The organism is Micromonospora sp. RL09-050-HVF-A, assembly GCF_019374995.1.
GTDB lineage: Bacteria > Actinomycetota > Actinomycetes > Mycobacteriales > Micromonosporaceae > Micromonospora > Micromonospora antibiotica.
On sequence record NZ_JAGKQP010000002.1, the window covers coordinates 1,699,388 to 1,755,123 of the forward strand.

General features: G+C 73.2%; 56 protein-coding genes and 1 pseudogene (2 of these 57 running past the window's edge). 13 read left to right on the top strand and 44 right to left on the bottom strand.

Annotated features, from left to right (window positions below):
- The 4 genes in view from J7462_RS07575 to J7462_RS07585 are tightly spaced (each overlapping or abutting the next) and all read right to left on the bottom strand, a layout consistent with a single transcriptional unit that may run on beyond the window.
- A protein-coding gene (locus J7462_RS07575) for an iron ABC transporter permease (protein WP_219463004.1) crosses the window boundary here: on the bottom strand, positions 1 to 929 show its 5' portion. It extends 169 nt beyond the left edge of the window; 929 of the gene's 1,098 nt are visible here — the first part of the coding sequence; the start codon lies at positions 927 to 929; the stop codon falls past the left edge of the window.
- Positions 926 to 1,942, bottom strand: coding sequence for an ABC transporter substrate-binding protein (locus tag J7462_RS07580; protein WP_308290803.1), 1,017 nt, complete (start codon positions 1,940 to 1,942; stop codon positions 926 to 928). Before J7462_RS07580 ends, J7462_RS07575 begins: the two co-directional genes overlap by 4 nt.
- Positions 1,939 to 2,061, bottom strand: a complete 123-nt coding sequence (locus J7462_RS31980) for a hypothetical protein (protein WP_255597630.1) — start codon at positions 2,059 to 2,061, stop codon at positions 1,939 to 1,941. The genes J7462_RS07580 and J7462_RS31980 overlap by 4 nt, the downstream gene beginning before the upstream one ends.
- Positions 2,058 to 2,774, bottom strand: coding sequence for a hypothetical protein (locus J7462_RS07585; protein WP_255599270.1), 717 nt, complete (start codon positions 2,772 to 2,774; stop codon positions 2,058 to 2,060). The genes J7462_RS31980 and J7462_RS07585 overlap by 4 nt, the downstream gene beginning before the upstream one ends.
- 195 nt (positions 2,775 to 2,969) lie before the next feature.
- On the opposite strand from J7462_RS07585, the gene J7462_RS07590 reads away from it, so the two are divergent.
- The 3 genes from J7462_RS07590 to J7462_RS07600 all read left to right on the top strand — a co-directional run bounded on the left by J7462_RS07590 (position 2,970) and on the right by J7462_RS07600 (position 6,561).
- Positions 2,970 to 4,478: an HtaA domain-containing protein gene (locus tag J7462_RS07590; protein WP_219463006.1), complete on the top strand. Its 1,509-nt coding sequence runs from the start codon at positions 2,970 to 2,972 to the stop codon at positions 4,476 to 4,478.
- A gap of 71 nt (positions 4,479 to 4,549) precedes the next feature.
- Positions 4,550 to 5,698 (top strand): WxL protein peptidoglycan domain-containing protein, encoded by a 1,149-nt coding sequence (locus J7462_RS07595; RefSeq protein ID WP_219463008.1) that lies wholly within the window; start codon positions 4,550 to 4,552, stop codon positions 5,696 to 5,698.
- Positions 5,695 to 6,561 carry a hypothetical protein gene (locus J7462_RS07600; RefSeq protein WP_219463009.1) on the top strand — a complete coding sequence of 289 codons (867 nt, stop codon included), beginning with the start codon at positions 5,695 to 5,697 and terminating at the stop codon, positions 6,559 to 6,561. Before J7462_RS07595 ends, J7462_RS07600 begins: the two co-directional genes overlap by 4 nt.
- 197 nt (positions 6,562 to 6,758) lie before the next feature.
- Here J7462_RS07600 and J7462_RS07605 read toward each other — a convergent pair whose 3' ends face one another.
- From J7462_RS07605 to J7462_RS07640, 8 genes are all read right to left on the bottom strand, one after another.
- Positions 6,759 to 7,667, bottom strand: a complete 909-nt coding sequence (locus J7462_RS07605; RefSeq protein ID WP_219463010.1) for a TIGR03619 family F420-dependent LLM class oxidoreductase — start codon at positions 7,665 to 7,667, stop codon at positions 6,759 to 6,761.
- Positions 7,664 to 8,086 carry a MerR family transcriptional regulator gene (locus J7462_RS07610; protein ID WP_219463012.1) on the bottom strand — a complete coding sequence of 141 codons (423 nt, stop codon included), beginning with the start codon at positions 8,084 to 8,086 and terminating at the stop codon, positions 7,664 to 7,666. Before J7462_RS07610 ends, J7462_RS07605 begins: the two co-directional genes overlap by 4 nt.
- A 103-nt stretch (positions 8,087 to 8,189) precedes the next feature.
- A complete protein-coding gene (locus J7462_RS07615; RefSeq protein WP_219463014.1) occupies positions 8,190 to 8,750 on the bottom strand; it encodes a hypothetical protein in 561 nt (186 codons plus the stop codon).
- A gap of 29 nt (positions 8,751 to 8,779) precedes the next feature.
- On the bottom strand, positions 8,780 to 9,970 hold the full coding sequence (locus J7462_RS07620) for a S1 family peptidase (RefSeq protein ID WP_219463016.1): 1,191 nt from the start codon (positions 9,968 to 9,970) through the stop codon (positions 8,780 to 8,782).
- 373 nt (positions 9,971 to 10,343) lie between these two features.
- On the bottom strand, positions 10,344 to 11,237 hold the full coding sequence (locus tag J7462_RS07625; protein ID WP_219463018.1) for a VOC family protein: 894 nt from the start codon (positions 11,235 to 11,237) through the stop codon (positions 10,344 to 10,346).
- Positions 11,234 to 11,563, bottom strand: a complete 330-nt coding sequence (locus J7462_RS07630) for a Dabb family protein (RefSeq protein WP_088647650.1) — start codon at positions 11,561 to 11,563, stop codon at positions 11,234 to 11,236. Before J7462_RS07630 ends, J7462_RS07625 begins: the two co-directional genes overlap by 4 nt.
- Positions 11,564 to 11,574: 11 nt before the next feature.
- Complete coding sequence (locus J7462_RS07635) at positions 11,575 to 12,111, bottom strand: aromatic-ring-hydroxylating dioxygenase subunit beta (protein WP_219463020.1); 537 nt, start codon at positions 12,109 to 12,111, stop codon at positions 11,575 to 11,577.
- Positions 12,108 to 13,481, bottom strand: a complete 1,374-nt coding sequence (locus J7462_RS07640) for an SRPBCC family protein (protein ID WP_208570002.1) — start codon at positions 13,479 to 13,481, stop codon at positions 12,108 to 12,110. Before J7462_RS07640 ends, J7462_RS07635 begins: the two co-directional genes overlap by 4 nt.
- Positions 13,482 to 13,790: 309 nt before the next feature.
- Between J7462_RS07640 and J7462_RS07645 the strand changes: the two genes are divergently transcribed.
- Positions 13,791 to 14,849, top strand: coding sequence for an acetamidase/formamidase family protein (locus J7462_RS07645; RefSeq protein ID WP_219463021.1), 1,059 nt, complete (start codon positions 13,791 to 13,793; stop codon positions 14,847 to 14,849).
- 297 nt (positions 14,850 to 15,146) lie between these two features.
- Here J7462_RS07645 and J7462_RS07650 read toward each other — a convergent pair whose 3' ends face one another.
- From J7462_RS07650 to fdxA, 7 genes are read right to left on the bottom strand one after another with little or no spacing between them, the layout of a single operon-like run.
- Complete coding sequence (locus J7462_RS07650) at positions 15,147 to 16,046, bottom strand: ribokinase (protein WP_219463024.1); 900 nt, start codon at positions 16,044 to 16,046, stop codon at positions 15,147 to 15,149.
- A gap of 5 nt (positions 16,047 to 16,051) precedes the next feature.
- Positions 16,052 to 16,426: a cupin domain-containing protein gene (locus J7462_RS07655; RefSeq protein ID WP_208570005.1), complete on the bottom strand. Its 375-nt coding sequence runs from the start codon at positions 16,424 to 16,426 to the stop codon at positions 16,052 to 16,054.
- Between the two features lie 17 nt (positions 16,427 to 16,443).
- Positions 16,444 to 17,421, bottom strand: coding sequence for an HpcH/HpaI aldolase/citrate lyase family protein (locus J7462_RS07660; protein WP_219463027.1), 978 nt, complete (start codon positions 17,419 to 17,421; stop codon positions 16,444 to 16,446).
- A gap of 7 nt (positions 17,422 to 17,428) precedes the next feature.
- Positions 17,429 to 18,595, bottom strand: coding sequence for a hypothetical protein (locus tag J7462_RS07665; RefSeq protein ID WP_219463029.1), 1,167 nt, complete (start codon positions 18,593 to 18,595; stop codon positions 17,429 to 17,431).
- On the bottom strand, positions 18,592 to 19,512 hold the full coding sequence (locus J7462_RS07670; RefSeq protein WP_219463030.1) for a fumarylacetoacetate hydrolase family protein: 921 nt from the start codon (positions 19,510 to 19,512) through the stop codon (positions 18,592 to 18,594). The genes J7462_RS07665 and J7462_RS07670 overlap by 4 nt, the downstream gene beginning before the upstream one ends.
- Positions 19,509 to 20,489, bottom strand: coding sequence for an NAD(P)/FAD-dependent oxidoreductase (locus tag J7462_RS07675; protein ID WP_208570009.1), 981 nt, complete (start codon positions 20,487 to 20,489; stop codon positions 19,509 to 19,511). Before J7462_RS07675 ends, J7462_RS07670 begins: the two co-directional genes overlap by 4 nt.
- Positions 20,489 to 20,800 carry a ferredoxin gene (gene fdxA / locus J7462_RS07680; RefSeq protein WP_219463032.1) on the bottom strand — a complete coding sequence of 104 codons (312 nt, stop codon included), beginning with the start codon at positions 20,798 to 20,800 and terminating at the stop codon, positions 20,489 to 20,491. Before fdxA ends, J7462_RS07675 begins: the two co-directional genes overlap by 1 nt.
- Before the next feature lie 212 nt (positions 20,801 to 21,012).
- Between fdxA and J7462_RS07685 the strand changes: the two genes are divergently transcribed.
- Genes J7462_RS07685 through J7462_RS07695 form a run of 3 tightly spaced genes read left to right on the top strand, consistent with a single transcriptional unit; the run spans position 21,013 to position 23,202 of the window.
- Positions 21,013 to 21,936: a hypothetical protein gene (locus J7462_RS07685; RefSeq protein WP_219463034.1), complete on the top strand. Its 924-nt coding sequence runs from the start codon at positions 21,013 to 21,015 to the stop codon at positions 21,934 to 21,936.
- On the top strand, positions 21,912 to 22,343 hold the full coding sequence (locus J7462_RS07690) for a hypothetical protein (protein WP_219463036.1): 432 nt from the start codon (positions 21,912 to 21,914) through the stop codon (positions 22,341 to 22,343). The genes J7462_RS07685 and J7462_RS07690 overlap by 25 nt, the downstream gene beginning before the upstream one ends.
- 49 nt (positions 22,344 to 22,392) lie before the next feature.
- Positions 22,393 to 23,202, top strand: coding sequence for an IclR family transcriptional regulator (locus tag J7462_RS07695; protein WP_208570012.1), 810 nt, complete (start codon positions 22,393 to 22,395; stop codon positions 23,200 to 23,202).
- Between the two features lie 21 nt (positions 23,203 to 23,223).
- Here J7462_RS07695 and J7462_RS33215 read toward each other — a convergent pair whose 3' ends face one another.
- From J7462_RS33215 to J7462_RS07710, 3 genes are all read right to left on the bottom strand, one after another.
- Positions 23,224 to 23,979 (bottom strand): IclR family transcriptional regulator, encoded by a 756-nt coding sequence (locus J7462_RS33215; RefSeq protein WP_219463038.1) that lies wholly within the window; start codon positions 23,977 to 23,979, stop codon positions 23,224 to 23,226.
- Positions 23,980 to 24,237: 258 nt separating this feature from the next.
- Positions 24,238 to 24,690, bottom strand: coding sequence for a nuclear transport factor 2 family protein (locus tag J7462_RS07705; RefSeq protein WP_308290805.1), 453 nt, complete (start codon positions 24,688 to 24,690; stop codon positions 24,238 to 24,240).
- Positions 24,678 to 25,127 (bottom strand): VOC family protein, encoded by a 450-nt coding sequence (locus J7462_RS07710; protein ID WP_308290806.1) that lies wholly within the window; start codon positions 25,125 to 25,127, stop codon positions 24,678 to 24,680. Before J7462_RS07710 ends, J7462_RS07705 begins: the two co-directional genes overlap by 13 nt.
- 186 nt (positions 25,128 to 25,313) lie before the next feature.
- On the opposite strand from J7462_RS07710, the gene J7462_RS07715 reads away from it, so the two are divergent.
- Complete coding sequence (locus tag J7462_RS07715; RefSeq protein WP_219463043.1) at positions 25,314 to 26,342, top strand: aldo/keto reductase; 1,029 nt, start codon at positions 25,314 to 25,316, stop codon at positions 26,340 to 26,342.
- A gap of 312 nt (positions 26,343 to 26,654) precedes the next feature.
- Here J7462_RS07715 and J7462_RS07720 read toward each other — a convergent pair whose 3' ends face one another.
- The 3 genes from J7462_RS07720 to J7462_RS07730 all read right to left on the bottom strand — a co-directional run bounded on the left by J7462_RS07720 (position 26,655) and on the right by J7462_RS07730 (position 29,756).
- Positions 26,655 to 27,857, bottom strand: a complete 1,203-nt coding sequence (locus J7462_RS07720) for a helix-turn-helix domain-containing protein (protein ID WP_308290807.1) — start codon at positions 27,855 to 27,857, stop codon at positions 26,655 to 26,657.
- A gap of 353 nt (positions 27,858 to 28,210) precedes the next feature.
- Complete coding sequence (locus J7462_RS07725; protein WP_091243678.1) at positions 28,211 to 29,422, bottom strand: helix-turn-helix transcriptional regulator; 1,212 nt, start codon at positions 29,420 to 29,422, stop codon at positions 28,211 to 28,213.
- Between the two features lie 49 nt (positions 29,423 to 29,471).
- Entirely contained in the window at positions 29,472 to 29,756 is a 285-nt protein-coding gene (locus J7462_RS07730) for a helix-turn-helix transcriptional regulator (protein ID WP_255597631.1), read from the bottom strand.
- Positions 29,757 to 30,080: 324 nt separating this feature from the next.
- On the opposite strand from J7462_RS07730, the gene J7462_RS07735 reads away from it, so the two are divergent.
- Complete coding sequence (locus tag J7462_RS07735; RefSeq protein ID WP_219463046.1) at positions 30,081 to 31,553, top strand: arabinofuranosidase catalytic domain-containing protein; 1,473 nt, start codon at positions 30,081 to 30,083, stop codon at positions 31,551 to 31,553.
- Positions 31,554 to 31,628: 75 nt separating this feature from the next.
- Here the strand turns inward: J7462_RS07735 and J7462_RS07740 are convergent.
- From J7462_RS07740 to J7462_RS07795, 12 genes and pseudogenes are all read right to left on the bottom strand, one after another.
- A pseudogene (locus tag J7462_RS07740) lies at positions 31,629 to 32,114 on the bottom strand (LacI family transcriptional regulator); the annotation flags it as partial.
- A 130-nt stretch (positions 32,115 to 32,244) separates the two neighbouring features.
- On the bottom strand, positions 32,245 to 32,847 hold the full coding sequence (locus tag J7462_RS07745; RefSeq protein WP_219463048.1) for a response regulator transcription factor: 603 nt from the start codon (positions 32,845 to 32,847) through the stop codon (positions 32,245 to 32,247).
- Complete coding sequence (locus J7462_RS07750; RefSeq protein WP_219463051.1) at positions 32,844 to 34,061, bottom strand: histidine kinase; 1,218 nt, start codon at positions 34,059 to 34,061, stop codon at positions 32,844 to 32,846. The genes J7462_RS07745 and J7462_RS07750 overlap by 4 nt, the downstream gene beginning before the upstream one ends.
- A gap of 34 nt (positions 34,062 to 34,095) precedes the next feature.
- Entirely contained in the window at positions 34,096 to 35,040 is a 945-nt protein-coding gene (locus J7462_RS07755; RefSeq protein WP_219463052.1) for an alpha/beta fold hydrolase, read from the bottom strand.
- A 278-nt stretch (positions 35,041 to 35,318) separates the two neighbouring features.
- Positions 35,319 to 36,233, bottom strand: coding sequence for an ABC transporter permease (locus J7462_RS07760; protein ID WP_208570019.1), 915 nt, complete (start codon positions 36,231 to 36,233; stop codon positions 35,319 to 35,321).
- Entirely contained in the window at positions 36,230 to 37,618 is a 1,389-nt protein-coding gene (locus J7462_RS07765; RefSeq protein WP_219463054.1) for an ABC transporter permease, read from the bottom strand. The genes J7462_RS07760 and J7462_RS07765 overlap by 4 nt, the downstream gene beginning before the upstream one ends.
- Positions 37,618 to 39,210, bottom strand: coding sequence for an ABC transporter ATP-binding protein (locus J7462_RS07770; RefSeq protein ID WP_308290808.1), 1,593 nt, complete (start codon positions 39,208 to 39,210; stop codon positions 37,618 to 37,620). The genes J7462_RS07765 and J7462_RS07770 overlap by 1 nt, the downstream gene beginning before the upstream one ends.
- Positions 39,211 to 39,247: 37 nt before the next feature.
- The gene (locus tag J7462_RS07775; RefSeq protein WP_255597632.1) at positions 39,248 to 40,327 is read right to left on the bottom strand and encodes a BMP family ABC transporter substrate-binding protein; all 1,080 of its coding nucleotides are present in this window, start codon (positions 40,325 to 40,327) and stop codon (positions 39,248 to 39,250) included.
- Entirely contained in the window at positions 40,324 to 41,799 is a 1,476-nt protein-coding gene (locus J7462_RS07780; RefSeq protein WP_219463056.1) for an amidohydrolase family protein, read from the bottom strand. The genes J7462_RS07775 and J7462_RS07780 overlap by 4 nt, the downstream gene beginning before the upstream one ends.
- Positions 41,796 to 42,818: an alcohol dehydrogenase catalytic domain-containing protein gene (locus J7462_RS07785; RefSeq protein WP_219463058.1), complete on the bottom strand. Its 1,023-nt coding sequence runs from the start codon at positions 42,816 to 42,818 to the stop codon at positions 41,796 to 41,798. The genes J7462_RS07780 and J7462_RS07785 overlap by 4 nt, the downstream gene beginning before the upstream one ends.
- Before the next feature lie 173 nt (positions 42,819 to 42,991).
- Positions 42,992 to 44,308, bottom strand: coding sequence for a CdaR family transcriptional regulator (locus J7462_RS07790; protein WP_219463060.1), 1,317 nt, complete (start codon positions 44,306 to 44,308; stop codon positions 42,992 to 42,994).
- A complete protein-coding gene (locus tag J7462_RS07795; protein WP_219463061.1) occupies positions 44,305 to 45,774 on the bottom strand; it encodes an aldehyde dehydrogenase in 1,470 nt (489 codons plus the stop codon). Before J7462_RS07795 ends, J7462_RS07790 begins: the two co-directional genes overlap by 4 nt.
- 73 nt (positions 45,775 to 45,847) lie before the next feature.
- On the opposite strand from J7462_RS07795, the gene J7462_RS07800 reads away from it, so the two are divergent.
- On the top strand, positions 45,848 to 46,930 hold the full coding sequence (locus J7462_RS07800) for an NAD(P)-dependent alcohol dehydrogenase (protein WP_219463063.1): 1,083 nt from the start codon (positions 45,848 to 45,850) through the stop codon (positions 46,928 to 46,930).
- A gap of 142 nt (positions 46,931 to 47,072) precedes the next feature.
- Positions 47,073 to 49,334, top strand: coding sequence for a cytochrome P450 (locus J7462_RS07805; protein WP_219463066.1), 2,262 nt, complete (start codon positions 47,073 to 47,075; stop codon positions 49,332 to 49,334).
- A 133-nt stretch (positions 49,335 to 49,467) separates the two neighbouring features.
- Here J7462_RS07805 and J7462_RS07810 read toward each other — a convergent pair whose 3' ends face one another.
- The gene (locus tag J7462_RS07810) at positions 49,468 to 50,112 is read right to left on the bottom strand and encodes a TetR/AcrR family transcriptional regulator (RefSeq protein ID WP_219463068.1); all 645 of its coding nucleotides are present in this window, start codon (positions 50,110 to 50,112) and stop codon (positions 49,468 to 49,470) included.
- 94 nt (positions 50,113 to 50,206) lie between these two features.
- On the opposite strand from J7462_RS07810, the gene J7462_RS07815 reads away from it, so the two are divergent.
- Both J7462_RS07815 and J7462_RS07820 read left to right on the top strand, forming a co-directional pair.
- Positions 50,207 to 50,989: a DUF4386 domain-containing protein gene (locus J7462_RS07815; RefSeq protein WP_219463069.1), complete on the top strand. Its 783-nt coding sequence runs from the start codon at positions 50,207 to 50,209 to the stop codon at positions 50,987 to 50,989.
- Positions 50,929 to 51,414 carry a DUF4386 family protein gene (locus J7462_RS07820; protein ID WP_255598302.1) on the top strand — a complete coding sequence of 162 codons (486 nt, stop codon included), beginning with the start codon at positions 50,929 to 50,931 and terminating at the stop codon, positions 51,412 to 51,414. Before J7462_RS07815 ends, J7462_RS07820 begins: the two co-directional genes overlap by 61 nt.
- A gap of 15 nt (positions 51,415 to 51,429) precedes the next feature.
- Here the strand turns inward: J7462_RS07820 and J7462_RS07825 are convergent, their stop codons facing one another.
- From J7462_RS07825 to J7462_RS07845, 6 genes are all read right to left on the bottom strand, one after another.
- Positions 51,430 to 52,497: a TauD/TfdA family dioxygenase gene (locus J7462_RS07825; RefSeq protein WP_219463071.1), complete on the bottom strand. Its 1,068-nt coding sequence runs from the start codon at positions 52,495 to 52,497 to the stop codon at positions 51,430 to 51,432.
- A 129-nt stretch (positions 52,498 to 52,626) separates the two neighbouring features.
- Positions 52,627 to 52,752: a hypothetical protein gene (locus J7462_RS31995; protein WP_255554102.1), complete on the bottom strand. Its 126-nt coding sequence runs from the start codon at positions 52,750 to 52,752 to the stop codon at positions 52,627 to 52,629.
- Positions 52,753 to 52,838: 86 nt separating this feature from the next.
- The gene (locus J7462_RS07830) at positions 52,839 to 53,108 is read right to left on the bottom strand and encodes a hypothetical protein (RefSeq protein WP_219463073.1); all 270 of its coding nucleotides are present in this window, start codon (positions 53,106 to 53,108) and stop codon (positions 52,839 to 52,841) included.
- A gap of 77 nt (positions 53,109 to 53,185) precedes the next feature.
- Positions 53,186 to 54,331 carry an RNA polymerase sigma factor gene (locus J7462_RS07835; RefSeq protein WP_219463075.1) on the bottom strand — a complete coding sequence of 382 codons (1,146 nt, stop codon included), beginning with the start codon at positions 54,329 to 54,331 and terminating at the stop codon, positions 53,186 to 53,188.
- Positions 54,332 to 54,334: 3 nt separating this feature from the next.
- Entirely contained in the window at positions 54,335 to 54,742 is a 408-nt protein-coding gene (locus tag J7462_RS07840) for a YciI family protein (protein WP_219463077.1), read from the bottom strand.
- A 141-nt stretch (positions 54,743 to 54,883) separates the two neighbouring features.
- Positions 54,884 to 55,736: the 3' portion of a HAMP domain-containing sensor histidine kinase gene (locus J7462_RS07845; protein WP_219463078.1), read on the bottom strand. The gene runs 428 nt beyond the window's last position; the window shows 853 of its 1,281 coding nt (coding positions 429-1,281); its start codon lies off the right edge, out of view; the stop codon is at positions 54,884 to 54,886.

Sequence of the window (55,736 nt, forward strand, 5' to 3'; positions counted from 1 at the left end):
GGCAGCAGCAGCCGGTGCCCGGGGCCGGCGACCATCCGGACCAGGTGCGGCACGACCAGGCCGACGAAGCTGATGATGCCGGTGAAGGCGACCGCCGCCGCGCCGAGCAGTGCGGTGACCACGATCATCCGGACCCGTAGCCGTTCCACGTCGACCCCGAGGTGGCGGGCGGACCGTTCACCCAGGGCGAGCAGGTCGAGCCGGCGGGCGTCGGCGAGGGTGGCGAGCAGCCCGACCGCGAGGCAGGGCGCGGCCAGGGCGACCGCCGACCAGTTCGCCTGGGCCAGGCTGCCGAGGTTCCAGAAGGCGATGGCCTGCACGCCCGACTCGTCGGCGACGAACATCAGCAGCCCGATGGCGGCACCGGCGACGGCGTTGACCGCTACCCCGGTGAGCACCAGGGTGACCACCTCGGTCCGGCCGCCGGAGCGGGCCAGCAGGTAGACCAGCCAGGTGGTGGCGAGGCCACCTGCGAACGCGGCGGCGGGCACCGTCCAGCCACCGAGGACGGTGACACCGGTGACGATGGCCAGCGCCGCGCCGACCGCCGCGCCCGCCGAGACGCCGATGACGCCCGGCTCGGCCAGCGGATTGCCGAACACCCCCTGCATCACCGCACCGGCACAGCCGAGCGCGGCGCCGACCACTGCGGCGAGGGCGACCCGGGGGAAGCGGACCAGCCACAGCGCGCTCTCGCCGTGCGGGGCGGCGGGCCGGGGGCCGAGGTCCAGGCCGAGGCGGTGCAGCACCGAGCCGAGCACCTCGGCCGGGGAGACGGCCACCTGCCCCCGGCCGGCGGCGATCAGGGCGACCAGCAGCAGCCCGGCGGTGAGCCCGGCGAGCAGGACCGGTCCGTGACGGCCCCGACGGCGGCGGTCGCGGCCGGCTGCGGTCTCCCCGGTGGCCGGTCGGATGTCGGTGGCGGTCACCGGGGAGTCCGGCAGTGCAGCGCGTCGGCCAGGGCCCGCACCACCCGCCCGGATCGGGTGCCGAAGGTAAGCAGGACGCCGTCGTCCATGTCGACGACCCGACGGGCGGCCCCGGCCGGGGTCTGCCCCACCCCGGGGAGCTTGAGCAGGCCGTCGACGCCGCCGACGGACTTCAGCCCACCGCTCATCACCAGCAGCACGTCCGGGGCCGCGTTGATCAGGCCCTCGCTGGTCAGCGGGCGGAACTTCGCCAGACCGATCGCGGTGCCGGCGTCCACTCCCCCGGCCGCCTCGATCATCGCGTCGGAGCCGGCGCCCCGCCCGCCGATCAGGTAGACCCCGGCGGTGCCGCGCAGATAGAGGAAGGCGACGCGGGGGGCCTGGCCGTCGGGCACTGCGGCGCGGGCGGCGGCGATCTCGGCCTCGATCCGGGTGACCAGCCGGTCGCCGGCCGCGCCGACGCCGAGCGCCGCCGCGATGGCCCGCACGTGCGCGGGGACGGCGTCGAGGCTCTGCTCGGCGGCGACCAGGACCACCGGGATACCGGCGGCGCGCAGCTGCCGCAGCGTCTCGGGTGGACCGATGCTGTCGTCGGCGAGGATCACCGTGGGGGCGAGGGCGAGCACCGCCTCGGCGGACAGGTCGTGTCCGGCCGGGGTGACCACCGGCAGGTGCGCGGCGGCGGGGAAGGTGGTGGAGGTGTCCCGGCCGACGACGTTGCCGCCGAGCCCGAGGCTGAACACGATCTCGGCGATCGACCCGTAGAGGTTGACCGGCAGGATGCGGGTGGCATCGGTGACCGTGCTGGCGACGCCGTCGGTGGAGGTGACGGTCACCGGCAGGACCGGGGTCGGCGGCGGGACCAGCGGGGTGACGTCGGTGTCGGGCAGCGTGGCGGTGACCGGGCCGCAGGACGTCGGTGCGGTCGGCTGCGCCTGCGCCGTCGGGTCGGTGCAGGCGGTCAGGCCACCGACGAGCAGCAGCAGGACGAGCGGCAGCGCGCGTCGGGTCACGACGTGGCCCGGCGACGACGACGGCGCAGGCCGGCGAGCAGCGCCACCCCGAGCACGGGTACGACCAGCACGGCGAGCCACCAGCGTCCGGTGTCGGAGGCGGCGCTGACCCGGGTCACCTGCGCCTGGTCGGTCTGCCCGACCCGGCCCGCCTGGTCGGTCCCGCCACCGGCCCCGGCGGGGACGCTCCCGTCGGCGGTCGCCGCCGGGCCCGCGCCGGTGGGCGCGGCGGCCCGCCGGTCGGTGCCGCCGCCGGTGGGGTGGTCCGACCGGTGCCGCCGCCGACGCCGGTGGTCGCCGGGGCGGCGGCGGTGGTACGCGCCGGAGTGGGCGCGGCGGCGAAGGTGATCGGCACCCGGACGTCCTGGGAACGGTCGGCGGTGCGGGTGTGGTCGGTCCGGGAGGCGACCACGCACCGGCGGACGGTGCAGTCCACGTCGCCGATGCGGGTGGCCACGGTGAGGCTGACCCGGAACGAGCCTCCGGTGCCGTACGGCACGGCCAGGCCCTCCCCGTAGGAGGGTGGGTTGGAGGAGATCCAGTGCGAGGCGCCGGTGCTGCCGGTGGTGTCGGCTCCGCCGCCGCACGGGCTGGGGGCGACGCCGGCTCCGTTGTCCACGCAGAACGCGACGTAGATGCCCTTGGTGACGTCGTATCCGCTGCCGGTGACGGTCACCGTGGCCCCGTTGCGGCCCACCCCGGCGCTCGGGGTGACGGTGAGGGTCTGCCCGGTGGCGCCCCGACCGGTGCCGGCGTGGGCCGACATCGGCAGCAGGCCGACACCGACAGTGATCAGGACGGCGGTCAGGACGGCGCGACGCAGTGCTCGCATCAGGCTCCCCACATGACTGATCGGGCCGGCTGACACACCGACCGTAGCTAAGGTTTGCCTAACCTAAGCGAGAGATCCGCAGTTCACAAGGGGTTCTTCGGGTCAAGATCTTCAACCCACCGCCCACTGTGCTGCGGTAGTTAGGTTTGCCTAACCTCAACCACTGTCCGTATTGGGGACAACAGAGGGAGCAGCATGGTCAGATCCAGCACCGGCACCGGTCGGTGGCGGTCGGCGCGGTGGGCGGCGGTCGCCCTGCTCGGCGCGTCGGCCGCACTCGTCGGGGTCAGCCCCGCCCAGGCCGCCGGGGCGGACATCCGCTCCGGCAGCCTGACCTGGGGATTCAAGGCATCGTTCCGCGCCTACCTGAACACCGGCAACGGCAACCCGCCGATCGCGGCCAGCGAGGGCGCCAGCATCAACAGCGACGGCACCTTCACCTTCCCGGCGAAGGGCGGGACGCACGACGCCGGCACCGGGGCCATCGACGCCCGGTACGGCGGGAAGATCGTCTTCTCGTACCCGGCGCACTTCTTCACCATCTCGTTGGCCAACCCGACGGTCGTCGTGACCGGTGGCACCGCCGCCGTCACCGCGGACGTCGACCTCACCACCACGGCGGCCGAGCCGGTCTCGGTCCGCCAGGCCACCATCGCCACCATCGCCGTCACCGACGGCAACCCCGGTGGCAGCGGCGGCACGGTGACCGCGACCGACCTGGCGGCGACGCTGACCGCCGAGGGCGCCTCGGCGTTCAACGGCTTCTACTCCGCCGGCTCCGCACTCGACCCGCTGTCGTTCACCTTCTCCACCGGTGGCGGCGGCGAACCGGCCGGCCCGGCGGTCGGCGTCACCCCGGCCACCGGGCTCGATCCGGCCGGGGCGACGATCACGGTCACCGGCAGCGGTTTCGACCCGGAGGCCAACGGGGCGGCGGGGATCTACGTCTCCTTCGGCCGCAAGGTCGACGAGCACTGGACGAACGCCGGCGTCCTCCAGGTCACCAAGTGGGTCAACAAGTCCAACGAGCCGACCGAGGCCCGCGACCGGCTCAACGCCGACGGCACGTTCCGCACCACCCTGCCGATCAGCGCGGTCTACACCGACCGCACCGGCACGTCCGTCGACTGCACGAAGGTCCAGTGCTATGTGATCACCTTCGCCGCCCGGGGCGCAGCCGACCGGAGCCAGGACACCTTCACCCCGGTGACGTTCAGCCGTACCCCGGCCGGTGGCGGCGACGCCAGCCAGCAGATCACCACCACCGTCACCGGTGGTGCGCTGACCCTCGGCGTGACCGGTTCCTCGGTCACCCTGCCGGCGGTCAGCAACGGGCAGGTCACCACCGGGGCGCTGAACGCCGCCACCGTGGCCGACCTGCGCGGCACCAACGCCGGCTGGAGCCTGGTCGGGCAGGTCGCCGACTTCGCCTCGGCCAGCGGCGGCACCATCGCCGCGGACAACCTCGGCTGGACGCCGAGCGCCACCGTCGGCGTCGACGGCCTCGCCGGGACCCCCGGCGTGGTCACCCCGGGCGCACCCGCCGCGCCCGGTGCCGGCCTGGGCACGGCACGTGCGCTGTGCACCTCGGCCACCGGCGCGAGCAACGGCACCTTCACCTGTGGCGCCGAACTCCAGCTCGGGGTTCCGGCGTCCGCTGCGGCGGGCGACTACAGCGCGGTGCTGACCCTCACCCTCTCCTGATTCGGCAACACCCCGGTGGGACGGGCTCGCCACCCGCCCCACCGGGCCCGATCACCCTTGCGGAGCCCGGCATGTCCCTGCGTACCACCCTGATCCGGGCGAGCGCCGTGCTCGCCGCCGCGCTGTTCGTGGCGACGGCCCGCCCGCGCCGGCCCCGCCGCGCCCGCCCCGTCGCCCGGCCCGGCAGCCGGGCCGGGGAGACCGGCGCGGCGCGCTGGGCCGTCCAGCCGTCCAGCGCCAAGGGCCCGACCGGGCGCAACTACTTCATCTACGACCTGGCCCCGGGCAGCACCCTGACCGACCACGTCGGCATCACCAACCTCGGCGACCGCCCGGTCACCTTCGACGTGTACGGCACCGACGCCTACACCTCCACCGACGGCGCGTTCGCCCTGCTGCCGGCGGACCGGCCGGCCACCGACGTCGGCTCCTGGATCAGGGTCGACCGGCGCGAATGGACGATTCCGGCGGGCAAGCGGGTCGACATCCCGTTCCGGCTCACCGTGCCGGCCAACGCCACCCCGGGCGACCACACCGGCGGGGTGATCGGTGCCGTCGCCCGGGTCCGGACCACCGCCGACGGGCAGCGGGTGCTGGTCGACCAGCGCCTGGCCGCCCGGGTCTACCTGCGGGTCAACGGCCCGGTCCGGCCGGCCGTCACCGTCGAGGCGGTCGACGTCTCCTACGCCAACCCGGTCAACCCGTTCGCCGGTGGCGACCTGGTGGTCCGCTACCGGCTGCGCAACGACGGCAACGTCCGGCTCGGCGGCAGCGCCACGGTGACCGTACGCGCGCCGTTCGGCAGGGAACAGGCCCGCACCTCCCCCACCGACCTGCCGGAGCTGCTGCCCGGGGCCACCTTCACCGTCACCGAGCGGATCACCGGCGTACCCCCGCTGCTGCGGCTGACCGCCGAGGTCGACATCGCGGCCACCAGCACGGACACCGCCCTGCCGCCGGTGGTCCGTACCGCCGGGGTGTGGGCTGCGCCGTGGCTGCTGCTGGCCCTGCTCGCCGGGGCGGCCGGCTGGGCCGGGCTACGGTGGTGGCGGCGGAAGGCCGCTGCCGCCGGTCGACTGTCCACCCCGGACCCCGCCCCCGGTCAGCAGGACCCTGCCGACACCCCGCGACCGGCCGCGACCGCCTCCGCCGCGTCCGGCGCTGCCGCCGGGCCGACCCCGGGTGTCGACGCACGTCCCGACGCCCCGCCCGCCCGATGACCGGGCCGCTGCGTGCCGTCGCCCTGCTGGCCGTGGCCGCCGCGCTGGCTCCGGCCCCTGGGACACCCGCCCCGGCCGGCACCCCGGCGGGCGGCGGTCCCGGCGTCACCGTGCCGGCAGGGATGCTGCGGGTCGGGCAGCGGATGCTGGTCGGCCTCGACGGCTGGCCGGCCGGCACAGTGCAGGCCGAGGTGTGCGGCAACGCGGCCCGGCGCGGCGCGCTCGACTGCGCGACCGGGGCCGCCACCCACGGGCAGGTGCCGCCGTCCGGCCGGGCCACCCTGCCGGTGCTGTTGGTCGCCCCGCCGGTGGCCTGCCCGTGCGTGCTGCGGGTCCGGACGCCGACGGGCACGGCCACCGCCGTCGCCGACCTGACGTTGGCCGGGGTGACCGCCCCGGCCGCCGCGCCCATCGCCCCGCCCGAGCTGACCCTGGTGGCGTTGCGTGCCGTCGACCGGTCCGGGCCGCGCGGCTGGTTCGGCCTGCCGGGCGAACTCGCGGTCCGGATCACCGTGCACAACACCGGCCCGCAGGAGATCACCGACCCGGCGTTCGCACTGACCGTCGGGCCACCCGGCCGGGCCCGGACCATCGTGGCCGCCCCGGCGCTGGGCACCATCGCCGCCGGGCAGACCCGGGAGTACCACGTCCCGGTGCCCACCGACGCGGCCCCGTTCGGCCGGTACGAGGTGGACGGCCGGATCGCGGTGCCCGGTCGGCCGCTCGCGTTCACCGTGGCGGCTACCCGGCGGCCCTGGGGTCTCCCGGTCGCCGCCGCCGTCCTCACGGTCGTGCTGCTGCTCACCCGGCCGGCACGACGCCCGACGCCCGACGCGACACCGGCGGATCCAGTCGACGAATAGCCGTTCGCGCACAGGGTGCCCTGCCTGGGGTGGGGCCGTGCCCGCCGCCCCCGTACCCGTCGTACCCGGACCGGATCTCGATTCGACCTTCGCCGCGCTCGGTCGACTGTCGTCCCACCGCCCTGAGGCGACGGGCCCCGCCCCGCCAGAGCCGGCACGCCGGGCGGGACCGACTCCGGTCGCCCGCCGAGCGGCGGCTAGCGCGGGCCCGACCCGCTCCTGCGTCGCACCCGGGGCAGAATCTCGCCGGCGAGCCACTCCAACGCCGCATCCAGCAGGCGACCGTCGATCGGCATCCACAGCGAGCACATCGACACCCCCGCATCGCCGAGCCGGACCAGGTCCTCGACGATCGCCTCGGTGCTGGCGTCGGTGCCGCCGAGCAGCCGGCCCGGCGCGGGCCGGACCGCCGGCATTCCCGGCGGTACCAGGAACCCGACCGTGCTGATCTCGATCGTCGCCGGGTCACGTCCCGTGCCGTCGGCCAGTTCCTCGATCCGACGCCGGAAGTAGCGGGCCTCCTCGTGGTCGAGGCCGGAACCGTGCCAGCCCTCCCCGAACCGCAGTGCCCGCCGGATCGCCGCGTCGCTGTGCCCACCCACCCAGACCGGTGGCCCGCCGGACCGGTACGGGAGAACACCGATGCGGGTGTCACGCAGGCCGGCGAACCTGTCGTCCAGGTCTGCGGTGGTGCCGGCCCACAGGGCCTTCATGACCTCCAGGCTCTCGTCGGTCCGCCGGCCACGTAGCCGCAGCGGCACCCCCAGCGCGGTGAACTCCTGCGGGTTCCATCCGGTGCCGACGGCGACCGCCAGCCGCCCCGCCGACACGACGTCCAGCGTCGCGAGCTGGTTGGCCAGCACCACAGGTTGGTAGTAGGGCAGGACCAGAACGCTCGTCGCGATCCCCAGACGGGTCGTCGCCCCGGCGACCGCCGCCAGCAGGACCACCGGGTCGAAGCCGACGCCGTGCGGGTTCTCCAGCACGTGGTTGGCCATCAGGACGTAGTCCAGGCCGATCCGCTCGGCGTCCTGCGCCGCCCGGAGCACGGCGGCACCCGCGTCGCCCGGCCACGCCTGCGGTTCGAGGGAGAGTCCGAATCTCATCGTGACCACTCGTCGGTCACGGTTTCCCCGCCGCAGGCCATCGCCGACCTGGTCGCCAGGAGCTGCCGGGCGAGCCGCCCGCGCAGGTCCTGGAGAGCGGCGATCCGCCGGTCCAGGGCACCGAGCCGGTCGGTGGCGACCCGGAGCGCGTCGGGGCACCGGGGCAGGGTGCTCAACGGCTCGTCGAGGCACCCCTCATCGATCGAGAGCCGGATGTCCTCGATGGTGAGGCCGGAGTCGAGCAGCTCGTGGATGTTCCGGACCCGGACCACCGCCGACTCGTCGTACTCCCGATAACCGTTGGCGGCACGGCCCGGGGCGATCAGGCGCTGCTGCTCGTAGTACCGCACCGAACGGGCGCTGACGCCGCAGCGGCGCGCGAATTCTCCGATCCGCATGTCACTGGTCCCCTTACGCACCCGGCGATGCTAAAACCCTGACATTGATGTCACGGTCAAGTCATCACGTGCGGGCGTCACGGGGCCGACGCCACGCGCGCCGGCCCCGCCGTGGTCGACCTGCTCAGTTACTGAAGAAGGTGCACTGGAACGCCATGTCGTCCACCCGTACGGGGCCGCTGCCACCCAGCAGGGAGACCCGGACGAACACCTGGCTCGGGCCGTTCGCGTAGCTGGCCACGTCGTGCCGCCGCCAGACGGTGTCGGTGATCCGGACGGTGCGCAGCGCGAGGTAGGTCCAGCTCGCCGGATCGATCACCTCGACGTTGAGCACCGCCGGCCCGCTGACCGCCTGGACGAAGAACCCGCCGCCGCAGGTGGTGTTGTGCCCGGCGGTACGCGGCCGTACGGTGAGCAGCTTGCCCACCCCGGACCAGCCGCCGGCCGACGTGGTGAGAATGGCGTTGTTGGCACCGGAGCGGGCCTTCCCCGCGCCCAGCTCGAAGGCTCCGCTCCCGGCGCCGGAGCGGTGGAACTCCCACACCGCTGCCGGGCTGCTCTCGAACCCGTCGGTGTGCTGCCAGAGGTCCGCCTGGGCGGGGCCGACGGCCACGGTGAGGGCCACCGTCGTCGCCATGACGGCCGCGGCGGTGACGCGTGCGGCGCGGGTGAATGCGTTTCTCATCGCGGTCTCCTTGTGCTCGTCGCCGCTCGTCACGGCGCGCCGTAGATGACGACCTGGTACGTGGTGATCGCCTCTCCCACCGGCTGGTGCCAGGTACGGGGCGAGGAGTTGCACTGGCTGCCGTTGCGGTTGGCGTGCGAGTTCAGCCCGTACCCGGTGTTGGTGGCGAAGAGCGGCCCTCCGCTGTCGCCGCCGAGGGTGCAGATGTTGGTCTCGATCATCTGGCGTACGGTGCCGCCCGCGCCGTTGACCGTCACGTTGGTCTTGAGCACGGAGCCGCACCGGAAGCCGGTGGTCCGGCCCGAGTTGCAGACCGACAGCCCGCTCACGGCCGTCGCCCAACCGTGGATGCTGCGGCTGGTGTTGTTCCACAGGTTGATGGTGCCGGTGGCCCAGACCGACGGACCGTTCATCCAGATGAGACCGAAGTCGTTCTCCGGATAGTGGCTCTCCAGCGTCGGCCCGACGTCCTGCCCGTTGGGCAGCGTCCAGTGTGGGAAGCCCTGGGTGCAGTGGCCGGCCGTGATGATGTAGTTGAAGGTGTAGTCGGTGGCGGTGAAGCCGACCGAACAGCCGCCCATCGCGTCCCCGCTGGAGATCCCGACGTTCGGCTGGATCCGGCCGGTGCTGGTCTCGAACCGGACCGCCGAGCCGAACCTGCGCGCCGCCGAGCGTTGCACGGCGTTCTTCGCCCCCGACGCCGGCAGGCTCACCACCACCTGGTTGGTCTGCGGGTCCACCCCCCACGTCGTGTCGGGTTCACTCGCCGCGGCCTCCAGCGCGCGCTGGATGCTCTGGAGTTGCCGTTCGCCGCGGGCGACGAGGCGTGCCTTGGCGCCGGCGGCGGTCACCTTCGCGGCAGCCGCCGCGTCGGTGACCGTGACGACGAGGTTGCCGTCGGACAGGTACGCGCCGCCGGAGCTGGCACCCAGCTCGGTGGTCAACCGGTTGGCGAGTCGCACGTTGGCGTTCTCGACGCTGATCAGCTTCTCGGCGGCCGCACGGCTGATGCCGCGCTGCTCGGCGATCGCCTCGGCCATGTCCGGGGCCCCGCCCGCCCGGCCCCGGTCGGCGACGCCGCCGATGGAAGCCGGGGTTGCCCGGCCGTCGGTGCGGGACAGATCCACCCCGCCCCCGGGCCGGGCCGGACGGTCACCGGCCGGTCCGGCCGCTGCGGCTGTCGGGACGAAGGCCACCGACGTCACGGCGGCGAGTGCCACGGCGAGCAGGGCCCTGCGGCCTGGTCTTCTCAATTCCGGGTAACTGACGGCACGTTCTGACATTCACCGCTCCCATCGCAAGGGGACTGGTCGGCCGGGTCAGGAGCCGAACGCCCCGGACCGGGACGGCAAGCCTCGCAACAGGCAGCAGACTGGGGGCGGGATGCTGGACGCGACTGGACACACCCGGACACCGGGCATGAGCCCGAAAAGGCCCCGACCCGGGTGTGTCCCCGGGTCGGGGCCTTTCGTGTTCATGTCCACCGCGGCTCGAACCCCGAACCCGCAGATCAGGAGTCCGAGGTTCCCTCGCCCGCTGCACCGCGCCGACCGGTCGGGTGTGCGGCCCCGCCCGCCGGTCACGGGCGAGGGGTCAGAAGCGCGCCCAGTCGTCGGCGGCCGGCCGCCACACGTCGATGTTGCGCGGGTCGACCGCCATCCGGCGGGCCCGGTGGGTCTCGTGCTCCTCGGGGGTGAACACCCGGTGCCTGTCGCACAGCTCGTAGCGCGGCCCGTGCCGGGTGTCGTGCATGTAGAAGGCAATCGACGTCGAGGCCGAGTGGTTGACCAGGTCCGAGGCGATCGGGACCTGCTTGTACTGGGCCCGCGCCCGGCCGCGCATCACGTGGTCGAAGCTCTTCATCATGAAGCACAGGTGCGCGACGTAGAACTCGTTGTTGCGCTGGATCGCCAGGCTGTGGTGGTAGCGGTCCTCGCTGCGCAGGAAGACCGTGACGTCGCCGACGTGGTCGGACTCCTGGAAGCCGAGCACCTTGGTGTAGAACGCCAGCGTCTCGTCGTACTTGTCGGTGGCGAGGAAGGGGTGCACCAGGTCCAGCGGGCGCAGCTCGATCAGCGGCGGCTCGGCGTACTCCTGGAACTCGGTGAACAGCTCGACGATCAGCCCGTTGGGGTCGCGGACGGCGAAGCCCCGCTGGACCAGGCCCTTGACCCGGTCGGCCAGCTCGAAGACCTCGTGCCCGGCGGCGGTGACCCGCTCGCGCAGGTCGTCGAGGACGGCGTCGTTCTCGACGCTGAACCCGACCGCGGTGGTCCAGGACTCGGTGCGCTGCGGCGCGGCGACCAGCTCGATGCTGTGGTGTTCGAGGTCGGCGCGCAGGAACGCGTACTCGTCGTCGTGCTGCTCCAGTTGCAGCCCGACGTGGTACTGGAGGAACTCGATGGAGGCGGCCAGGTCCGGCACCTCGATCCGGGCGTACTCCATGCCGTAGGGCCCACGGCGGCGGGCGGTGGCCTCGGTGGTCATCTGTGACCCCTCTCGATGGGCTGGGCGTCCCCGGCGGTGGGGAGACTGACGATGGCCTGACGCTCGATGACCGGCCGCCAGCGTTCCCGGACGAACCGCTCGTGCGAGTCGCTGTGCAGGTAGTCGAGCAGGTCCTGCTCGGTGGGGAACTCCACGACGAAGCCGTGGGTCATGCTGGTGTCGCGGGTGCTGACGTTGACCCCGCTGCGCCAGTTACGCATCGCGGGATACCGGCTCGGAAAGGTCTCCAGCTCGGCCAGGACGGACTCGGCCGCGCCGGGCGGCAGGTCGTCGCGGAACCGGAAGACCAGCATGTGGGTGATCATGGCGGGCCGGCTCAGAGGATGAAGCTGAGTCGGGCGCCGGGATCCATCGACTCCATCACCGGCACGGCCCGGCGCAGCCGGAACCGCAGCCCGTCCGGGTCGACCTTGAGCACGTGCTCGTACCGGCCGACGTAGGTGTAGGCGCCGTTGTCGCGGTAGCGGTGGATGAGGAAGTTGGCGCTGATCCAGACGGTCTCCGCGCCGGCCTCCAGCAGCAGCACGTTGGAGATCATCCGGTGGGTCCGCGAGTGCGGGTTCTCGGCGTGCGCCTTGCGGCTCTTGAGCCGCTTGACCCGGGCCTGGATCAGCTCGTAGTCGTCGGCGACGAAGTACCCGGCGGTGGTGGCGTCCCAACCGGCCCAGTCGGTGGTCGGCACCTCCAGCCGGCCACCCGGCTCGATCAGGGTGAGCCACTCGTCGAGTCGCCACTCGTCGAGCAGTTGCGCCTCCCGGTAGAGGAAGTCCTCCACCTCGGCCCGGGTCACCTCGCGCGACTCCACCTTGACCACTCCCCCACGGCTCCCGGCCGTCGTTGACAACGCGCTCACTTGCCCGCACCCCCCGCGGCGGGTCCGGCGGCGGGCGTACCGGCCGGCGGGTCGCCGGCCACGCTGGTGCCCGCCCCGACGACCTCGGCCCAGCGCCGCCAGAAGCTGCGCATCGCGCCCTCGTCGATGGAGCGGCCCTGGTTGCCCTGCTTCTCGTTGGCCATGCCCCGGGACATGTCGCTCCAGTCGTGCGCGGGGTCGACCGAGTCGGCGGTCGCGGTGATGCCGCGCTGCACCGCCTCGTACGCCTCGATGTCGTCGGGGGTGGCCAGACCGCCCGGTCCGACGAAGCTGACCATCGTCTTGATCCGCAGCGCGCGGACCGACTCCGGCTCGCCGACCTCGACGAACTGCCAGGCCCGCACGTCGGTGCGGTCGGCGGCGACGGGTTCGAGCTGCCGGATGGTCAGCGCCTCCAGATCGAACAGCAGCAGGTTGGGGAAGACGAACAGGATGCGGCTGGCGTCGGCCACCTCGGCGGCGAGTTCGGGGCCGAGGCGGGCCTCCAGCTCGCGGCGCTTGGTGACGGTGCGGGTCTTCTCCTCGTCGCCGAAGCGGGGCTCCCACACCATGCCGATCCGGCCGTTGTGCCCGGTGAGCACGAGCAGCCCGTGGCCGCCGCCGAGGTCGTAGGCGTACTGGTCGTCGTCGGTGACGGCGAAGCCGGTCTCGCGCAGGTAGCCGACGAAGGTGTTGTGGGTGGGGGCGAAGTGGTAGCCGTCCATCGCGTTCTCGACGGCCAGCTTCCAGTTGCCCTTCACGCTGTAGAGCTGCACGCCCGGCAGGGTGGTCATGCCATGCTCGCCGATCTTGGCGGTCAGCGACATGTAGTGCGCGGCCGGCCCGAGGTGGGTCAGCAGGTCCGGCACGTCCGGGTCGAAGGCGACGAAGACGAAGCCCTCGTGGATCTGGAGCCGGGGCACCTGCCGCAGGGCCATCGAGGCCCGGAAGGCGGGGTCGTCGGGGTACGCGTCGTCACCGGGCAGCGCGGCCAGCTCGCCCGAGTTGCTGAACGCCCAGGCGTGGTAGAAGCACTGGAAGAACTTCGTGTTGCCCTCGCTGTGCCGGCACAGCACGGTGCCCCGGTGGGTGCAGGCGTTGAAGAAGGCCCGCACCTGGCCGTCGGCGTCCCGGCAGAAGATCAGCGGTCGACCGCCGAGGGTACGGGTCTTGAAGTCGCCCGCCTTCGGGATCTCGGTCTCGTGACCGAGATAGAGCCAGGTGTGATTCCAGATCCGGTCGACCTCGGTCCGGAAGACCTCCGGATCGCGGTACGCCGAGCGGTGCACCCGGAACCGCAGCGCCTCCCAGTCCTCGTCGATCATCGCGCCGGTTGCACCGAGCGGACGTACCGGCGTCTGCTGCGCCATCACCTCACCGCCTTCTACGTCATGCGAGACAGCATCTCGCTACACGATGCTGCTACTCCGCCATGGCAACTGTCAAGAGCAGGGAAGACTCCGGCACCGGGTTACTCGCTGTTAATACGAACGCAACACGTACCTGCTGATTCGCCGGCCACGATGCCCCACATCCGACTCGGCCCGGCCGATCCGCCCCACGGCGATCACCGGCCCCGGATGCGGCCCGCGCACCCCGTCGCCGGCCGCCGGCCACCCGCACCGGGCAGCGCCGTCCCGTCGCACCGCCAGCCGGTGTCACCCCTCCCGGAGGATGTCATGCTCCAGCCGCACGATGGCCCGATCGGTGGAACCCACTACCTGCCCAGCACCCCGGACACCTGCCTGTGGGGCCGGCTGCCCAACCGGCGGCACGACCCCGTGCTGCGGGTCGGCTCCGGGGAGACCGTGACCATCGACACGCTCAGCCACGAGGGGATCCTGGAGGACCAGGGGCGTGACCCCGTCGGCTACCTCAAGCAGTTCGACGTACCCACCGACCGGGTGCTCACCGACGCCCGCGACCTGGCCGCCTCCGACGTCGCCCACGACTACGACGCCGACGGCCCGCACGTGGTCACCGGCCCGATCGCGGTGGCCGGGGCCGAACCCGGCGACCTGCTCCGGATCGAGGTGCTCGACCTGCTCGTCCGCGCCCCGTACGGCTTCATCAGCAGCCGGCACGGCTACGGCGCGCTGCCCGGGGAGTACCCGCTCACCCCGACCGACACCGGCCCGGACGGCGACGGCCCCCGGGAGTACGGCACCGTCAGCCACTTCACCGAGGTGATCCACCACGGCGGCCGGCTGTTCGGCACCCTGCCGTACGGCGACGGCCGCGCGGCCCGCTTCCCGCTCGCACCGTTCCTCGGCCTGATGGGCGTCGCCGTCGACACCGACGAGCCGGTCCACTCGGTGCCACCCGGCGCGTTCGGCGGCAACCTCGACATCAACGAGTTGCAGGTCGGCTCGGCCCTCTACCTGCCGGTGCAGCTGCCCGGGGCGGGTTTCTACGCCGGTGACCCGCACTACGCCCAGGGCGACGGCGAGGTGGCGCTGACCGCACTGGAGGCACCGCTGCGGGCCACCCTGCGGCTGTCGGTGATCCCCCGTGCGCAGGCCGGCCTGCTGCTCGGTGGGGTCGACGGGCCGTTCGGCGAGACCGCCACCCACTGGCTGCCGGTCGGCCTGCACGCCGACCTCGACGAGGCGATGCGGCGGGCCGTCCGGGCCGCCGTCGACTTCCTCGTCCGCACCCAGGGCATGCCCCGCAGACCGCCCTGGCCTACCTCAGCGCCGCCGCCGACTTCGAGGTCAGCCAGGTCGTCGACGGGGTGAAGGGCATCCACTGCCTGATCCGCAAGGCCGACTTCCCGGCCCACTTCTGACCGACGGCCCCTGCTGACCGACAGCACGGGTCCCGGCCGGTGGCACCGCGCCACCGGCCGGGACGACCGGGAGGGGGCACCAGCGGACCCGGGTCACCGCACGGTGCACCGGCGAGGCCCACAGCGGCACCGCCGCCACGCCGTCGCCCCCGACCGGGACAGACCGGGGGCGACGCGCAGCCGGCCGGAGCCGGGCCGCTCCGTCGCCGGAAACAGCACGACGGGCGGCAGGATCAGGGAGAACAGGTCAGGCGGCCGTGGGCACCTCGGCTCGGCGGGGCGCGGCGGCCATCGCCCCCGCCCGGGTGACGGTGACCGCCGCCGCCCGGCTCGCCCACCGGGCCGCCTCGTCGATCGCCGCGCCGTCGAGCAGCGCGTCGGCCAGGGCGGCACAGAAGGTGTCCCCGGCACCGGTGGCGTCCACCGCGTCGACCTGCTCCGCCGGCACCAGCCACTGCCGGTCGGTGGTCACCACCAGCGCGCCGTCGCCGCCGAGGGTCACCACCACCGGCCCCCGGGTGCCCAGCGAGCGGGCCATCGCGGCCAACCCGTCGACCCCGACGTCCGGCGTCGGCGCACCGGCCAGGGCGGCCAGCTCACCCCGGTTGGGCACCAGCACGTCGACCCGGGCCAGGGTCGCCGGGTCGACCGGGCGGGCCGGGGCCGGGTTGAGCACCACCAGGCCCTCCGCCAGGCGTACCGCCTCGGCCACCACCGCGGCGTCGACCTCCTGTTGCAGCAACACCGCCCGCGCCGACCCGAGCAGGTCACGCAGGGGCGCGAGGTGCTCGGGCGCGAGCCACATGTTCGCCCCCGAACTCACCGCGATGGTGCTGTCGCCGTCGGCGGTGACCAGGACGATCGCCTGCCCGGTCGGCCGGGGAGCGCGCAGCACCGACTCGGTGGTCACCCCCTCGGCGGCGATCAGCCCGAGCAGCCAGTCCCCGTCGGCGTCGATGCCGACCGCGCCGACCATCGCCACCCGGCGACCCAGCCGGGCGGCGGCGACCGCCTGGTTGGCGCCCTTGCCGCCGCCGGTACGCCGGTGGTCGGCCGCGCCGAGCACGGTCTGACCGGGGGCAGGCAGCTCGTGCAGCGGCACCACCACGTCCACGTTGAGGCTGCCCACCACGACGATGTCGGTCATCGCGGTCAGCCCTGCCCCGGACGCCAGGCGTGCGGCAGGAAGTCCGCCCGGGGCGGGGCGAAGACGTCCACGTTGATGCACGGGCCCTCGGTCGGTTCGATGTAGTGCTCCGCGCCCCGCGGCACGAGCAGCAGCGAGCCCGGCCCCATCGGGTGCGGCACGCCGTCGACGTAGTAGTTGCACCGGCCGCCGAGGATCAGCACCAACTGGTCGAAGTCGTCGTGGTGGTGCGGGTTGAGGTCCATCCCGACGGCCAGCTCGTGCCAGGCGAAGAGGACCTCGTCGGTGGCGTACACCTTGCGGCGTACCCCGGGCCGGACCTCGGTGGCCGGGATGTCGTCCCAGTTGACCGAGATGCCGTACAGCTGCGGATTGAGCATGTGAACGCGTCCCCTTCTCAGGCGGGTCGGGCAGGTGCGGCGAGCCGACGCAGGCCGGCCCCGAGCAGTTGCAGGTCCGAGCCGACGACGAGGTACCGCGCGTCGGTCAGGCCGCAGCCATCCAGCGTTTCGGCGGAGCGCTCGGCGACCCAACCGCCGAGGGCGACCCCGGTCGCGCGGGCCGCGTCGGCGATGTCCCCGGTGCGCCGCAGCAGCGGCCCCCGGTCGTCGGTGGTCGACAGGCCCAGGCTCACCGCCAGGTCGGTGGTCCCGACGAAGCCGACGTCCACCCCGGTCAGCAGGGCGGGCAGCGGGTCGTCGGTGGTCGCCGTCTCGATCTGCGCCACCAGTACGGGCGGGTGCTCGGCCTCCGCCGCCAGGTACCGGTCGAGGCCGTCACCGCCGTACCCCGCCGACGGGTGCGCCAGGCTGATGCTGCGCCGCCCGTGCGGGGCGTACCGGCTGGCCGCGCGCAGCGCCTCGACGTCGGCCCGGCGACGCACGGTCGACAGCTGCACCCCGACGGCCCCGGCCTCCAGCAGCCGGTTGACCTGGCCGGGGTCGACGGCCGGGACCCGGACCAGCGCCGGCAGGCCGGCCAGGGCGGCGAGCCGGAGCTGGTCGGTGGCGGTGCGCTCGTCCAGCCCGGAGTGCTCCAGGTCGACCACGACGAAGTCGAGGCCGGCGCGGGCGGCCAGGGCGATCACGTCGGCACCGGGCAGCTTGACGAAGGTGCCGACGAGCTGCCCGCCGTCGCGCAGCGTGCCCCGCAGCCGGGCCCGGGCGGCGTGCACGCCGGTGGGCGGCGTCGTCCCGGCGGACGCCGCCCCCGCTGCTGGCGGCCCGGCGGACGCCGGTGGCGTCGACCCGGCGGACGCCGGTGGCATCGACCCGGCGGACGCCGGTGGCATCGACCCGGCGGACGCCGAACCCGGTGGCGTCGACCCGGCGAACACCTGCGCACGCCCCGGCGGGGTCGGCTCGACGGCGGACATCAGCGGGTCACGCCCCGGTGGCGGGCAGGCCGCGCCACGGCACGGTCGGCACCTGCTCACCGGCGAGCAGTACCACGGCCGGGTCCAGCCGGGGCGCGGTGATCTTGTTGCCGGCGGCGTCGGGCAGCACCGCCTCCTCGGCCTCGGCCAGCACGGTGACGTGGGCCGGGCCGCCCTCGACCAGGCTGCCGTAGCCCTCGGCCTCCAGGCCGGTCAGCCGGGCCGGTGCGGAGGTCACCCGGGGCACCAGCTGCTCCAGGGTCATCCCCATCGCGCGCAACTTGGCCATGCTGGTGACCAGGTCGAACACCGGGCCGCGCCAGTTGCGGGCGCTGGTGTCGGAGGTGACCACGTCGGGCAGGAAGCCCTGCTCGATCGCCGGGCGGGCGACGGCGAAGCTGAGATTGCTCTTGCCGTGGGCGGACTCGAACAGCACCCCGCGCTCCCGGGCGGCGTACACCTCGGGCAGCACGGTGCCGTCGTTGAGGATGCCGTACGGCTTGCCGGTGTAGCAGTGCGCCACGACGTCGCCGGGGCGCAGCAGGGGCAGGATCACCGGCAGCGGCTCCGGCGTCTCCCCGATGTGGATCATGAGCGGCAGGCCGGCCTCGGCGGCGAGCGCCAGGGACCGCTTGAGCAGCGGACGCCAGTCCATCCCGACGACGTCCTCGGAGAGCCGGATCTTGAAACCGCGCACCCGGTGCGGGTTCGCCTCGGCCACCGCCAGCGCGTCCTCCGGGACCAGCGTGCCCGGGTTGATCAGCTCACCGAACCGGAAGTCGATCAGGCCGAGGACCGAGACGTTGAGGAAGTTGACCAGCCGCATCCGGGCCGGGACGGCGACGTACTTCTCGAACGCGGCGAAGGTGGACGCGCCGACCGTGCCGGCGTCGCAGGCGGCGACGACGCCCCGGTGCAGGTGCGCCTCGTCCGGCGGGGCACCGACCTTGGAGACCTCGGCGAAGATGTGGGTGTGCGCCTCGACCAGGCCGGGCAGCACGTACTGCCCGGTGCAGTCGATCACCCGGTCGGCGTCGGCGGCGAGGCCGGGCGCGATCCGGGCCACCCGGTCGCCGGTGACCGCGACGTCGGCTACCCGACTGGCCCCGGTCTCGCCGTCGAACACCTGGCCGCCGGCCAGCACCAGGTCGTATCGGTCGGAATTCTCACTCATGACATCGGGCTCTCTGTGCGAAGCGAGTAGGTCGACGCGCTGACGGCGGCCGGCGCGGGATGGTCCGGGCCCTCGGCACGGAACCGGGTACGCAGGGGCAGCACCCCGGCGACGGTGACCTCGACCTGGTCGCCGGGGCTCAGGAAGCAGCCCCGGTCCTGGCCGGTGCCGGTCGGGGTGCCGGTGAGCACCACGTCACCGGGCTCCAGCACCACGTAACTGGTGATCCAGGCGAGCAGGTCGGGCACCGGGAAGATCAGGTCGGCGGTGCTGGCCTGCTGGCGCAGCTCCCCGTTGACGGTGGTGCGTACCCCGATGGCCTCCCGGTCGGCGACCGCGCCGAGGCCGAGCACCGAGGCGCCCAGGGCGCCGAAGCCGGGGAAGCTCTTGGCCAGGGTGGGGTTGCCGGTGGCGGCCATCACGTCCCGGGCGGTCAGGTCGTTGGCGGCGGTGATCGCGGCGAGGTGCGCCCAGACCTGCCCGGCCGGGGTGTGGTGCATCCGCGTACCGACGACCAGGGCGACCTCACCCTCGTAGTCGGACTGTTCGCTGACCGAGCCGGGCAGCGGCACGGTGTCCCCCGGGCCGGAGCCGGCGCTTGGCGACTTGAGATAGAGCACCGGTCGGGTGGGCAGCGCCCGTCCGGTGGTCCGGGCCTTGCAGTGGTAGTTCAGCCCGACCCCCCACACCGCCCGGGTGCCGGACAGCGGGGCGCGCAGGTCGCCGACGAGGGTCTCCAGCGGCAGCCGCCGCCGGACCCGGGCCTCGACGGCCGGGGTGAAGCCGAGTCCGGCGCGCAGCATGGCCGCCACGTCCGGGTACGGCAGGTCGAGCAGCTCGACGTCGTCACCGACGATCCGGCCCAGCCCGTACCGGGTGACCACCAGGTGCGCGTCGGCGGGCCCCGGGGCGGTCATGCCGCGTCCGAGGAGTGGCCGGGAACGGTGCCGAGCGCCGGGTTGACCAGCGGAGCCAGGTTGTTGACGGCGGCGGCGGCCTCACCGAAGCCGACCGAGATGAGGCGTACCTTGCCGTCGTAGTCGGTGATGTCGCCGGCGGCGAAGACCCGGGGCAGGTTGGTGCGCATCGACCGGTCCACCGCGATGTGCCGGCGACGCATCTCCAGCCCCCACTGCTCCATCGCGCTGAGGTCGGCGATGAAGCCGAGCGCGGCCACCACCGCCTGGGCGGGCAGCGTCTGGCGGCCCTCGCCGCGCACCTCGGCGATCTGCACCGCCTCGATGTGCTGCTCCCCGTCGATCCCGCAGACCTCGTACGGGGTGAGCACCCGCACGGTCGAGTCGTGCAGCTGGGTGACGCTGTGCTCGTGGGCACGGAACTGCGGTCGCCGGTGCACCAGGGTGACGCTGCTGGCGTACGGCTCCAGGGCCAGCGCCCAGTCGACGGCGGAGTCGCCGCCGCCGACCACCACGACCTCCTGCCCGGCGAGTTCCTCGAGCCGGGGTACGAAGTAGCGCAGCCCCCGGCCGAGGTGACCGCTGCCGACCGGCAGCTCGCGGGGGGTGAAGGTGCCGATGCCGGCGGTCAGCAGCACGGCGGCCGCCCGGACCTCGGTGCCGGTGTCGGTGCCGATCAGCACGTGGTCCTCGGCGCAGGTCAGCTCGATGGCGCTCTGCCCGAGCAGGAAGGTCGGCTTGGCGGTAGCGGCCTGGGTGAGCAGGGCGTCGACGAGTTCCTGGCCCCGAACGGCGGGCAGTCCGGCGATGTCGTAGATCGCCTTCTCGGGGTAGAGGGCGGCGATCTGCCCGCCGGCCTCGGGCAGCGAGTCGATCACCGCCACGCTCATCCCGCGGAAGCCGGCGTAGTAGGTGGCGTAGAGCCCGGCCGGGCCGGCGCCGACGATCGCGAGGTCGACCTCGTGCCGCTCGGCCATCAGCTGGCGCTTTCCGCGACGGCCGGGTGGTCGTGGCCGACCCGGCCGATCTTGCGGGCGCCGCCCGGGGTGCCGATCTCGGAGAAGAACTCGGCGTTGATCGGGCCGAACCGGGCCCGGTCGGCGGGCAGGTCGTCGAAGTGGAAGATCGAGGTGACCGGGCAGACCGGCTCGCAGCGCCCGCAGTCGACGCACTCGTCCGGGTTGATGTACATCATCCGGTCGCCCTCGTAGATGCAGTCCACCGGGCATTCCTCGACGCAGGACCGATCCTGTACGTCCACACATTCGTCGGTGACCACGTAGGCCATCGGTCCTCCTGCGGTTGGGTCGGCCGGCCACATCCGAGCCGACGCGGCAGGTCGGGGCGCGCAGCCGATCCGGCGTGCCGGGCCCGTTCCGCGACGTCGCCGGATGCGGGGGCGATGTCGTTTGGTGTCAGGCCACGCTAGAGACCTGGCCCAGAGTATGTCAACATACGAGACGTCATCTTGAATGAAGTCACGCAGGCGGGAGGAACCGGATGGACGACGAGGTGCCGGCGACCCTGCGCCACGCCGCCGAACGGGCGGTCGACGAGGCCACCCTGCTCGACGCCCTGGCGGCGCTCACCGCGCAGCCGACCCCGTACGGCCGGGAACGGGCCACCGCGCACCGCGTCGCCGACTGGGCCGCCACCCGCTGGCCCGAGCTGTCCTGGCGGGTCGACCCGGTGCCGCGCACGGCGACCACGCCGGACAGCGCCAACCTGGTCGGCGGCTCCGACCTCGGCGACCGCCCCGAGTTGTTGATCTACTCGCACCTGGACACCTCGCTGACCGGTGCCACCGACTTCGACGCCCCGATCACCGGCCGACGGACCCCCGCCCCCGCGCTGGAGCTGTCCGGCCCGGCCCGCGAGGTGGTCAGCGGCTTCGGTCTCGGGGTGGCCCGGGCGGCCGCCGCCGCCGCCCTGGTCGGTTACGCCGCCGCCGCCGAGGCCTGCCGGGCCGCCGGCCGGCCGCACCGGCTGACCCTGCTGCTCGCCGCCACCGGCACCCACCGCGACGATCCCACCGCCGGGCCGGACGACGGGGTCGCGCCGGCCCCCACCGTCGGTGGGGTGCTCCACCACCTGGACGACCGGCCACTGCCGGCCGCCGCGATCGTGGCCAAGACCAGCCCGGGCATCCTCACCGCCGAGCCCGGGGCGATGTTCCTGCGGGTACGGCTGACCAGCGGGTTCCATCCCGCCCTGTTCCGGGACACCGCCACGCCCCCGGCGGGCTGCTCGTCCACCTGGGCGTGCTCGTCGAGGCGCTGGAGGAATTCCGGCAAGCACACCTGGCCCGTCGGGCCGACCCGGACGCACCGGTCGGCGCGGAGTTGGGCATCGGGGCGGTCCGGGCCGGCCAACCGGGCAAACCCGACCTGCTGCCCGGGGTGGTCGACATCCACCTCTACCTGACCACGGTGCCCGGCGACGACCCGCGGCAGATCACCGACGCGCTGCGGGCGACCCTGACCCGGCGGCTGCGCGACACTCCCCTCGCCGGCTGCGGGGTGACGGTGACCGGCCACCCGGCCCACCCGTCCGCCGCCACCGCAGCGGACGCACCGATCTGCCGGCACGCCGGGAAAGCCTGGCTCGCCGCGTTCGGCCGGCCGGCCCCACCGGTGCGCGGCTGGACCGGCTCGACCGACGGGGTGGTGCTGCGGCGACGGGGGGTGCCTACGGTACGGCTGGGGCCACCGGCGCTCCCGCCCGATCCGACCGATCCGCGACGGGAAAGGTACGCGGTGCCGGAACTGATGCGCTTCGCCCGGTTGTACGCCGACATCGCGCTACGCCACCAGCAGGCATCGACAGGCTGACGTGTCATATGCCATGATACTGTCTCACTCTGCGCACAAAGGAATCCAGATGGCGGACGATGCCCCTTCGCCGGTCAAGAGCGCTGATCCCAGCTCACCGGCGATCCAGACCGTGCAGCGCGCGGCGGTCATCCTCAACGCGTTCACGGCGGCACGTCCGCGCCTGAGCCTCAACGAACTCACCGCCAGCCTCGGCACCAGCAAGGCCACCGCGCACCGCTACACCAAGGCGCTGCGGGAGAGCAACCTGCTGCGCTACGACGAGCGGGAGGGACTCTACTCCCTCGGGCCGCAGATCCTGACCCTCTCCGCCGCCGCCCGCGCGGCGATGCCGGTCATCAGCATCGCCGGCCCGCGCATGCAGCAACTGGTCCGCGAGATCGACGAGACCGTCGTGCTCAGCGTCTGGGACGGCGACACCGCCGTGGTGGTCCGCGCCGACGACAACACCGACCGGGTCATCCGGGTCAGCGTGCGCACCGGCTCCCGGCTGTCGCGCACCGAGTCCGCCCAGGGCCGGGTGTTCTGCGCCTTCCTCCCCGAGGCCGACGTCCCGGGGCTGGCCGCCGAGATCGCCGCCTCCGCCGAGCTGCGCCGGGAGGTCGACAAGATCCGACGCACCGGCATCTCGGCCAACACGCCCTCGGCCAACGGGGTCCGCAGCATCGCCGCGCCGATCTTCCGGGGCAGCACCCTGATCGCCGCCATGGCCATCGTCGGCACCACCACCTCGGTGCCCGAGGGCACCGACAGCGCGCTCGCCATCGCCCTGCAACGCGTCGCCGCCCTGGTCACCGCCGAGCTGGGCAGTGGCGGCAACGGCCACCACCCCCCGGTCGGCAGCAACGGTCACCGCTGACGGGCGGGCAGACCCCGGGCGTCAGCTCGCGCCGAGAGCCTCGGACAACTCCCGCGCCACCAGCCGAACGCTGTCCGCCGCAGCCGCCTCCACCGCGCCGGACAGCGTCGTGCTGGTCCCCAGCACGGCCAGGGCAGCCACCACCTGGGTACGCTCGAACACCGGCGCGGCCAGCACGCGTACCCCGAAATCCTCCGGGGAGTTGGCGGCGAAACCGTCCCGGCGGACCTGCTCGACGACCGCCCGCAGCCCCGCCGACAGCCGCAACTGGCGGGCCACCGCAGGCGCCTCGGCGGCCGACAGGTAGGCACAGAACACCCGACCCTGCGCCGAGCGCAGCAGATCCAACGGCGAGCCGGTACGCACACTCAACCGCACGTCACCGCTGGTGTTGTCCATGCAGCGGACCACCGTCGGCACCTCGCCGTTCCACACGCTCAGCACCGAGGTCTGGTTGGTCAGCCGGGTGAGCCGGTCCAGGTACGGCTCGGCGGCGGTGACGATGGGCAGCGCCGCACGGGCGGCGGCCTCCATCGCCAGCACCTGCGGCCCGAGCGTGTAGGTGGCGGTGGCCACGTCGAAGCGCAGCAGGTTGGCCGCCCGCAGCGCGCGGGCGTACCGGTGCGCGGTGGCCCGGCTGATCGCCAGGTCGGCGGTCAACTCAGCCAGGCTGAGCCGGGGCCGCTCGACGGAGAACGCCTGGAGGATCGTGGCGGCCCGCTGCACCGTCTGGATCGCCGGCGCGTCACCGGCCGGCTCGTCGACTCCGCCCGTCACCACGTCACCCCGCACTCGCCGCCGTCCACCGAAAGGCGAACTCTACCGAGCACGGACCGCATCCGGCGACACGGACACCACACCACGCCGCCGACTTCTCCCCCGCAACCGGCGTCCCGCCCGACAACGGACAGGCCCGGCACGCGGCCGGTCCCGCACGGCGACGCGCGGTGTCCCGACAGATCTTGGAGGATCGTGGCCCCCGGAGGGGCCATCTGCCACCAAGATCGCCGCCCGGGGACGCGGCGCGGGGGCGGGTTACGCCGGGCCGCCCGCCCCCGAACCGGGGGCGGGCGGCGGTTCGGTGGCACCAGCGAGCTGACGGTGCACCTCGCCGCTGTCCCAGTAGTCGACCCGGTGGGCGATCAACCCGTCCGGGTCGACCCGGAACCGGAACACGCCGCGGATGCGCACCGGTGCCCGGCCGGCCGACGCCAGCCGGAACGACATCCGGTAGGCCACCGCCGCCCGGTCACCGTCGACGAGCAGCTCCTCCACCTCGTAGCGCAGGTCGACGAACTCAGCCAGGAAACCGTCGAGCCGGGCCCGGTAACGGACCCGGCCGACCACCGTCCGGCCGAGGGCGGCGGTGTGCTCGTTGACGAAGTCGGCGCTGACGCAGCCGGCGACGGCATCGGCGTCGTGGGCGTTCAACGCCGCCAGGTATCGCAGTACGGCGGCGCGGGTCGACGCTGCGGTCAGCTCCCCCACCGACGCCGCACGGTGTCGAAGACCTGCTGGTCGTGGGAGATCTCGATGACGTTGCCGTCGGGGTCCTTCAGCGCGCAGATGTAACCGACCGGCGGCGGCATCTGGCGGGGCTCCCAGTGCAGGCAGCCCAGCTCCCGGGCCCGCGCGGCGATCTCGTCGACGTCCGAGCGCTGCGGCACCTCGATGCCGATGTGCGCGAACGGGTGCAGCAGACCGAGCTGGCCGCCCTTGTCCTTGTTGAACGAGACGAGCACCAGCACGAACGGGGTGTCGGCCTGCTTGTCGTTGGAAAGCCAGACGCTCTCCCCGTCGGCGTCGGCGAACCGCTCCACGACCACCAGCGGGGTGAGCGCGGTGTAGAAGGAGATCGCCTTGTCGAGGTCGCCGGTGGGCAACGCCACGTGCGTCCATCGGGCTTGGGTCAGACCGGTCGCCACTGTTACCTCCACCGTACCGAAATGTCCATCACTATCGCGTCCACCAGCCTATTCACTGTTCGGCGGCAGGGTCGATGTGCCGGGGACACAAACCCGGCGCGCCGGGTTCGACGCGCCGGGACGGTGCCGCCTGCCGGCCGGCGTGCCAGCGTGGGGGCACACCGCGTACGGGAGGACGATCGGATCATGCAGTACCGCAGACTGGGTGGGACCGGGGTCGAGGTGAGCACCCTCTGCCTCGGCACGATGATGTTCGGTGCCTGGGGCAACCCCGACGAGCAGGAGTGCCACCGGATCGTCGCCGAGGCGCTCGACGCCGGGATCAACCTGGTCGACACCGCCGACGTCTACGCCCACGGTGAGTCCGAGGAGATCCTCGGCCGGGCGCTGCGTGGCCGGCGCGACGACGTGGTGCTGGCCACCAAGTTCCACGAGCCGATGGGGGACGACCGCAACCGGCGCGGCAACTCCCGCCGCTGGATCCGGCAGGCGGTGGAGGGCAGCCTGCGCCGGCTCGGCACCGACTGGATCGACCTCTACCAGGTGCACCGGCCCGATCCGCTCACCGACGTCGACGAGACCCTCGGCGCGCTGTCCGACCTGGTCCGGGAGGGCAAGGTCCGGATGATCGGCACCTCGGCGTTCCCGGCCGAGCAGATCGTCGAGGCGCAGTGGGTGGCCGAACGCCGGCAGCGGGAACGCTTCACCACCGAACAGCTCGGCTACTCGATCCTGACCCGGGGCGTCGAGGCCGCCGCCCTGCCCACCAGCGCCCGGTACCGGCTGGGCGTGCTGGTGTTCAGCCCGCTCAACGGCGGCTGGCTGACCGGCAAGTACCGGTCCACAGCCGTACCGGCGGACTCCCGCGCCGGGCGCAACGGCGACCACTTCGACTTCCGCGACGCCGCCGCCCGCGACCGCAAGCTCGCCCTGGTCGAGGAGCTGGCCACGCTCGCCGAGGAGAGCGGCCTGACGCTGATCGAGCTGGCGCTCGGCTTCGTGCTGAGCCACCCGGCGGTCACCAGCGCCATCATCGGGCCGCGCACCCTGGCCCAGCTGCGCAGCCAACTGCCCGCCGGGGAGCCGGCCGGGCTGCCGGCCGACGTGCTGGACCGGATCGACGCCCTGGTCCGGCCGGGCCACGACGTCAACCCGGCCGACGCCGGCTACCAGGTGCCGGCGTTGACCGACCCGAGCCTGCGCCGTCGTCCCTGACGTCGTCAGCGGCGGTCACCCCGACGCACGCCGGGAACCGTGCCACAAGGTCACGCTCGAACATGGTTGTAGTGGCTTCGCTACGCCCGGAGGCCACTACAACCAGGAAATAGCACGATCTTGCTTGGCCGGCGACGGCGCCGCAGAGCGGGCAGCGGTCGTCGGAGGCGGGGCGTGGGTCGTCGCGGGTAGCGGAGGCCGGGCGTGGGTCGCGGGTAGCGGGGGCCGGGTGCGGGTTGCGGAGGGCGTGGCGGGCCTGGAGAGTCAGGCGGTTGCGGATTTGGGCCAGGGACAGGAACGGGGCGGTCATGCTCAGGCCACCTCGAGGGCGGCGGCTAGCTGGATGATCGCGGCGGGGGCGTGCGGGTCGTGGACGAGTCGGGCGATCACCGCGCGGGCGGTGGGCCGGTGGCGTACCTCGCCGGGGGCGGTGCGCTCGGCGGCGAGCAGGGCGCGGCCGGCGTTGCCCGGGTCACCGGCGTGCAGGTAGGCGCGGGCGGCGTCGAGCAGGTGGGCGGCGCGGTGTTCGGCCGGTAGCCACCGCCAGGCATCGCGGGCGGTGGTCTTCTCGTGCCAGGCCACCGCCTCACCGGCATGACCGAGGTCGAGGGCGGTGGCGACCCGGGCCAGGTCCACCGCGACCGGCCCGAACGCGGTCCGGTGGTGGTCGTGGCCGTCGCCGACGAGGGCGGCCATCCCGGCGGCCTCGTCGAGCAGGTCGACCGTGGCGCGGTCGTCGCCGTCGCGGGCGGCGGCCAGCGCGGCCTGCACGACCAGGGTCCCGCACAGCGACAGCCCGGGGGCGGGCGCGCCGTCGAGGTCGGGCGGGGCGATCCGGTACGCGGCTGCCAGCGCCGTCGACCTGGCCGTGCGCGCCCGCCCCGACGCGCGTAACACCTGCGCCAGGGGCACGGTCGCGGCGGCCACCAGCACCACGTCACCGGTCGCGGTGGTCATGGCCCGGTCGGCAGCCAACCACGCCAGCTCCGTCTCACCCAGCTTGACCAGCAACGACGCGGTGAGCCGGTACGCCTGCACCAGCACCGACCGCCCCGCCACCGGATCATCCGCGTGGACACGCTGCGCGGCGGCCAACACGCCCGGGATCAACCCGACCACCTGCGGATACCGGGCGTGCTGGAACGTGACCCAGGCGTGGGTGACGTCCCGCGCCAGCCGATCCGCCGACAACACGCCGCCCCGTCCCGCCGGCCGGCCCACCGCGATGTCGTACGCCGACAACGCCTCCCGGACCCGCCCCACCCCCTCGACCTGACCGACTCCCCCGGCCGGCGGAACATCGCGACCAAGGAGAACGCTCGTGTCGATCCGCAACACGGTGGCGATCTCCTGAAGCGTCGACACCTTGTCCAGGGTCCGGACACCCCGCTCGACCTTGTCCACCCAACTCTTCGACTTGCCCAACCGGTCGGCGAACACTTGCTGCGACAGCCTGCGCCGCCCTCGCCAGTACGCCACCCGCCGACCGACCGGCAGCACCTCACTACCGTCCACGACGCCACCGCCGATCCGGCACCGCCCGGGTCGTCTCCTCCACCGGTATCCGCTCCGCCTCGGCCTGCACGAGCAGCCGCTGTCTTGCCGCCGCCCGCTCCGCCGCCTGGATCTGCTCACCCCGGCTTACGCCCCGATCACTGTCCACGCCACCCATCCGCGTCGTCCCCTTCGGAAGGGGCGCGGCGATGTGCTCGGGAGAACGTCACCACCGCGCCGGATCACGGGGGCATCGTTCGCCCCGTGCTGAGGGGGACGCGGCGACCAGGCGAAGTCGCACCGCCCGCCGCATCCCGTGCGGAAGACGCTACGTATGGTGACCATGGGGAACGGGTAGGGTCTCTACCCCCGGTTCACGGGACGAGGCCGACCTTCACCGCGAGGTCGCGGGCCTCGTCACGGGTGGACCGTGGACCGTCGAGCAGGTCCAGGGTGATCTGTCGGGCGTACCCGTTGAAGCGGATCGTCTCCGGAGCCGACTCGTACGCCTGCCGGAGCGTCGCCACGGCCGCCTCCTTGTCGCCCTTCCCGTGGTGCGCCCTTGCGACCTCGATCAGGTGCCGCGCCCGGCGCGGCCTCGACGGAATCGTCGCCGCCTCGTGGCGACGCGCCTGTCGGACCGCCTCGCCGAACTTCTGCAACTCCACGGCCACGGTCACCGCATGAGCGCCCATGACAACCCGGGAGAACGACGTCTGTGGCTGGTAGAAGCCCTGCGGCAGGCGTTGCGCGACCCGGTCCGCGCGATCCCAGTACCGCCACGCCCGGCCCTCCTCCCCCGCCCGGGCAGCGGTGTACGCGGCCTCGAAGTTCAGCGCTCCCCACAGGGCCAGCAGACCAGCGTCTCCCTCGGCCGCCCGGGATTCCAGAGCCGACAGCACGTCCAGTGTCACCGCCATCGCGGTGTCCCAATCGCCGGTGTCCCGGTGCACCTGCCCCAGGAACCACCCCGCTCGGGCGATCGCCTCGGGGTCGCCCGACTCCTGCGCCGCCACCATCGCCCGATCCGCAACCCGCCAGATCAACTCCGCGGCGGGCTGGTAGGCGAGGAACATCTGCACCACCCCGAGCGTCTCGGCCAACAGCGCCTGCGCCTGTCGCCGCTGCGCACCCTCGTAAACCAGGGCGGCGTGCCGCACATCCCGCAGCAGCGCGGGCAACAACGCACCCAGCACCGTCCGGTGATCCGACGCCTGATGACGCGCCCGCCACGCCGCCGCAAGCCGCTCACGCAGGCTGGACAAGGACTCGGCCGGAACGTCCGGGAAGACCGTGAAGCGGTTCACCGCGTCCCGCACCGATGCCAGCGCCGGATGCTCGGGGCCGTTGACCACCGCCGACCGGTTACCCAGCTCGCCTGCGAGGACGGCGACGTCGACCTTGAGGGCGCGCGCGATCCGGTCCAACATGTGGATGCGCGGCGGCAGGATGCGATCGGTCTCCACCGCCTTGACCCACTCGGCGCTCCGGCCGACCAGCCCACCGAGCACCGCGCGGGTCTTGCCGGAACGCTCCCGGTAGACCTTCAGCCGCTGCCCGAACGTCAACTCCGGCAAGAAATCCACCCCGACCTCCTCGTCAGTGCGGGATGCATCGCCGACCGACCGGCCGCCGTCACACCAACGCTACCGACCATCCCGCGACCGCATAACCCCTCGTCTCACTGCCCCGCATCAGCACCTGCTCGACGGCTATCCCGGGGGGGATCGCCAGCCCGAGGGTGCGGCTGCGTCCCTCCTTGAGCGCGCGGGCGCTGGCGTTCGGTCGGTAGTCCAGCTCGTCGATGACCGCCTGGATCCGCTGCCGGGTCCCCTCCGAGACGGTCCGCTTCCTGCTCAGGACGCAGAAGACGGTGCTGCAGGACACCCCCGCCCGGCGGGCGATCTCCCCGATGTTCATGCCGCGCCCTCGAATCGATTCTTGCCCCGAAACGGGCACGCACCCTCTTCCCTGTCGGCATATCCGTCCGGAACCCAAGCCCCGAGTCGGCATGTTCCCCGGCCAGCGGGGCGTCGACCGGGTCGGATGCGACGGCCCGCGCCCGGTAGCGCAACGCATGGACGGGCATTAATGTAATAGGTATGACGTGTGACGTCAGTCTGGGCCGGTAGCGAGGCTCGAACCACCGCCGCCCACGGCACCAACCGTGTCGAACTGGATCGGTCCGGCAACACAGGCTCAACCCGCCACCACCACGCTCCACCTCACCGCCGAGAGGATCCGATGAATGTGAAGGGACGACTGAGTCGTCTGCTCGCCGCGACGGGAACCCTGCTGGTTCTCGCTGTCGGCGCCAGCATCTACGTGGTCTCGGACGCGCCGGGTGTCGCCCGCGCCGCCGGCACGGGGCCGTGCGACATCTACGCCTCGGGTGGCACCCCGTGCGTGGCCGCGCACAGCACCACCCGGGCGCTGTACGGCGCGTACAACGGCCCGCTTTACCAGGTTCGCCGCTCGTCGGACAACACCACCCGCGACGTCGGCGTGCTGAGCGCGGGCGGCTACGCCGACGCCGCCGCGCAGGACACGTTCTGCACCAACACCAACTGCGTCATCACGATCATCTACGACCAGACCGGCCGCAACAACCGTCTCACCCAGGCCTTGGGTGGCGGCGTGCCGGGCCCCGGGCCTGGCGGGTCGGACAACCTTGCCGACGCGAAGGCGGCGCCGATCACGATCGGCGGCCAGAAGGCGTACGGCGTCTACATCCCTCCGGGCACCGGCTACCGCAACAACAACACCAACGGCATCGCGACCGGCGACCAGCCCGAGGGCATGTACGCCGTCCTCGACGGCACGCACTACAACAACGGGTGCTGCTTCGACTACGGCAACGCGCAGACGAACGCCATGGCCGACGACATCGGCATCATGGAGACCATCTACTTCGGCAACAACAAGGTGTGGGGCTACGGGGACGGCAACGGCCCCTGGATCATGATGGACATGGAGTGGGGACTCTTCTCCGGAGTGAACCCGCGATACAACCCCATGCCGCCCATCAACCACCGCTTCGTGACGGCCATCGTCAAGGGCGAACCGAACCACTGGGCGATCCGCGGCGGCAGCGCGCAGTCCGGCGGCCTGACGACCTACTTCGACGGACGCCGCCCCAACGGCTACCACCCGATGAAGAAGGAAGGCGCCATCCTGCTCGGCATCGGCGGCGACAACAGCAACACCGCCCGCGGCACCTTCTACGAGGGCGTGATGACCTCCGGCTACCCGACCGCGACGACCGAGGACGCGGTACAGGCCAACATCGCCGCCGCCGCGTACGCGCCGGCCGTTGGTAACCCGCCGCAGGGCGTCCAACTCGTCGGTGGCCAGTCCAACCGCTGCGTCGACGTGCCGAACGGCACCACCACCAACGGCACCCAGGTCCAACTCTGGGACTGCACCGGCAACACCGCCCAACGCTGGACCCACACCGCCGGCAAACAACTGCAGGTGCTGGGCAACAAGTGCCTCGACGCCAGCGGCCAGGGCACCACCAACGGCACCCAGGCCATCATCTGGGACTGCCACAGCGGCACCAACCAGCAATGGAACATCAACTCCAACGGCACCATCACCGGCGTCCAGTCCGGGCTCTGCCTCGACGCCAGCGGCGCCGGGACCGCCAACGGCACCAAGCTCCTCCTCTGGGCCTGCAACGGGCAACAGAACCAGCGCTGGTCCACCCGCAGCTGATCCGTACCACCACCCGACCGGCGGTGCCGGCACCGCGAGACTCGCGGTGCCGGCAGCGCCGGCGGTGCCGGCACCGGTCAGCGCGCGCTGCATTCCGGGCAGGGCGGCCTCGTTGATGGTGGCGATGGCCGTGACGTCGGGATGTGTCACGAGCAACTGTTCCACGCACGCCTCGCCGGAGGCCGTGTCGTCGCCGCGGCAGACCTCCACGCCGGTCAGCCCCCGTTCCACCGCCGCCGCCCGGAAACCGGCGAGCGCTCGATGGCTGGGCCCGTAACCCGCGGCGACCAACTCGGCGGAGCGGTTGACCAGGGCCACGTGCCGGTGCCCCAGATCGGCCAGGTGGTGCACGCAGCGGGCGATCAGCCCGGAATAGTCGATGTCGATCCAGCTCATGTCGTGCGGCTCGGCGATCCGCCCGATCGTGACGAACGGCAGACCGGTCTTGGTCAGGCGGGTCACCCGGTCGTCCTCCAAGCGGATCTCCATCAGGACCACACCGTCCACCCGGCGCCCGGTGACGATCCGCGGGAGTGTGGATCTAACATGACGCCCCCTCACCCCCCACGGGGAGAAGCGGCGGCGACCAGACTCGAATCCCGGGATCGACTCAATGTCGCCGATGTTGCGGTATCGACGGCTCGTCGATACCGCTATATCAACGAAATTGCGAGAACCGAAAACGGAGCGCTCAGATCCAGCCGTGTTCCCAGGCGATCGTGGCGGCGGCGGTGCGCGAATCGACGTTCAGTTTCGCCATCGCGGAGGAGAGGTGGTTGCGGACGGTGCCGTGGGCGAGGCCGAGTTGCCGCGCGATGTTCTTGGTGGGCAGGCCGTCCCGGGTCAGTCTCAGCACGTCGATCTCCCGGGGCGTCAGCGGGCTCTCCTGCTCGGTGAGTGCCGACGCGGCGAGACGCGCATCGATGTAGCGTTCACCGGCGGCGACCGACCGGATGATCCTGGCCAGCTCCGACGCGGGGGTGGACTTCGGCACGAAGCCGTGCACCCGGGCGCTCAGCGCACGCTTCAACGTCCCCGGTCGGGCGTGGCGGGTGACGATGACGACCTGCGTCGCGACGAGACGCAGCAGTCGTCGGGCGGCGTCGACCCCGTCGAGTCCGGGCATTTCGAGATCGAGCAGGGTCAGGTCGGGTCGGTGCGCGACGGCAGCCGCGACCGCAGCTTCGCCGTCGGCGACATCCGCGACGACCTCGATGTCGGGTTCGAGGGATAGCAACGCCACGAGCGCGCCCCGGATGAGTTCCTCGTCGTCGGCGATCACGATCCGGATCACCGGCGGGTCCCCCGTCGTCTCGTCGGCCGGGTCGGCTCCTGCGGAGCGGGCCCCGGCGCGCCGGCGGCGGGCGCCGGAATGCGGACGGTCAACGTGAAGGTGTCGTCCTCGCGGGTGGTCTCGACCGTCCCGCGGTGGGCCGCGACGCGTTGGGCGAGGCCGGCCAGGCCCGTTCCGTCCGGACGCGGTACGCCTGCGGCGTTGTTGGTGACGGTCAGTCGGTACTCCGCCGCGACGCGGACGAGTGCGATGGTGGCTTCGGTCGCCCTGCTGTGCCGGAGCACGTTCGTCACCGCCTCCCTGATCGCGACGGCGAACACCGCGCCGAGGGCCACCGGCAGGTCCGGCGTCCCGATGTGGGCCGCACACCGGATGCCGGCAGAGCGCAGCACCGCCGCCGCGTTGCGCGCCTCCACCGCCACGGTGACGGTGCGGTAGTCGTTCACCACGGCACGGGTGTCGTCGAGGGCCACCTGCGCGATCCGGCGGATCTCGGCGATCTCCCCGCCGGCCCGCTCGGGCCGATCGGGCAGCAGCCGCTCCGCCAGTTCACTCTTCAACGCGATCACCTGGAGGTTGTGGCCCTGGATGTCGTGCAGGTCGGTCGCGAACCGGAGCCGCTCCTGCGCCACCGCCAGGTCGGAGGCGAGCCGGCGGGCGTGTTCCAGTCGCAGCACCACCTGCTGCACCCAGACCGCGCTCAGGGGCAGCAGCGTGACCAGCGCGAGGGTGCTGATCACGACGGCCTCGGCACCCGCTTCGGCGTGCCACGCCACGACGGCGGCACGCGGCGAGGCCAGCACGCCGATGAGGCCGCCGAGACCGATCGCGGCCCAGCAGCAGAGGATCACCGTCGCGCGCCACCAGCCCCGCACGAGGCAACTGAGCACGCCGCCCGCCACCGCGAGCGTGAACGCCCACCCCCAGCCCGCGAACGGTGGCAGCACGGCCAGCACCCACACCGCGCCGGACAGCGCCAGCAGCACGAGGACGAGTGGATGACCGGGCGTCGCCTCGTCGGGGGCCCGGAGCAACAGGGGGATCGTGGCCAGCCCGACCAGGACGGCGGCGACCGTCGCGACCATGAGGGTGACCACCCGCACGCCGGTGGCCGTGCCCACGCCGAGCACCACCTGCACGACGCCACCGACGAGCATCCCCAGCCCCAGGGAGAACACCGTGAACAGCCGCATCGCCCGGAGGTCGGCGGTCACCCGCGGTGCACCCGGCCAGGTGTCCGTCACCGGCTCAGCGTAGCGACCGTGCCGCCAGGAAAGCCCTGCTCTCCTGCGCGATCTCCGCCGACAGGGTGTGGTGCAGGTAGTGGTCGCCCGCCAGGAGGACGACCCGACCGGTGTCGACGCTCGCCGCCTGCTGCTCGTGGAGCGCGACCCAACCCGCCACGTCGGGGTCGTCCGACCGTACGAACAACAGGACGGGCAGCCCCTTCGGGAAGGTCTTCCCGCTGACCGCGGCGAAGTTCGCCGAGACGTGCTCCATCTCGTTCACCATCGTCGGGGCCGCCGTGTTCTTCGCGCTGAGCAACCGCAGCTGCTTCCTGGTCCGCTCGTCGTAGGGCAGGCCCGCGTACGGGTCGTCGGCGATCGCCGCCAGCGCCCGGGTGACGCCGAGCTTGCTCAGGCCGACGATCACCCCGGTCGGGATCGGCTCGTCCCCGCCGGGCTGGTCGGGGACGCTGCTGTCGATACCGACGAAGGCGACGAGTTCGTCGGCGTAGCTGGCGCTGTAGGTCAGCGCGTAGATCCCGGCGATCGAGTGGCCCATCAGCACGTAGCGGTCGATGCCGAGGTGCCGCAGCGCCTCGTGCACCTCCCGGGTGATGTTCGCGGCGGTGCGGTCGGTGTCGGTGGGGTCGCTCAGGCCGGTGCCGAACGGTTCGACCGCGACGACCCGGTAGGTGCTCCGGAGTTCCGTGATCAGCGGCTGGAAGTCGAGCCCGGGGGCGGCGGTGCCGAGGCCGGGCAGGAGCACGACCGTCTCGGCACCGCTGCCCGCGACCACCACGTTCATCTGCTTGCCGTCCACGGGCACGAGTTGCCCGTAACGGGTGATCGAGGAGGCTTCCGACTTCGTCGCCACCACGTTCACCACGGCGGTGGTCGCGAGCAGGAGCACCGGCACGGCGACCAGGACACCGAGGGTGGTGAGCACGACTCGCACGGGCTTACGCATGGGTTCTCATTTCGGATCGGCGGCGCATCCGGATCACCCCCGTGATGCCTGACCAGCCAATCAAGCGCGCGAGGCGCTGCGGAAGTGTCCTGCTGTCACGACCGGTCGTGACAAAAAGTCATGGTATGCCCCCGGGACCCCGGGTCCTCGTGATCAACGAGATACGACCACCACGGCGGGCGGGTGCCGACCCGGAAACCCACACGGCGCAGCGACCGCCACCGGAGGAGGGTGGCCGCTGCGCCGTGTGGGCGGACCTGGAGTCGGGGAGTCCCCCGTCAGGTGGTGCCGCGTTGGAACGGTTGGGCCAGCGCCCGGGGTTCGCGGTGGGTGGTGGCGAACACCAGCATCGCCAGCAGGGCCAGCAGGTAGGGCGCGGCGATCAGCAGCTGCGAGTTCATGGTGACCCCCAGCGCCGGCAGCGCCAGCCGCATCGCGTCGGCCAGGCCGAAGACGACACAGCCGATCAGGGTACGGCCCAACCGCCACGCCCCGAAGATGACCGCCGCGATGACCAGGTAACCCCGGCCGGCGGTCATGTTCTGGTTGAACGAGCCGACCTCGCCGACCGCCAGGTAGGCCCCGCCCAGCCCGGCGAGCAGCCCGCACCAGAGCAGCGCCTGTCGCCGTCGCTTGTTGACCTCGATCCCGCTGACGTCGGCGGCCTGCGGGTTCTCCCCCACCGCCCGCAGCTCCAGCCCCCACCGGCTGCGCTCGACCAGCCACCAGGTCAGCGGGATCACCGCGAGCAGCAGATAGACCGGCCAGCGTTGCACGAACAGCATCGGGCCGACGATCGGGATGTCGCGCAGCACGGGGATGTCCACCTGCCAGACCTGGTGGCCGGTGAAGGTACTCACCGTGATCAGGTAGCTGGTGAGGCCCAGCACCAGCGCGTTGAGCACCAGGCCGACGACGAACGTGTTGATCTGCACCCGGTGCGACAGGATGCCGTGCACGAACGCCACCGCCACCCCGACCAGCGCGCCGGCCACCAGGCCGATGGTGGCGCTGCCGGTGGCGCTGGCGACCGCGATCGAGCCGAACGCCGCGCCGAGCATCATCGCCTCGACGGAGATGTTCAGGGTGCCGGCGCGCTGGGCGACGTACTCCCCGCAGGCGGCGAAGGCCAGGGGCACGGTGAGCCGGGCCCCGCTGGAGAGGATGGTGGCGATGTTGTCGGCGGCGCTCATGCCAACCTGCCTTCCATGGCGTCCTTGGTGCCGGCGGTCCCGGCGTCGCCGGGGTCCGCCGGTGGCGACGCGGCGGCCCGGGGTCCGGGCACCGACGCCACCGATCCGGCCGGGTCCGACCCGGCAACCGGGTCTACCGGGGACGACCCGGAGGCCGGGTCGGTCGACGCGGCAGCGGCCACCGGAGCCGTCGGGGTGGTGGCGACCGGAGTCGCCGGGGTGGCAGCGGCGGCGGTCGGTGCCGTCGGGGTGGAGGTGGGGGTCGCCGGCTCGTCGGCCAGGCGACGTCGGCGCAGCATGCCGATCACCACCGGGGGTGCGACGAAGGCCAGCACCAGCAGCGCCTTGACCACGTCGACCAGGAACGACGGCACGCCGGTGGCGGCGAGGAAGCTGCCGCCGGCCCGCAGCACGCCGAACAGCACCGCCACCGGGATGGCCAGCAGCGGGTTGTTCCGGGCCACCAGGGCGACCAGCAGGCCGTCCCAGCCGATGTTGAGCGACATCCCCGGCTGCAACCGGTTGGTGCCGACCGGGCTGGTCAGCAGCAGCGCACCGGCCAGACCGGCCAGCGCCCCGGAGATCGCCAGCGCGATGCCGCCGAGGGCACCGACCCGCACACCCGCGTGCCGGGCCGTCGCCGGGTTGAGGCCGACCATCTTCAACCGGAAACCCCAGCGGGTACGCGCCATCACCAGCGCCAGCACGACCGCCACCACGACGGCCAGCACCAGACCCCCGTTGAGCTGGAGGTTCGGGTATTCGCCGAGAGAGGTGAGCCGGGCGTTCTCGGGCACCGGGTTGGACTGCGGGGACAGCGTGCCCCGGCCGAGCCGGGACTCCTGGAGCAGCCACGGGGTGTTCACCGCGAACGAGATGAGCTGCTGGGCGAGGAACGTCATCAGCATCGTGCTCACCACGATGTTGACGCCCCGGAACCGGTACATCAGGGCGCTGAGCCCGGCCCAGATCCCGGCACCGACCACCGAGGCGAGCAGCACCAGAACCAGCAGCAGCGGTCCGGGTACGGCCAGCCGCAGGCCGACCCACGCGCCGGCGAGCGCGCCGATCAGCACCTGCCCCTCCTGGCCGATGTTGAAGAAGCCGGAGCGGGCGCTGACGCAGGCCCCGACCGCGACCAGCAGCAGCGGCGCGACATAGAGCAGGGAGGTGGACCAGGCCGCCGGGGAGGCCATGCTGCCCTGGTAGAGGGCCTTGGTCGAGGCGGTCGGCGAGCCGCCGGTGACCGCGATCAGCAGGGCGGACAGGCCGAGCGCGACGCCGATCGTGGCGACGGTGGCGAGGCCGACCTGCCAGCCGCCGGGGCCGGGGTTGAGCCGGCGCAGCAGCCGCTGGCCGGTGCCGTCGATACCGAGGGTGGCCATCAGTGACTCACCCCGCCGACCAGCATGCCGAGCCGCTCGGCGGTGGCCTCGGCGGTGGGGAGCACCCCGACGATCCGGCCGGAGGAGATCACCGCGATCCGGTTGGCCAGGGCCATCACCTCCTCCAACTCTGTGGAGATCAGCAACACCGCCACCCCTTCCGCGGCGGCCTGCCGCAGCCGCACGTACATGTCTTCGATCGCGCCGACGTCCAGCCCGTGGGTGGGTTGGGCGGCGACCAGCGCCTTCGGGCCGGCGGACAGCTCCCGGGCCAGCACCACCCGCTGCTGGTTGCCGCCGGAGAGGCTGCGCAGCGGGGTGTCCGGGGAGGGCGCCACGATGTTGAACTCGGTCATCTGCTGCTGGGCGATCTTGTGCATCCGCCGCCGGCTGAGCACCCCCCGGGTGGTCACTCCGGCGAGGGACTTCATCACCAGGTTCTCGGCGACGCTCATGTCCAGCACCACACCGGAGTGGTGCCGGTCCTCGGGCACGATGCCGAGGCCGGCGTGGTGCAGCGCGCCGGGGCGGACCAGGTCGACCGGCCGGCCGTCGATCTCGACGGTGCCGGAGTCGGGGACGAGCAGCCCGGACAGCAGCTCACCGACGGTGGCCTGGCCGTTGCCCTCGACCCCGTACAGGCCGACGATCTCGCCGGGGGCCACGTCGAGGCTGAGCCGGTCCAGCACCGGCAGGCCGCCGATGAGCAGGGTGACCTCGCGCAGCCGCAACGCCGCGGGCTCGTCCTGCGCGGCCGGGCCGGGGGCCGTCGGGGGCACCACCGCCCCGTCGGCCTCGCCGACCGGCGCGGGGCGCTCGACCGGCAGCAGGCCCAGCGCGGCGCTCTCGGACTGCAACGACACCTCCCGGCCGACCATCTGCCGGGCGAGTTGCTGGGCGGTGGTGTCCTTCGTCGCGCCGTGGAACGCCACCGCGCCGCGCCGCAGCACGGTCACCCGGTCGGTGGCCGCCATGATCTCGGCGAGCTTGTGGCTGATCAGGATGACCGCCCGCCGTTCCGCCTGCACCACCCGGCGCAGCACGGTGAACAGCTCCGCCGACTCGGCCTGGGTGAGCACCGAGGTCGGCTCGTCCAGGATCAGGATGGACGGGTCACGGCGCAGGCACTTGATCAGCTCGACGCGTTGCCGTTCCCCGGCGGAGAGCCGGTCGACCCGCACGTTCGGGTCGATGGGCAGCCCGTAGCGGCGGGACACCTCCTCGACCTGGGCGCAGGCCGCCGCCCGGTCGATCCGCCCGGTGTCGCCGAGGATGACGTTCTCCCAGACGGTGAGCGGTTCGATCAGGCTGAAGTGCTGGTGCACCATGCCCAGCCCGAGGTCGGCAGCGACCTGCGGACTGTCGATCTCGACCGGTTCGGTGCCGCGCGTGATGGTGCCGGCGTCGCGGTGCACCAACCCGAGCAGGATCTTCATCAGGGTCGACTTTCCGGCCCCGTTCTCGCCGAGCAGGCCGTGGATCTCGCCGGGTCGTACGGCGAGATCCACGGCGTCGCAGGCGACGACCGGACCGTAACGCTTGCTGACTCCGCGCAGGGTGAGAGCCGGCGTCAGCTGGTCGTCAACGTCCACAGTCCGTTTCACCTCGTTGGTCGTCGGGCAGCGGGAATCAGGAGCCGAGCTTGGCGACCGTCGCGGCGGTGTCGGTCTTGCCGCTGGCCACGTCGGCGACGAAGGCGTCCATCTTCTGGGTCTGCTCCGGGGTCGCCTTGCAGATCTTGACGGCCGGGTACGGGTCCTTGCCCAGCTCCCACTTCTTGGTGGTGCCGAGGGTCATCTCACCCTTGGCGAACAGCTCCAGCGCGGCGGCGAAGTACGCGCCCGGGTCGAAGATGACCGAGATGTCGAAGCGCGGGTCGGTCGAGTCACACCGGTCTGTGCCGGGGGTCAGGGTGAGCGCACCGCCGGTGTTGGCCAGCTTGGCGGCGGCGTCGGTGGCCCCACCCAGGTACGGGTAGACGACCTTGACGCCCTGGCTGATCTGCGCCTGGACGGCCTCCCGGGCCTTCGCCGAGTCGTTGAAGTCACCGGTGTAGGTGGTCACCAGGGTCGCGTTCGGCACCACCATCCGGATGCCCGCCTTGTACGCCTTGGCGGCGTTGACCGAGAAGTCGGCCTCCATACCGGTGACGAACCCGGCCTTGGTGGCGTTCTTCTGCTGCATGACCAGGCCGGTGGCGTACCCGGCGGCGAGCATGCTCTGGTTGGGGTCGTCGCTGGACAGCGTCACCCGGGGACTCTGCGGGATGTTCTCCGACGACGGCACGTACCAGGAGGTCTTGGCGCAGACCGGCTCCTCGGAGGCCGGGATGGCGTCCTTGAGCTCGGACGCCCCGAGCGCCACCATGTCCACGCCCTGCTGGCACAGCGCGCGGGCGGCGCTGAGCGCCTCGGTCGGCGGCACGTTGCCGCGCTTGATGACCTGCCAGCCCTTTTCGGTGGCGAACTTCTCGGCACCGATCACGAAGCTCTCGTAGTAGCCGTTGTCGTTGATGTCACCGGGGCTGAGCACCCCGATGACGACCTTGCCGTCGCCGTTGGCATCCGGCTGCCCGGCGGGGGCCGTACCGCTGCTGGCCGAACCGGCCGCCGACGGTGCGGTCGCGTCGTTGCTCGCGCAACCGACCAGGGCGAATCCCAGCGCCCCGGCGAGCAGCGCCGCCGGACCCCGACCAATCCTCATTGTCATGGTGCTTTCCCTTCACGTGGGGTCGGCGCACGGCCCGGCACGGACCGGCGCGCGGAGAACTCGGTCGCTGGCACGGTGGGCCAGCGAGGGGGGATGTCGATGCCGACCCGGCGCAGCAGGGCGGCCCGACGCTGGGCGGCCTCCTCGCGCAGGGCGTCGACGTCGACGGTGGTGATCCGCCGGTCGCGGACCACCAGCCGGCCGTCGACCAGAACGTCCCGGACGGTGTGCCCGGCCGCACCCCAGACGAGCTGGGTGGGCAGGTCACCGCGCGGGGTCCAGGGGATGGTCCGGGTGTCGAGCAGCACCAGGTCGGCGGCCTTGCCGACCTCGATGGAGCCGGTCTGCGCCGCCAGCCCGACGGCTGCGGCGCCGTCGACGGTGGCCAGGGCGAAGACCTCGTCGGCGCGCAGCGGGTCGGGAACGCCCCGGTCCCGCTCCAGGCCGGCGAAGAGTCGGGCGGCCCGCCACAGGTCCGGGGTGTCCCCGGCGTTGTGCGAGTCGCAGCCCAGCGCGAGCCGGCCGCCGGCCCGGTGCAGCGCGGTGTGCCGGCCGGCCCGGGTGAAACCCTGGCCGAGCCGCAGGTAGGCCCCCGGGCAGGAGGCGACCGCGGTGCCGGTCTCGACGAGCGCGTCGACCTCGGCGTCGTCGAGCCACACCGCGTGGCCGAGCAGCAGCCGGGGGCCCAGCACGCCGAGGTCGGCCAGGTGCCGCACCGGCCGGGCCCGACCGGCGGCGGCGTAGGCGGCGGCGTCCTCGGGGCCGGGCGACAGGTGCCAGGTCATGCCCACGTCGAGCCGGTCGGCCAGCTCCGCCGCGCCGGTGAACAGCGCGTCGCTGACCAGGTCGTGCCCGACCAGGGTGATCCAGCCGGTGACCAGCGGGTCGCCGGCCAGGGCGGCGACGGTGTCGGCCTGCACGGCGAGGGTGTCGGCTGCCGGCCGGGCGTAGGGCACGTCGGGGGCGTCCCAGCCCCAGCCGCCGACCCGGGCCCGGATGCCGGCGGTACGCAGCCCGGCGGCGACCCGCAGCGGGTGCGCCACCGTGCCGGGCTCCAGCAGGGTGGTGACCCCGTAGCTGAGCGACTCGACGGCGGTGAGGGTGGCCGACAGCTCGTCGTCGTCGCCGGTGACCGCGCTGTGCAGCGGCACGATCCAGTCGAAGATCGCCTGCTGGGCCGGGACGTCGTCGGGGATGCTGCTGCGCACCAGCGGGTCGGCGGTGGTGTGCTGGTGGGCGTTGACCAGGCCGGGGACGACCACACAGCCGGTGGCGTCGAGTTCGGGACTGCCCGGGTACGCCGCCCGTAGCGTCGCCGCCGGGCCGATCGCGGCGATCCGGCCGTCGACCACGGCGATCGTGCCACCGGGCACGACCGCCCGGTCGGCCGCCATGGTGACGATCTCGGCGTCGACGATCAGCAGGTCGGCCGGGCGGAGGTCGGCGGTGCCCGCCGTCGGGGTGGTGGTCATGGCCGGACGAGGATCTTGCCGATGAGGTCGCCGGACTCCTGCCGGGCGTACGCCTCGGTCAGGTCGGCCAGCCGGTATTCCGCGCCCCGGACCACCCGCAGGCCACCGGTGAAGTAGGCGTCGAGCATGTCGGCGAAGTCCGCCGGGCTGTACGCCCCGGCCCCGAGCAGCCGCAGCCCGCGCCGGTAGACGTCGGAGAGGGAGAAGCTGACCTGGTCGCCTGTGGTGTTGCCGAGCAGCACGATCCGACCGCCGGTGCGCAGGCTGGCCAGCGAGGTGGCCCAGGTGGCGGTGCCGACGTGGTCGACGGCCAGGTCGACGCCGTGACCGTCGGTGTGCTCGAGCACCCGCTCCACGGTGTGGTCGTCGAGGTCGAGCACGTCCGCGCCGAGGTCCGCGGCGACGGCCCGCTTGGCTTCGGTACGCGCCACGGCGAGCACCCGGGCGCCGGCCCGGCGGGCGAGTTGGATGGCGGCGATGCTGACCGCGCTCGTGGCGGCCTGCACCAGCACCCACTCCCCGGCGCGGACCTCACCGACGCGGTGCACGGCGTGCCAGCCGAGGCTCCACGCGGTGGGCAGCGCGGCGGCGTCGGCGAGGTCGACGTGGGCGGGCACCCGGTGCACGACGGTGGCCGGGACGGTGACGTACTCGGCGAACCCGCCGGGGCGGTTGCCACCGACCACGGCCAGTGTCGGGCAGTAGCCCGGTTGGCCGTTCTTGCAGGTGGCGCAGGCTCCGCAGCCGATGGTCGGGTCGATCAGCACCCGGTCGCCGGGGCGTACCGTGGTGACCTGCGGCCCGACGGCGTCGACCTGCCCGGCGACGTCCATGCCGCCGACGTGGGGCAGGGCGAAGCCGGGGAGCAGGGCGGTGCGCCGCTGGAGCAGGTCGAGGCGGTTGAGGGCGGCGGTGTGCACCCGGACGACCACGTCGCCGGCGCCCGGCTCGGGGTCGGGCAGGTGCCGCAGGCTCAGCACCTCGGGCCCCCCGAAACCGGTCTGGACCATCGCCCGCATCGCAACCTCCCCCATGGTCTACCAGTCAATATGGCGTCTTGCATTGTGATTCTCGTTGCTTGGAGACGTACTCTGCCTGCGGCGCGGCGGCGTGTCAACGGCTTGCCGCAAAAGAGGCGGAACGGTTAACGAAGCAGGTCGTCCAGGCCGTTCACAGGCCACCCACCAGGGGATCAACCGGCCTCGGACGCGGCCAGCAACTCCCGCGCGGCCAACGCCGTACGCAGCACCGCGACCGTCTGCGGATCGAGCGGGTCGACCCCCAACAGCCGCTTGATCAGACCGACCCGGTAGCCCACCGAGTTGCGGTGCAGGTGCAACCGTTCGCTGACCGCCTGCCGGCTGCCCCCGGTCGCCAACCAGCAGTCCAGGGTGCGCAGCAGGTCGTCGCGGTGCGCGATCGGCCCCAGGTGCCGGTGCACGAACCAGCGCAACCGCTCGTCCGGCACGGCCAACAGCACCTGCGCCAGCCCCGCCTGCCCGAACGGCAGCTCGACGCGCTCGTCCGGGGCGCGCAGCAGCAGCCGCAGCAGCCGGTCCGCGTCCCGGAACGATTCCGCCGTCCGGGCCGGCCCGGTCACCAGCGCACCGGCGACCACCCGCACCTGCCCGGCCCCCACGATCTGGTCCAACCGGACCCGCAGCCGGGTCACCTCGCGCTCCACGTCACCGTGCAGCAGGGTCCAGGCCCGCCGCCCCTCGGCCAGCACCGGCCGGTCCAGCCAGCTCAGCGCCGACGCCCAGCGGCGCTGCTGCGCCCCGGTGTAGGCGATCCCGGCGACGGCGTGCGGCTGGTCCAACCGCCAGCCGTGCGCCGCACCCGCCCGCAGCAGCTCGGCCTCCCCGGGTCGCAGTGGCCCGGCCCCGCCGGCAGCGGACGGCCCGGTCTCGCCCGCCTGCGGCAGGCCGGCCTCGCCCGCCCGGAGCAGCCCGGCCCCGCCCCCGGCGGGTCCGGCTGGCGACCCGGTGGGGTCGCCGAGGCCGTCACGCAGGGCCCGCAGCACCGTCGCGGCGTCCCGGACGGCGGGCGGCGGCGACTCGTGCCGGACCGCCTCGATCAACAGTGCGGTGGTCGCGGCCCCCGCCAGCGCCAGTTGCCCGGCCGCGACCGGCTCGGCCAGCAGCAGCGCGCCGAGCCGGCGGGACCCCGCACCCACCGCCACCGCCCGACCGGTCCACCCGTCGACGCAGCGGACCAGGGTCGGCACCCCCGTTCCGGCCCGGCCGGTGACCAGGGCGCGGCGCACGTCGTCCGGCGTGGCGGCGCAACGGGGGCCGTCCGCGCCGTCGCTGGCGGCGAGCAGCTCCCCCGATTCGGCCACCAGCCGGCAGGCCGCGCCGGTCCGCTCCGCCACCGCGGCCAGCAGCTCCGGCCAGCCGGCGCCACCGAACGCGAGTTCGGCGAGCCACTGGGCGAACGCGGCCGGCGACGGCGCGGCGGCGACGGCTAGCCGGGGGCGGGCCGCCGCCAGCTCACCCGATCGGCTCACGCCGACGGTCGGTCGAGCAGCCGGACCGCGACGGCCTTCTCCTGGGTGTACTCGCGCAGCGCCGCGTAGCCGCCGCCCCGGCTGAAGCCGCTCTCCTTCTGCATGTTGAACGGGAAGCCGATCACCCCGGCGTCGTGGAACTGGTTCACCGCGACCTGCCCGGAGCGAACCAGCCCGGCCACCCGCAGCGCCCGGGACACGTCACTGGTCCAGATGCAGGCCAGCAGGCCGAAGTCGGTGCCGTTCATCAGCGCCACCGCCTCGTCGACGCCCCGGAAGCCCTGCACCGCCAGCACCGGGCCGAAGACCTCCTCGCGGACCAGCCGCATGTCCGAGTCGACCTGGTCGAAGACGGTGGGGGCGACGTACCAGCCGTCGTCGAACGCGGCGGTGGCCGGCTCGCCGCCGACGACCAGCCGGGCCCCGGCGGCCGGGGCCTCGGTCAGGAAGCCCCGGACCCGCTCGTACTGGGCCTGGCTGACCAGCGGGCCCATGTCGAGGTCCTGGTCCCAGGGGCCGGTCCGGACGGCCGCCATGCCGGCGGCGACCCGCTCCACCACCTGCGCCCGGATCGACTCCTCGACCAGCAGCCGGGAACCGGCGTAGCAGTTCTGCCCGGCGTTCTCGGTGATCGACGCGATGATCGCCGGGATCGCCACGTCCAGGTCGGCGTCGGCGAAGACCACGTTCGGGGACTTGCCGCCCAGCTCCAGCTTGACCGGCACCAGGTGCTGCGCGGCGGCCCGCATGACGGCCCGGCCGGTCACCGTCGAGCCGACGAAGCTGATGTGGTCGATGTCGGGGTGCCCGGTGAGCGCGACCCCGGCCTCGGGGCCGAGCCCGGTGACCACGTTGAGCACGCCCGGCGGCAGCCCAGCCCGGCGGCCCAGCTCGGCCAGCGCGAACGGCGACAGCGGCGCGACCTCGGACGGCTTCAGCACCACCGTGTTGCCGGCGGCCAGGGCGGGGGCCACGTTGGCCGCGGTGAGCACGGCCGGCACGTTCCACGGGATGATCACCGCGCAGACGCCGTACGGCTCGGGCCGGGTGTAGCCGAAGTAGTCAGGCGTACGGGTGGGCAGGGTGACGCCGGTGAGCTTGTCCGCGGCCCCGGCGAAGTAGTCGACGATGCCCTGGGTGATGTACATGTTGAGCCGCCCGCCGGAGCGGGGTTTGCCCACGTCACGCGACTCGTACGCGGCGAGTTCCTCGACGTGCTCGCCGATCAGCGCGGCCCAGCGCGAGAGGATCGCGCCGCGCTCGCTGGGCGAGGTGGCCGCCCAGCCGGGGGCGGCCCGCCGGGCGGCGGCGACGGCGTGGTCGACGTCGACCGCGCGGGCGCGGGCCACCGACTGGATGGTCTCCCGGGTGGCGGGATCGAGCACCGGTAGCTCACCGCCGTCGGCGGCGGCGGTCCAGTCGCCGTCGATGAGCTGGCGGGCGGTGGGAATGTCCAGGTCAGCCATGTGCGAATCCTTGACCCTCTACGTTTCGCATGTCAAGATGCAATCTCGCTTTGTGAGTCACTAGGGAGGGCGCGTGCGGATCACAGCGGCGGTGCTGGAGAACGCTGGAGGGCCGTTCACCCTCCAGCAGATCGACCTCGCCGACCCCGGGCCGGACGAGGTGCTGGTCCGGGTGCACAGCGTGGGGATCTGCGCCACCGACCTGGAGTTCGCCAACTTCTTCCCCACCCCGGCGGTGCTCGGCCACGAGGGCAGCGGAGTGGTCGAGCAGGTCGGCGCGCGGGTCACCGGCGTCTCGCCGGGTGACCACGTCGCGATGAGCTTCACCTCCTGCGGCGACTGCCCGCTGTGCCGGGGCGGAAACCCCGCCTACTGCCGCCAGTTCGACGCGGTCAACTTCACCGGCCGGCGACCCGACGGCAGCTCGGCGCTCTCCCGCGACGGGCAGCAGGTCAACGGCCACTTCCTGGGCCAGTCGTCGTTCGCCACCCACGTGGTCGCCCCGGCCCGCGCGGTGGTGCCGATCAGCAAGGAGATCGACCTGGGCGTGGTCGGCCCGTTCGGCTGCGGTTTCGGCACCGGGGCCGGCGCGGTGCTCAACGTGCTGCGCCCGGAGGTCGGCTCCTCGCTCGTCGTCTTCGGCGCGGGCGCCGTCGGCGTCGCGGCGATCCTGGCCGCCCGGGTGGCCGGTTGCGCCGTCGTCGCGGCGGTCGACGTCAACGCCGGCAAGCTCGACACGGCCCGACTGCTCGGCGCGACCCACGGGGTGAACTCCACCGACGGCGACCCCCGCGAGCTGCTGACCGCGATCGCCCCGCACGGCTTCGACGTCGCGATCGACACCACCGGTCGGGAGGACGTGCTGCGCCTGGCCGTCGAGTCGCTCGGCCCGCTCGGCCGCTGCGGCGTGGTCGGGATCGGCCCGAGCGAGCAGATGAGCTTCGAGTGGCGCAGCGTGCTCAACGGCCGCAGCATCACCGGCATCATCGGCGGCAGCAGCCTCCCGCAGGTGTTCCTGCCCAAGCTGCTGGACCTGCACGCCGCCGGCAACTTCCCGGTGGACCGCCTGATCACCCGGTTCCCCTTCACGCAGATCAACGAGGCGGTGGCGGCGCTGCGGTCCGGCGAGGTCGGCAAGGCCGTACTGACCCTCTGACCGGCCGACATCGACGTTTCTGCATCTTATCGTGAAACGTTGTCTCGCTATGTGAGCGACATTACCCTTGGCGTCAGACCCACACCCAGTGGCGCGGCTGGGCAACACCGCGCAGCGTCCCGCACCTGTGGAGCACGTCCCGATGACCGAACAGCAGCGCACCGCCCCGGCCGCCGCGCAGACCGCGACCGCAGACCGGCCCGTCGCGCCCTTCGACCACCACTCGGCCGAGTGCAACACCGACCCGGTGGGCTACTACCGGGAGTTCCGGCAGACCTGCCCGGTGGGCCGGACCGACGCGCACGGCGGCTTCGTCTACACCACCCGGTACGCCGACGTGGTCCGGATCGCCCGCGACGACGACACCTTCTCCTCCGCCCGCGCCACCGCCGGGGGTGACGGCACCGCCATCGTCATCCCCCGGGGCCCCGGCCTGGAGCAGTACCCGATCGAGCTGGACCCGCCCGCCGCGACCGGCTACCGCGACCTGATCAACCCGCTGCTCACCCAGGACGCGGTCGCCGAGCTGGCCCCGATGGTCGCCCGGCACACCACCCGCGTGGTGGACGCCTTCATCGCCGAGGGGTCGGTGGACTTCGTCCGCGACCTGACCAACCCGCTGCCGGCCGCCGTCACCCTCGACTGGCTGGGCTTCCCCGAATCCGACTGGGCCAAGCTCGCCGGCCCGATCCACGACATCTTCGCCGCGCTGCCCGGCAGCGAACGCGCCGTACGCGGGGCCGCCGGCCTGGCCTACCTCGACCAGCGCATCCGCGAGCTGATCGTCGAGCGGCGGGCCGTGCCGACCGGCGACGCGGTGAGCTACCTGGCCGCCCAGCGCCGCCCCGACGGGGAGCTGTTCGCCGCCGACGAGCTGGTCTCGGTGATCGGGCTGCTGATCGCGGGTGGGGTGGACACCACCACCTCGCTGACCGGCTCCACCCTGGTGCACCTGAGCCGGCATCCCGACGACCGGCAACGCCTGATCGAGTCCCCCGACCTGCTGCTCACCGCCACCGACGAGTTCCTGCGGGTGTTCGCCCCGTCGCAGTCGATGGCCCGTACCGTCCGCACCGACACCGAGGTCGGCGGCTGCCCGGTCGCCGCCGGTGAGCGGGTGCTGATCCCCTGGGTCGCGGCGAACCACGACCCCGTCGTCTTCCCCGAGCCCGAGCAGCTCCGGTTGGACCGCGACGCCGCCCGGCACCTGAGCTTCGGCATCGGCAGCCACCGCTGCGCCGGTGCCCACCTGGCCCGGCTGATGTTCCGCGAGATGATCACGCAGGTGCTCACCCGGCTGCCCGACTTCCGGGTGGTGGAGGAGGGCCTCGTCGCCTACCCCACCCGGGGCAACCAGAGCGGTTGGGATGCGATCCCGGCCGTCTTCACCCCGGGTCCCCGCCGCGACGCCGACGCGGCGGGGACCCGGCCCACCGCCAGCCTGACCGGCGACCGGGAACTGGTCATGGCGGCCACCGCCACCGCCACCGACGAGGTGCTGGAGGTATGCCTGGCCGACCCGACCGGCGCGGAACTGCCACCCTGGGCGCCGGGTGCGCACCTGGAGGTGCGGCTGCCGTCCGGGCGGGTCCGGCAGTACTCGCTGTGCGGCGACCCGGCCGACACCCGGCACTACCGGATCGCGGCGCTGCGCGAGCCCGCCGGCCGGGGCGGTTCGGTGGAGCTGCACACGCTGGCCCGAGCGGGCGTCGCCCTCTCGGTACGCGGCCCACGCAACCACTTCCCGCTCGTCGACGCCCCCGCTTACCTCTTCCTCGCCGGGGGCATCGGGATCACCCCGATCCTGGCGATGGCCCGCGAGGCCGACCGCCGGGGCGTGCCGTTCCACCTGGTGTACGGCGGGCGTACCCGCGCCTCGATGGCCTTCGTCGACGAGGTGACGGCGCTGGCCGCAGACCGGGTGACCCTGCTGCCACAGGACGAGGCCGGCCTGCCCGACCTGCGGGCGCTGCTCGACGCCACCGGGCCGGGCACCGCCGTCTACTGCTGCGGACCGACCGGCATGATCGACGCGGTGGAGCGGGTCTGCGCCGAGACGGACCGGTCGGGGCAGTTGCACGTCGAGCGGTTCACCGCCGGTGACGACCTCGAGGTCGCCTTCGACCCGGCGGCGAACACCGAGTTCGAGGTGCACCTGGCGCGGACCGGGGCGACCCTGCGGGTGCCGAGGGACCGCCGGATGATCGACGTGCTGCGCGAGGTCGTGCCGGGCCTGACCTACGACTGCGAGAAGGGCTACTGCGGCGCGTGCGAGACCCGGGTGCTCGCCGGCACACCGGAGCACCGCGACTCGCTGCTCACCGATGAGGAGCGCGCGGCCGGCCGGAGCATGATGATCTGCGTCGGGCGGTGCCACTCGGAGCGGTTGGTGCTGGACCTGTAGGTCCTGCCTGGACGGCCGGCCCGGTCCCGGGGTCGGCCGTCCAGGCGTCCGCCTCCGGGCTGGAGGTCCCGGCCGCACCACGTGGCGCGGCCGGGGCCTCTGATGCGTGCGGCCCGACCGGAGCCGGTGGTCGTCAGGCCGCGTTCGCCAGGGCGTCGAGGATCAGGTCGAGGCCGAAGGTGAACTGTCCGCCGAAGTCGTAGCCGGGCTGCCGGACGTGTTGGGTGGCGAACTCGACCAGGTGCGGGTAGTCGCCCGCCGCGAAACCCGCCATGATCGCATCGGCGACCTCGGTGGCGGAGTCGCCGCCGTCGAACGGCAGTGACGCCTCCTGCAACACGAAACCGAAGACGTACGCGTCGATGACCGCGTAGGCGTGGGCCGTCATCGGCAGTGAGAAGCCCCCGCCCCGCAGCACGCCCAGCATCCTGTCGTGGTGGCGCAGGGTGGCCGGGCCGGGGCTGGTCCGGGTCTCGATCAGGGTCAGCGCCCAGGGGTGCCGGGCGAGGACCGTCCGGGCCGACAGGCAACGCCGGCGCACCTCGGCCCGCCAGTCGCCGCCCGGCGCGGGCAGGTCGATCTCGGCGAAGACCCCGTCGACGAGCGCGTCGAGCAGCTCGTCCTTGTTGCGGATGTAGTGGTAGAGCGACATCGGTTTGGCGTGCAGCGCGGCGGCGAGCGAGCGCATGGTCAGCGCGCCGAGACCGTCTGCGTCGGCGATGGCGACGGCGGCCCGCAGCACCCGCTCCCGGCTGAGCTGCCGCACCGGTTCGCCCACCTGTCGCTCCCCTGACACCCGGTTGACCGCCTGCACCGCCCACCGTACCGTACTAAGTAAGTCGTACTTAGTACGAAGAGCCCTGGAGGCGACGATGTCCCTGCGTGTGGCCGGTCGGTGGGCCGGCGCGTTCTTCCTGGCGGCGTTCGTCGCCTACGGCGCCGGCAGCGCGCTCGCCGGGCACCCGGCCGGGGTGGTGCTGGTGCTGGCCAACTCCGTGCTGGTGGCGGCGATCGGTGCGCTGGCCTTCCGGGCGCTGCGCCGGGTGCACCCGGGCGCCGCCTGGGTCTACCTGGTGGCCCGGGGCGCGGAGGCGTTCCTGCTCGCCGCCGGCATCGTGCTGCGGGACCGGTTCGGCGACGGGGCCGGCGACCTCGCCTACCAGCTGGCCATGCTGGCGCTGGGGCTGGGCAGCGTGCCGTTCTGCCTGACCCTGGCCCGGCGGCACTGGCTGCCCCGCTGGCTCGCACTCTGGGGAACCGTCGGCTACGCGCTGCTGGCGGTCGGCGCGGCAGCCGAGCTGGCGGGCGTGGCGGTCGGGGTCGCGCTGGCCGTCCCGGGCGGGTTGTTCGAGATCCTCTTCGGCCTGCGGCTGCTCACCCGGGGCTTCACGCCGCCCGGCCCCGCCACTGCCGCCGCCACCGGAGCAGGCACGTTGACCAGCGCCAGCGGTGCAGACGCCCCGGCCACCACCGGCGGTGCAGCCGTGCCGAACAACACCGGCGGAGCAGACGGGGCGGGAGCGGACGGGTCCACGTGCTGGTCGGCTGGGCGCTACGGGCGCCGCTCAGCCGCACCCGGCCCACCGTCGCACTGCTGTCGGCCTGGTGCCGCACCGGGTACGCGGTCGTCCTCGCCGTGGCGCTCACCCACCTGATCGCCGTCGCCGGCCTGCTGCGCGACGGCGCGGGAGCCGACCGGCCCGCCGCCGACGGGCCTCCACGACTCACCGACTTCCAGCAGGTCTGGGACCTGGGCCTGCTGCTGTTCGGCGTCCACCTGCTGCTGGTCGGATGGCTGGCCTGGCGGTCGGACACCGTGCCGACCTGGGTGGCGGCGCTGGTGGCGGTCGCCGGTGCGGGCTACCTCGCCGACTCGGTCGGGTCGCTGCTGTCGGCCGACCAGCCGGTGCAGGTCTCCGGGGTCACCTTCGTCGGCGAGGTCGTCCTGATGGGCTGGCTACTCACCTACGCCGCCCGCCACCGCTCCCCCGGTGCCACCCCACCCGACGATGCAGCGGGTGCCGACCGCACGGGGACGGCCCGCCGCGCCACGACACTGGGGCGCTGCGGGCCGTCCTGACGAGGGGCCGGTGGGTCAGTTGCCCCACTCGAAGTTGGGCTCGACCGCCTCGGCGATGTGGAACCGGCCGCCCGGCGCGATCTCGCTGCCGCGCTCGGTCACCACGTGCTTGCCGAAGCCGCCCACCAGCGGCCGGCCGACGTCGCGCTTGAGCCACAGCCGCAGCAGGTGCCGGCGGCGCTCCGGCTCCGGGAAGTCGACGTAACCGGTACGCGAGTGCAGGGCGGCGTAGTTCAGCAGCCACTGCACGTCACCGGGCTGGAAGTCCATGTCCAGGGCCAGGCCGGGAGCCTGGGAGACCTCGTCGTAGAGGTGCAGCAGCTCGATCTGCGCCTCGGTGAGGCGGGGCACCTCCGGGTAGTCCTGCGCCGAGAAGATCATCGAGGTGCCGGCGTAGGTGCTGAAGATGCCGTCGACGTAGCTGCAGATCGGCGAGGTGTAGGTGTGGGCCGGGGCGTCCGGGTCCTGCCGGTGCCAGTCCCAGTGCCACGGCTCGAACAGCAGCGGCGCGAGGTCGGGCCGGCGGCGCAGGATCTCGTTGTAGATGGTGGTGCCGCTGACCAGGCTGCTCGCCCCGCCGGCCTTGGCCGCCCGCAGGCACATCAGCGCGACCACGTCGGAGCTGTCGGAGTGGAACGGCAGCCGGTCGCGGACCCGCGACGGCAGGGCCGACGGGTCGTCGAGGGTCTTGTTGGAGGTGGCGATGACGTGGTCGAGCACGTCGCCCATCTGGTTCTGCCCCATCGGCACGCCGAGGTGCAGCCCCATCAGGTAGAAGATCGCCCCGGCGAGGGTGTCGCCGTACTCCTCCGTGCGCAGGCCCCGGACCAGGATGAAGCCACGTCCGCTGTCGAGCTGGCGGGCGCACTCCTCGTTGAGCCCGGCACAGGCCGCCAGCGGGTAGTCGGCGGCGGTCACCGTACGCAGGTCGGGGTTGTCGGCGACGAACTGACGGCCGACGGTCTCCAGCTCGGCGCGCTCGGCGTCACTGAGCTGGTAGACCCATTCGGTCGAGGTACGCAGCTCGTCACCGCGCCAGGCGGACGGGCCGGAGATGGGGGCGAGATCGATTGCGGTGGTCATGATGGTGCGCTCCGAGGGTCGGTTCTGCGGAAAACGGGTCAATGTCCCGGGGCGGCGGTGCCGCCTACCGGGCTGATCAACGACGTGGGCGATCGCCGTGTCCCGGTCGGGAGACGGCGTGCCTGTCCATCAGAACGGGGTCTGCGGGTCCCCGGCGGCGGTCCCGGGGCGCATGCCCTCCCGCGGCGGGTGCACCCGCAACGGCTCCTCGTAGCCGCGCACCAGCAATCCAGAGCCTTGCGGAACTCGGATCATGGCGTTCTCCTGCGGCTGGCGATGATCGGTCCAGGCTAACCAACGCCCACCGCAACGTCAACAGAGACACCATCTCGCAATACGATCTATTCTCGTCCTCGGACGGCCCGTCGCGCCGTACCGCCCCGGGCGACCACCAGCACGCCCAGCAGGACACCCGGCAGCCGGCGACGCGGCACCCGCCGGGTGACGTGGGTCAGCGGCACCGAGACGACCGCGACCGTGACCGCGTAGCCGGTGACGAGCAGCCCCGCGTGCGACACGGACACGTCCAGGTCGGTGGCGACCAGGGGCAGGATGCCCACCGGCAACGTCTCCAGGGCGACGTCGAATGCGGCCACCCCGAGAGCAGTCAAGGGTATCAATGAAAGGGTCCCGTCCCGGGTCGACGGCACCGCCGTCAGCCCCGGGTGCCGGGCGGGCGCACCGGAACTCAGCCGGGCGGACGGGCGTTGAGGCGGGCGGCCTGGCGGATCAGGTGGTCGCGTTCGGCGAGGTGGGCGGCCCGGTCGGCGGCCTCGGCGTACCACCGGGCCGCCGTCGCCCGGTCACCGGCCCGTTCGTGCAGGTACGCCGTCACCGCCGCGTGGCGGGGCACCGACGGGTCCACCGCCGCCAGGGCCGCCAGCCCGGCCCACGCCCCGTCGGCCTCCCCGACGGCCACCGCCCGGTTGAGCCGCACCACCGGGCTGTCGGTCAGCCGCACGAGTTCGTCGTACCACTCGACGATCTGCACCCAGTCGGTCTCCCCGGCGGTGCGCGCGTCGGCGTGCAACGCGGCGACGGCGGCCTGGGCCTGGAACTCACCCAACCGGTCCCGGGCCAGCGCCGCCTGCAGGATGCGTACCCCCTCGGCGATCAGGGCGGTGTCCCACCGGCTGCGGTCCTGCGCCGCGAGCGGGACCAGGCTGCCGTCCGGCGTGGTCCGGGCCGCGCGGCGGGCGTGGTGCAGCAGCATCAGGGCGAGCAGCCCGGCCACCTCGGGGTGGTCGACCATCGCCGCGAGCTGCCGGGTGAGCCGGACCGCCTCGGCGGCGAGGTCGACGTCGCCGGAGTAGCCCTCGTTGAACACCAGGTAGAGCACCCGGAGCACGGTGGCGACGTCGCCCGCCCGGTCGAGGCGTACGCCGGACACGGTGCGCTTGGCCCGGCTGATCCGCTGCGCCATGGTCGCCTCCGGCACCAGGTACGCCCGGGCGATCTGCCGGGTGGTCAGCCCGCCGACGGCACGCAGGGTCAACGCGACCGCCGAGGACGGGGTCAGCGACGGGTGGGCGCACAGGAAGTAGAGCTGGAGCGTGTCGTCCACCCCCGACGCGGGGCCGGGGGCCGGTTCCTCGACGACGAGGCCCTCACGCCGACGCCGGGCGGCGTCCGCCCGGCCCGCGTCGAGGAACCGGTGCCAGGCCACGGTGACCAGCCAGCCCAACGGGTCCCGGGGCGGGTCGGCCGGCCAGCCGTGGACCGCCTGGACCAGGGCGTCCTGCACGGCGTCCTCGGCCGCCGCGAAGTCGGCCCCGCGCCGGACGAGCACCCCGAGCACCTGCGGGGTGAGCCGGCGCAGCAGGTCACCGTCCACCGGTCAGTCGGTGATGGTCGGCGGCTCGGTCAGGAACGGGCGCAGCTCCAGCCACTCGTGGATCGGTCGCCCGCCCGCCCCCGGGGCGGCCGACAACTCCCCGGCCAGCTCGACGGCACGCTCGTAGCTGTCCACGTCGATCACCATCCAGCCGGCGATGAGATCCTTGGTCTCGGCGAAGGGCCCGTCGGTGACCGGCGGACGGCCCGGCCCGTCGTACCGGACGAACGTCCCCTCGGGGGCGAGCGCCTGCCCGTCGACGAACTCCCCGCTGCCCTCCAGCCGGGCCGCGAAGTCGTTCATGTACTGAATGTGGGCCGTGATCTCCTCGGGCGTCCACTGGTCCATCGGGACGTCGTTGACCGCGGCGGGGCCGCCTCGGTAGTGCTTGAGCAGCAGGTACTTCGCCATCGGGTGTCTCCTCGGTGCCGGTGCGACCACCATTCTGGCCGCATTCACCCCGGGGACGACGCCGGTCCCCCGTTCTCGACATCCCGGCCGGGATTTTTTTCCCGGCGCTGGGCCGGCGCGGCGACGGCCGTACCGCCCCGCTCACCGCTCCACGAGCTGCCGTACCCGCAGACGTCGGATTCCCGAGACCCGCTCCGTGGGGGCGGACGGTCGGGTGGCGGGCAGACGGACGGTGAAGACCGCCCCCCGGTGCGGCCGGCCCTCGGCCTCGATCGTGCCCCGGTGGCTCGTGACCACCTCCTGGAGCAGGGCCAACCCCAGCCCGAACCGGTGCTCCCCGGCACCCCCGCCACGGTGGAACCGGTCGAAGATGCGCCGCGCGTCGGCCTGGTCGAAGCCGTCCCCGCTGTCCGCGACCACGAACTCGGCGTAGTCGCCGCCACTGCGCAGCGACACGTCGATCCGGCCACCGGGAGGTGTGTGGGCGAGCGCGTTCGCGAGCAGCTCCCCGGCCACCCGGCGCAGCGCCGACTCGACCCCCGGCACCGGCAACGCCTCGCCGGGCAGGTCCGCCGCGACAGTGACCTGGCGTTCGGCGGCCCGGTCCGCCTCGGCGGCGACGGCCGCCCCGACCAGCGCGGTCAGATCCACCGGCGGGTACGCCCGGCGGTCGGCGGGAGCGGCGGCGAGCTGGGCCGAGAGCAGCAGGTCGTCCACGATCTCGCCGAGCCGGCGGGTGCCGCCGATCAGCCGGTCGAGATCCTCCAGGCTCGCCGCGCTGCCACCGGTATGGGCCCGCCGCGCCATCAGCTGGGCGCGGATGTGCACCTGGGCGATCGGGGTACGCAGCTCGTGGCTGGCGTCGGCGATGAACCGCCGTTGCCGGGTCAACGCCTCCGCCAGTGGCGCGACGGCCCGTCGACCGACGAGCGCACCGGTCAGCACGGCGACGAGCAGCCCGACCGCCGCGGCGAGGCTGAACGCCAGCAGCAGG

What these genes read in the sequence shown, in the direction of transcription:
- J7462_RS07585 (WP_255599270.1), bottom strand. Translation starts at nt 2,774, where the DNA reads ATGCGAGCACTGCGTCGCGCCGTCCTGACCGCCGTCCTGATCACTGTC.
- J7462_RS07590 (WP_219463006.1), top strand. Translation starts at nt 2,970, where the DNA reads ATGGTCAGATCCAGCACCGGCACCGGTCGGTGGCGGTCGGCGCGGTGG.
- J7462_RS07595 (WP_219463008.1), top strand. Translation starts at nt 4,550, where the DNA reads ATGTCCCTGCGTACCACCCTGATCCGGGCGAGCGCCGTGCTCGCCGCC.
- J7462_RS07600 (WP_219463009.1), top strand. Translation starts at nt 5,695, where the DNA reads ATGACCGGGCCGCTGCGTGCCGTCGCCCTGCTGGCCGTGGCCGCCGCG.
- J7462_RS07605 (WP_219463010.1), bottom strand. Translation starts at nt 7,667, where the DNA reads ATGAGATTCGGACTCTCCCTCGAACCGCAGGCGTGGCCGGGCGACGCG.
- J7462_RS07615 (WP_219463014.1), bottom strand. Translation starts at nt 8,750, where the DNA reads ATGAGAAACGCATTCACCCGCGCCGCACGCGTCACCGCCGCGGCCGTC.
- J7462_RS07625 (WP_219463018.1), bottom strand. Translation starts at nt 11,237, where the DNA reads ATGACCACCGAGGCCACCGCCCGCCGCCGTGGGCCCTACGGCATGGAG.
- J7462_RS07630 (WP_088647650.1), bottom strand. Translation starts at nt 11,563, where the DNA reads ATGATCACCCACATGCTGGTCTTCCGGTTCCGCGACGACCTGCCGCCC.
- J7462_RS07640 (WP_208570002.1), bottom strand. Translation starts at nt 13,481, where the DNA reads ATGGCGCAGCAGACGCCGGTACGTCCGCTCGGTGCAACCGGCGCGATG.
- J7462_RS07645 (WP_219463021.1), top strand. Translation starts at nt 13,791, where the DNA reads ATGCTCCAGCCGCACGATGGCCCGATCGGTGGAACCCACTACCTGCCC.
- J7462_RS07650 (WP_219463024.1), bottom strand. Translation starts at nt 16,046, where the DNA reads ATGACCGACATCGTCGTGGTGGGCAGCCTCAACGTGGACGTGGTGGTG.
- J7462_RS07655 (WP_208570005.1), bottom strand. Translation starts at nt 16,426, where the DNA reads ATGCTCAATCCGCAGCTGTACGGCATCTCGGTCAACTGGGACGACATC.
- J7462_RS07660 (WP_219463027.1), bottom strand. Translation starts at nt 17,421, where the DNA reads ATGTCCGCCGTCGAGCCGACCCCGCCGGGGCGTGCGCAGGTGTTCGCC.
- J7462_RS07665 (WP_219463029.1), bottom strand. Translation starts at nt 18,595, where the DNA reads ATGAGTGAGAATTCCGACCGATACGACCTGGTGCTGGCCGGCGGCCAG.
- J7462_RS07670 (WP_219463030.1), bottom strand. Translation starts at nt 19,512, where the DNA reads ATGACCGCCCCGGGGCCCGCCGACGCGCACCTGGTGGTCACCCGGTAC.
- J7462_RS07675 (WP_208570009.1), bottom strand. Translation starts at nt 20,489, where the DNA reads ATGGCCGAGCGGCACGAGGTCGACCTCGCGATCGTCGGCGCCGGCCCG.
- fdxA (WP_219463032.1), bottom strand. Translation starts at nt 20,800, where the DNA reads ATGGCCTACGTGGTCACCGACGAATGTGTGGACGTACAGGATCGGTCC.
- J7462_RS07685 (WP_219463034.1), top strand. Translation starts at nt 21,013, where the DNA reads ATGGACGACGAGGTGCCGGCGACCCTGCGCCACGCCGCCGAACGGGCG.
- J7462_RS07695 (WP_208570012.1), top strand. Translation starts at nt 22,393, where the DNA reads ATGGCGGACGATGCCCCTTCGCCGGTCAAGAGCGCTGATCCCAGCTCA.
- J7462_RS07715 (WP_219463043.1), top strand. Translation starts at nt 25,314, where the DNA reads ATGCAGTACCGCAGACTGGGTGGGACCGGGGTCGAGGTGAGCACCCTC.
- J7462_RS07730 (WP_255597631.1), bottom strand. Translation starts at nt 29,756, where the DNA reads ATGAACATCGGGGAGATCGCCCGCCGGGCGGGGGTGTCCTGCAGCACC.
- J7462_RS07735 (WP_219463046.1), top strand. Translation starts at nt 30,081, where the DNA reads ATGAATGTGAAGGGACGACTGAGTCGTCTGCTCGCCGCGACGGGAACC.
- J7462_RS07755 (WP_219463052.1), bottom strand. Translation starts at nt 35,040, where the DNA reads ATGCGTAAGCCCGTGCGAGTCGTGCTCACCACCCTCGGTGTCCTGGTC.
- J7462_RS07760 (WP_208570019.1), bottom strand. Translation starts at nt 36,233, where the DNA reads ATGAGCGCCGCCGACAACATCGCCACCATCCTCTCCAGCGGGGCCCGG.
- J7462_RS07765 (WP_219463054.1), bottom strand. Translation starts at nt 37,618, where the DNA reads ATGGCCACCCTCGGTATCGACGGCACCGGCCAGCGGCTGCTGCGCCGG.
- J7462_RS07775 (WP_255597632.1), bottom strand. Translation starts at nt 40,327, where the DNA reads ATGACAATGAGGATTGGTCGGGGTCCGGCGGCGCTGCTCGCCGGGGCG.
- J7462_RS07780 (WP_219463056.1), bottom strand. Translation starts at nt 41,799, where the DNA reads ATGACCACCACCCCGACGGCGGGCACCGCCGACCTCCGCCCGGCCGAC.
- J7462_RS07785 (WP_219463058.1), bottom strand. Translation starts at nt 42,818, where the DNA reads ATGCGGGCGATGGTCCAGACCGGTTTCGGGGGGCCCGAGGTGCTGAGC.
- J7462_RS07795 (WP_219463061.1), bottom strand. Translation starts at nt 45,774, where the DNA reads ATGGCTGACCTGGACATTCCCACCGCCCGCCAGCTCATCGACGGCGAC.
- J7462_RS07805 (WP_219463066.1), top strand. Translation starts at nt 47,073, where the DNA reads ATGACCGAACAGCAGCGCACCGCCCCGGCCGCCGCGCAGACCGCGACC.
- J7462_RS07815 (WP_219463069.1), top strand. Translation starts at nt 50,207, where the DNA reads ATGTCCCTGCGTGTGGCCGGTCGGTGGGCCGGCGCGTTCTTCCTGGCG.
- J7462_RS07825 (WP_219463071.1), bottom strand. Translation starts at nt 52,497, where the DNA reads ATGACCACCGCAATCGATCTCGCCCCCATCTCCGGCCCGTCCGCCTGG.
- J7462_RS31995 (WP_255554102.1), bottom strand. Translation starts at nt 52,752, where the DNA reads ATGATCCGAGTTCCGCAAGGCTCTGGATTGCTGGTGCGCGGCTACGAG.
- J7462_RS07840 (WP_219463077.1), bottom strand. Translation starts at nt 54,742, where the DNA reads ATGGCGAAGTACCTGCTGCTCAAGCACTACCGAGGCGGCCCCGCCGCG.